This is a genomic window from Stenotrophomonas sp. (assembly GCF_036662295.1).
GTDB lineage: Bacteria > Pseudomonadota > Gammaproteobacteria > Xanthomonadales > Xanthomonadaceae > Stenotrophomonas.
Genome location: NZ_JAVWXA010000029.1, coordinates 1 through 44,481, shown reverse-complemented (window position 1 = coordinate 44,481; position 44,481 = coordinate 1). Strand labels below are relative to the sequence as shown.

38 protein-coding genes are annotated in these 44,481 nt (G+C 69.2%); 20 read left to right on the top strand and 18 right to left on the bottom strand.

Features of this window, described 5'->3' with window-relative positions; translation table 11 throughout:
• Positions 1 to 363: 363 nt before the first annotated feature.
• Positions 364 to 2,460, top strand: a complete 2,097-nt coding sequence (locus tag RSA25_RS08105; RefSeq protein WP_332808380.1) for a M13-type metalloendopeptidase — start codon at positions 364 to 366, stop codon at positions 2,458 to 2,460.
• 69 nt (positions 2,461 to 2,529) lie between these two features.
• Here RSA25_RS08105 and RSA25_RS08100 read toward each other — a convergent pair whose 3' ends face one another.
• The 6 genes from RSA25_RS08100 to rlmJ form a co-directional block, all read right to left on the bottom strand.
• Entirely contained in the window at positions 2,530 to 3,108 is a 579-nt protein-coding gene (locus RSA25_RS08100; protein ID WP_332808379.1) for a hypothetical protein, read from the bottom strand.
• A gap of 123 nt (positions 3,109 to 3,231) precedes the next feature.
• Entirely contained in the window at positions 3,232 to 3,837 is a 606-nt protein-coding gene (locus RSA25_RS08095) for an HD domain-containing phosphohydrolase (RefSeq protein ID WP_332808378.1), read from the bottom strand.
• Positions 3,838 to 3,889: 52 nt separating this feature from the next.
• Entirely contained in the window at positions 3,890 to 4,411 is a 522-nt protein-coding gene (locus RSA25_RS08090) for a hypothetical protein (RefSeq protein WP_332808377.1), read from the bottom strand.
• Between the two features lie 80 nt (positions 4,412 to 4,491).
• The gene (mfd, locus tag RSA25_RS08085) at positions 4,492 to 7,959 is read right to left on the bottom strand and encodes a transcription-repair coupling factor (protein WP_332808376.1); all 3,468 of its coding nucleotides are present in this window, start codon (positions 7,957 to 7,959) and stop codon (positions 4,492 to 4,494) included.
• Positions 7,960 to 8,075: 116 nt separating this feature from the next.
• Complete coding sequence (locus RSA25_RS08080; protein ID WP_332808375.1) at positions 8,076 to 8,621, bottom strand: GNAT family N-acetyltransferase; 546 nt, start codon at positions 8,619 to 8,621, stop codon at positions 8,076 to 8,078.
• 95 nt (positions 8,622 to 8,716) lie between these two features.
• Complete coding sequence (gene rlmJ / locus RSA25_RS08075) at positions 8,717 to 9,574, bottom strand: 23S rRNA (adenine(2030)-N(6))-methyltransferase RlmJ (RefSeq protein WP_332808374.1); 858 nt, start codon at positions 9,572 to 9,574, stop codon at positions 8,717 to 8,719.
• Positions 9,575 to 9,619: 45 nt separating this feature from the next.
• Between rlmJ and creB the strand changes: the two genes are divergently transcribed.
• The 5 genes from creB to RSA25_RS08050 all read left to right on the top strand — a co-directional run bounded on the left by creB (position 9,620) and on the right by RSA25_RS08050 (position 15,337).
• Entirely contained in the window at positions 9,620 to 10,309 is a 690-nt protein-coding gene (gene creB / locus RSA25_RS08070; RefSeq protein ID WP_332808373.1) for a two-component system response regulator CreB, read from the top strand.
• Between the two features lie 3 nt (positions 10,310 to 10,312).
• Complete coding sequence (creC, locus tag RSA25_RS08065) at positions 10,313 to 11,773, top strand: two-component system sensor histidine kinase CreC (RefSeq protein ID WP_332808372.1); 1,461 nt, start codon at positions 10,313 to 10,315, stop codon at positions 11,771 to 11,773.
• A 122-nt stretch (positions 11,774 to 11,895) separates the two neighbouring features.
• Entirely contained in the window at positions 11,896 to 13,215 is a 1,320-nt protein-coding gene (gene creD, locus RSA25_RS08060; RefSeq protein WP_332808371.1) for a cell envelope integrity protein CreD, read from the top strand.
• A gap of 10 nt (positions 13,216 to 13,225) precedes the next feature.
• Positions 13,226 to 13,636: a hypothetical protein gene (locus RSA25_RS08055; RefSeq protein WP_332808370.1), complete on the top strand. Its 411-nt coding sequence runs from the start codon at positions 13,226 to 13,228 to the stop codon at positions 13,634 to 13,636.
• Positions 13,637 to 13,735: 99 nt separating this feature from the next.
• A complete protein-coding gene (locus RSA25_RS08050) occupies positions 13,736 to 15,337 on the top strand; it encodes a M20/M25/M40 family metallo-hydrolase (protein ID WP_332808382.1) in 1,602 nt (533 codons plus the stop codon).
• Between the two features lie 6 nt (positions 15,338 to 15,343).
• On the opposite strand, the gene RSA25_RS08045 is transcribed toward RSA25_RS08050, so the two are convergent.
• Both RSA25_RS08045 and RSA25_RS08040 read right to left on the bottom strand, forming a co-directional pair.
• Positions 15,344 to 15,994 (bottom strand): hypothetical protein, encoded by a 651-nt coding sequence (locus RSA25_RS08045; protein WP_332808369.1) that lies wholly within the window; start codon positions 15,992 to 15,994, stop codon positions 15,344 to 15,346.
• Between the two features lie 522 nt (positions 15,995 to 16,516).
• The gene (locus RSA25_RS08040) at positions 16,517 to 17,182 is read right to left on the bottom strand and encodes a hypothetical protein (protein WP_332808368.1); all 666 of its coding nucleotides are present in this window, start codon (positions 17,180 to 17,182) and stop codon (positions 16,517 to 16,519) included.
• A 219-nt stretch (positions 17,183 to 17,401) separates the two neighbouring features.
• Here RSA25_RS08040 and gltX point away from each other — a divergent pair, with 219 nt between their 5' ends.
• Both gltX and RSA25_RS08030 read left to right on the top strand, forming a co-directional pair.
• Positions 17,402 to 18,805, top strand: coding sequence for a glutamate--tRNA ligase (gltX, locus tag RSA25_RS08035; protein ID WP_332808367.1), 1,404 nt, complete (start codon positions 17,402 to 17,404; stop codon positions 18,803 to 18,805).
• A 16-nt stretch (positions 18,806 to 18,821) separates the two neighbouring features.
• Positions 18,822 to 19,307 carry a Fur family transcriptional regulator gene (locus RSA25_RS08030; RefSeq protein WP_332808366.1) on the top strand — a complete coding sequence of 162 codons (486 nt, stop codon included), beginning with the start codon at positions 18,822 to 18,824 and terminating at the stop codon, positions 19,305 to 19,307.
• A 48-nt stretch (positions 19,308 to 19,355) separates the two neighbouring features.
• Here RSA25_RS08030 and RSA25_RS08025 read toward each other — a convergent pair whose 3' ends face one another.
• The 4 genes from RSA25_RS08025 to RSA25_RS08010 form a co-directional block, all read right to left on the bottom strand.
• A complete protein-coding gene (locus tag RSA25_RS08025; protein WP_332808365.1) occupies positions 19,356 to 20,531 on the bottom strand; it encodes an HlyD family secretion protein in 1,176 nt (391 codons plus the stop codon).
• 8 nt (positions 20,532 to 20,539) lie between these two features.
• Complete coding sequence (locus tag RSA25_RS08020) at positions 20,540 to 22,219, bottom strand: MFS transporter (RefSeq protein ID WP_332808381.1); 1,680 nt, start codon at positions 22,217 to 22,219, stop codon at positions 20,540 to 20,542.
• A complete protein-coding gene (locus RSA25_RS08015; protein WP_332808364.1) occupies positions 22,216 to 22,782 on the bottom strand; it encodes a TetR/AcrR family transcriptional regulator in 567 nt (188 codons plus the stop codon). The genes RSA25_RS08020 and RSA25_RS08015 overlap by 4 nt, the downstream gene beginning before the upstream one ends.
• A gap of 449 nt (positions 22,783 to 23,231) precedes the next feature.
• Positions 23,232 to 23,621, bottom strand: coding sequence for a DUF2628 domain-containing protein (locus tag RSA25_RS08010; protein ID WP_332808363.1), 390 nt, complete (start codon positions 23,619 to 23,621; stop codon positions 23,232 to 23,234).
• A 195-nt stretch (positions 23,622 to 23,816) separates the two neighbouring features.
• Here RSA25_RS08010 and RSA25_RS08005 point away from each other — a divergent pair, with 195 nt between their 5' ends.
• Positions 23,817 to 23,996 (top strand): hypothetical protein, encoded by a 180-nt coding sequence (locus tag RSA25_RS08005; RefSeq protein WP_332808362.1) that lies wholly within the window; start codon positions 23,817 to 23,819, stop codon positions 23,994 to 23,996.
• A 43-nt stretch (positions 23,997 to 24,039) separates the two neighbouring features.
• Here RSA25_RS08005 and RSA25_RS08000 read toward each other — a convergent pair whose 3' ends face one another.
• The gene (locus tag RSA25_RS08000; RefSeq protein ID WP_332808361.1) at positions 24,040 to 26,082 is read right to left on the bottom strand and encodes a TonB-dependent receptor; all 2,043 of its coding nucleotides are present in this window, start codon (positions 26,080 to 26,082) and stop codon (positions 24,040 to 24,042) included.
• Positions 26,083 to 26,547: 465 nt separating this feature from the next.
• Between RSA25_RS08000 and mdoH the strand changes: the two genes are divergently transcribed.
• Genes mdoH through hemC form a run of 5 tightly spaced genes read left to right on the top strand, consistent with a single transcriptional unit; the run spans position 26,548 to position 31,916 of the window.
• On the top strand, positions 26,548 to 28,455 hold the full coding sequence (gene mdoH, locus RSA25_RS07995; RefSeq protein WP_332808360.1) for a glucans biosynthesis glucosyltransferase MdoH: 1,908 nt from the start codon (positions 26,548 to 26,550) through the stop codon (positions 28,453 to 28,455).
• Positions 28,456 to 28,508: 53 nt separating this feature from the next.
• Complete coding sequence (locus tag RSA25_RS07990; protein WP_332808359.1) at positions 28,509 to 29,174, top strand: alpha/beta hydrolase; 666 nt, start codon at positions 28,509 to 28,511, stop codon at positions 29,172 to 29,174.
• A 3-nt stretch (positions 29,175 to 29,177) separates the two neighbouring features.
• Positions 29,178 to 30,224, top strand: a complete 1,047-nt coding sequence (locus RSA25_RS07985) for a sensor histidine kinase (protein WP_332808358.1) — start codon at positions 29,178 to 29,180, stop codon at positions 30,222 to 30,224.
• Positions 30,225 to 30,234: 10 nt separating this feature from the next.
• Positions 30,235 to 30,957, top strand: coding sequence for a LytTR family DNA-binding domain-containing protein (locus RSA25_RS07980; RefSeq protein ID WP_332808357.1), 723 nt, complete (start codon positions 30,235 to 30,237; stop codon positions 30,955 to 30,957).
• Between the two features lie 47 nt (positions 30,958 to 31,004).
• Positions 31,005 to 31,916 (top strand): hydroxymethylbilane synthase, encoded by a 912-nt coding sequence (gene hemC / locus RSA25_RS07975; RefSeq protein ID WP_332808356.1) that lies wholly within the window; start codon positions 31,005 to 31,007, stop codon positions 31,914 to 31,916.
• 103 nt (positions 31,917 to 32,019) lie between these two features.
• Here hemC and RSA25_RS07970 read toward each other — a convergent pair whose 3' ends face one another.
• Entirely contained in the window at positions 32,020 to 32,796 is a 777-nt protein-coding gene (locus tag RSA25_RS07970) for a DUF481 domain-containing protein (protein ID WP_332808355.1), read from the bottom strand.
• A gap of 118 nt (positions 32,797 to 32,914) precedes the next feature.
• Positions 32,915 to 33,529 carry a hypothetical protein gene (locus RSA25_RS07965; RefSeq protein ID WP_332808354.1) on the bottom strand — a complete coding sequence of 205 codons (615 nt, stop codon included), beginning with the start codon at positions 33,527 to 33,529 and terminating at the stop codon, positions 32,915 to 32,917.
• A 92-nt stretch (positions 33,530 to 33,621) separates the two neighbouring features.
• Here RSA25_RS07965 and RSA25_RS07960 point away from each other — a divergent pair, with 92 nt between their 5' ends.
• Together RSA25_RS07960 and RSA25_RS07955 are read left to right on the top strand one after the other, a co-directional pair.
• Positions 33,622 to 34,587: a YafY family protein gene (locus RSA25_RS07960; RefSeq protein WP_332808353.1), complete on the top strand. Its 966-nt coding sequence runs from the start codon at positions 33,622 to 33,624 to the stop codon at positions 34,585 to 34,587.
• A 97-nt stretch (positions 34,588 to 34,684) separates the two neighbouring features.
• A complete protein-coding gene (locus RSA25_RS07955; RefSeq protein ID WP_332808352.1) occupies positions 34,685 to 35,479 on the top strand; it encodes a MetQ/NlpA family ABC transporter substrate-binding protein in 795 nt (264 codons plus the stop codon).
• A gap of 177 nt (positions 35,480 to 35,656) precedes the next feature.
• On the opposite strand, the gene glpK is transcribed toward RSA25_RS07955, so the two are convergent.
• The 3 genes from glpK to RSA25_RS07940 form a co-directional block, all read right to left on the bottom strand.
• Entirely contained in the window at positions 35,657 to 37,156 is a 1,500-nt protein-coding gene (gene glpK / locus RSA25_RS07950; RefSeq protein ID WP_332808351.1) for a glycerol kinase GlpK, read from the bottom strand.
• A gap of 34 nt (positions 37,157 to 37,190) precedes the next feature.
• Positions 37,191 to 38,678 carry a glycerol-3-phosphate dehydrogenase gene (gene glpD / locus RSA25_RS07945; protein WP_332808350.1) on the bottom strand — a complete coding sequence of 496 codons (1,488 nt, stop codon included), beginning with the start codon at positions 38,676 to 38,678 and terminating at the stop codon, positions 37,191 to 37,193.
• Positions 38,679 to 38,842: 164 nt separating this feature from the next.
• Positions 38,843 to 39,481, bottom strand: coding sequence for an OmpW family outer membrane protein (locus RSA25_RS07940; RefSeq protein WP_332808349.1), 639 nt, complete (start codon positions 39,479 to 39,481; stop codon positions 38,843 to 38,845).
• A 194-nt stretch (positions 39,482 to 39,675) separates the two neighbouring features.
• On the opposite strand from RSA25_RS07940, the gene RSA25_RS07935 reads away from it, so the two are divergent.
• The 4 genes from RSA25_RS07935 (at position 39,676) to lpdA (ending at position 44,293) form a co-directional block, all read left to right on the top strand.
• Positions 39,676 to 40,197, top strand: coding sequence for a DNA-deoxyinosine glycosylase (locus tag RSA25_RS07935; protein ID WP_332808348.1), 522 nt, complete (start codon positions 39,676 to 39,678; stop codon positions 40,195 to 40,197).
• A gap of 213 nt (positions 40,198 to 40,410) precedes the next feature.
• Positions 40,411 to 41,814 (top strand): dihydrolipoyllysine-residue acetyltransferase, encoded by a 1,404-nt coding sequence (aceF, locus tag RSA25_RS07930; protein ID WP_332808347.1) that lies wholly within the window; start codon positions 40,411 to 40,413, stop codon positions 41,812 to 41,814.
• 23 nt (positions 41,815 to 41,837) lie between these two features.
• Entirely contained in the window at positions 41,838 to 42,458 is a 621-nt protein-coding gene (locus RSA25_RS07925) for a hypothetical protein (protein WP_332808346.1), read from the top strand.
• A gap of 17 nt (positions 42,459 to 42,475) precedes the next feature.
• The gene (gene lpdA, locus RSA25_RS07920; protein ID WP_332808345.1) at positions 42,476 to 44,293 is read left to right on the top strand and encodes a dihydrolipoyl dehydrogenase; all 1,818 of its coding nucleotides are present in this window, start codon (positions 42,476 to 42,478) and stop codon (positions 44,291 to 44,293) included.
• Positions 44,294 to 44,481 lie beyond the last annotated feature (188 nt).

The following is a 44,481-nucleotide window of genomic DNA, read 5'->3' as shown; positions in this document are numbered from 1 at the left end:
GATACCGCGCAGCCATCCATGGGGTGGCTCTACCGTCGGTTTGCCCGGTTGTTTGCTGGTGGTGCCACATGCCGCGCGACGCGCCTCCGCCGACGCACCCATCACCGGGGTAGAGCCACCCCATGGGTGGCTGCCCGCGGTGCCGGATACCGCGCAGCCATCCATGGGGTGGCTCTACCGTCGGTTTGCCCGGTTGTTTGTTGGTAATGCCACATGCCGCGCAGCCACCCATGCGGCGGCGTTACCCGTGAGGTGCCGGGGCCATGGGGTGACCTTTGGCCGGTCCTTGATCGCGGCCGCCGCGCTACGCTGGCCGATTGCCCGTCCTGCGGGCGATGCATCCATCCGTAGCCGGAGAGTCGAATGAAGTTTTCCAAGCTGGTCCCGCTGGGCCTGACCGTCGCCATCGCCGCCTCGCTGGCGTCCTGCGGCAAGACCGATACCGCGCCCGCCGCCACGGCCGAGGCCGCCAAGCCCGCGTTTGACATGTCGCAGATCAAGACGCCGCTGATCTCGCTCAACAGCGCCGACCTGGACCCGTCGATCGCCGCCTGTACCGACCTCAACGGCTTCGTCAACAGCAAGTGGCTCACCGCCAACCCGGTGCCCAACGACCAGACCACCTGGGGCAGCTTCGAGATCCTGCGCGAGCGCTCGCTGGAAGTGCAGCACGCGCTGGTCCAGCAGGCGGCCGCCAGCCAGGCCAAGGCCGGCTCGGTGGAAGCCAAGATCGGTGACATCTGGAAGACCGGCTCGGACGAAGCGAAGATCGAAGCCGCCGGCATCACCCCGCTGCAGCCGCAGCTGGACAAGATCGCCGCCCTGAACGACACCGCCGCCATCACCCAGTACCTGCGCGACAGCCAGGCGCAGGGCCAGGGCGTGCTGTTCTCGCTGTCTGCCAACGCCGACTACAAGGATTCGGCCAACGTCATCGCCTATGTGGGCCAGGGCGGCCTGGGCCTGCCGGAGAAGGGCTATTACGTCGACGAGGCGCAGGCCAGGATCCGCGACGCCTACGTGGCCTACATCGCCCAGGTGCTGACCCTCTCCGGCGTGGACGCCGAGCAGGCCAAGGCCCAGGCCAAGGACGTGATGGCGTTTGAAACCCGCCTGGCCAAGGCGTCGATGTCGCGCATCGACATGCGCGATCCGGCCAAGCGCTACAACCCGGTCAGCGCCGCCGATGCGGACAAGCTCACCCCCAACTTCAGCTGGACCGCGCTGTTTGACACCCTCAAGGTGCCGGCCGCGCAGAAGTTCTCGCTGGCCCAGCCGGCCTTCTTCGGCGAAGTGAACGCCATGCTGGCCGACGTGCCGGCGACGACCTGGCAGGCCTACCTGCGCTTCCACACCCTCGATGACGCCTCGCCGTACCTGAGCAGCGCCTTCGAGAAGGCCAACTTCGATTTCTACAGCACCACCCTGCGCGGCCAGAAGGAAATGCAGCCGCGCTGGAAGCGGGTGCTGGAGTCGGTCAACGGCGCCATCGGCGAAGGCCTGGGCCAGATGTACGTCGAGGCGGTGTTCCCGGCCGAATCGAAGGTGCAGATGCAGCACCTGGTGGAGAACCTCTCGGTGGCGCTGAAGGCGCGCCTGGAGAAGCTGGAGTGGATGAGCGAGGACACCCGCAGGAAGGCGCTGGAGAAGTGGGCCAGCTTCACCCCGAAGATCGGCTACCCGGACAAGTGGCGCGACTGGTCGGGCTTTGAGACCAACGGCGACAGCTACCTGGGCAACATGCAGGCTGCGCGCGCCTTCAACTACCGCTACATGTTGAACAAGATCGGCAAGCCGGTGGACAAGACCGAGTGGGGCATGACCCCGCAGACGGTCAACGCCTATTACAACGCCACCAAGAACGAGATCGTGTTCCCGGCCGCCATCCTGCAGGCGCCGTTCTTCGACGCCAAGGCCGATCCGGCGTTGAACTACGGCGGCATCGGCGCGGTGATCGGCCACGAAATGATGCACGGCTACGATGACTCGGGCAGCCAGTTCGCGGCCAACGGCAACTTCGACAACTGGTGGACCGACGCCGACCGCAAGGCGTTCACCGGCCGCACCGACCAGCTGGTGGCGCAGTTCGACGGCTATGAATCGCTGCCGGGCGTGAACGTCAAGGGCAAGCTGACCCTGGGCGAGAACATCGGTGACCTCGGCGGCCTGACCGTGGCCTACGACGCGTTGCAGATGGCGTTGAAGGAAGACCCCAAGGCCAACGTGGCCGTGGATGGCCACAGCCAGGACCAGCGCTTCTTCATGAACTGGGCCACCGTGTGGCGCCGCAACTTCAACGAGGGCGAGCTGCGCGTGCGCCTGAACACCGATCCGCATGCCCCGGCCAACTTCCGGGCCAACGGTGCGCCGTCGAACATGCCGGCCTATGCCGCGGCATTCGAGTGCAAGGCCGGCGATGCGATGGTGCGCGCCGACGACAAGCGCGTCGTGATCTGGTGATCATCGCCATGGCGTGAGTGGCACGAAAAACCCGGCGAAAGCCGGGTTTTTTGTTTGCCGGGGCGCGCCTCAACCGGCGCACTTGAGATAGGTCAGCCGCGTGTTTTTCCACGCCGCCGCCGCATCGAAGCCGGGCACCAGGCCACCGCCCTTGCCGGTGAAGGCGGCCATGCCGTGACTCAGCATGTAGGTGGGGGCGTAGCTCGGCGGCGGCATCGTCCGGGTCAGCGCGCACAGCTCGGACTGATAGCCCTTCGGGTCGGCCATGCGCTGGGCCAGCGCCGCGTTGAAACGCGTCAGCTGCGCCTCGTCCACGCTGTCGGCCACGCCGGCCTTGAGCGCGTTGTAGGCGTCGTGCGCGGTGGTATCGGCGACGCGCTGCTTGTCAAAGTGCGCGAACACCCCGGCCAGGGTGAACAGATCGGCCGCGTCACGGTCGCGCCCAGCCGCCAGGCAACGGGGCAGCGCGGCCATCTGGTCGGCAGGCGAATCGTCGGGCGTGATCGCCTTGATGGCCAGGCAGGGCAGTTCACGGGTGGGTTTCAGGTTGCCCGCCGTTTCGTGGTGGGTCACCTGGGCCTGGGCCAGCACGGGCAGCGCCAGCAGCAGAAGGCCCAGCGGCGTGGTCAGGCGGGAAAGATTGCGCATGCGGTTCGTCCTTGGGTGGAAGCGGGGCGACAGCGTCGCGCGTCGCCAGGGCATTTTGCAAGCCATTTGCTTTCCCTTTCCCGTAGCGCCGAGCGTTGCCCGGCGGCGCGACCCACCGCCCGCTCAGGCCAGCGCGGGCACGCGCTTCAACAGCGCCTGGAAGGCACCCAGCAGATAAGGATCGACCAACCCGTCGGATGCGTCGTCCAGGATGCGCATCACCTGCCCGTGATCCATCGCGTCGCGGTAAGGCCGGTCGCTGGTCATCGCATCCCACGCGTCGACGAGGGTGAGGATGCGCGCGCCCAGCGGGATGTGCTCGCCGCGCAGGCCATCGGGATAGCCGCTGCCGTCGAAGGCTTCGTGATGGGCGCGGATCAGGCCGGCGACGTCGGCCGCGTCGGGGCGCCCGGTGGCCAGGAAGATGCGTTCGCCGTGTTCGGGATGCTGGCGCATGATCGCCTGCTCGGCGTCATCGTGGCGGCCGGGGTTGAGCAGCACGCCGTCGGGAATGCCGATCTTGCCGACGTCGTGGAAGCAGGCGGCCAGCGCGATCTGGTCGCACTGGGCAGCGCCGAGGCTGCACTGGCGTGCCAGCGAACGGGCCAGCAGGCCGACGCGGTCGCAGTGGTGGCCGGTGTAGGCATCGCGCAGCTGCAGCGACACCGACAGCGCGTCGATGGAGCAGGCCAATGCAGGAGAAGCGGGGGACAGGTAAGGATCGGTCACGGGAGAACAGGGGCCCGGCGCCCGGTCGCCGAAGCGACCGGACACCGTGCAATCAATGCCGCTGCAGCTGGATGCCGTGCTTCTTGGCGTAGGCGTCCTGCGCCGCGTCCAGCGCCTGCATCTCGGTGTCGATCCGGTTGCCGACGGTCTGCAGCTTCTCTGCCAGCGGCATCACCTGTTCCTTGGTCTTGTCGGCCGGCAGCGAGGCCATCTCCACCAGGATGCCGAACATTTCCTCGGCGCTCTGCACGTAGGCGCGCAGCTTCTGGTGCACGTCCTTGGCGTCCTCGTCCGGCGGCATCTGGTCGATACGGGTCAGGTACTGCTGCATCTCGGTGCGGGCGCGCTCCAGGCCGGGCTTGAGCGTGTCCAGGCCCTCGCCGGTGGCCAATGCCTTCTGCAGCTGCTCGCTCTGGTTGCCCAGGGTCCACTGCTGCACGGTGCTGGCCGCGCCGTTCCAGAAGGCGACGTTCTCGGTGAGGTATTCGCTGGCGCTCATGCCACTGCCACCGCCACCGCAGGCGCTCAACAGGCCGAGGCTGGCAGCCAGCAGCAGGGTACGGAATCGTTTCAAAGCAACTCTCCTTGTCGCGGGCAGAGAACAGACAAAACCCTCCGGCCCGCAGAAGCGGAGGGTCGTGGGGTAAGCGAAGGTCAGCGCGGGGCCAGGGTCAGCAGCAATGCCCTGGCCGCGCTGAAGCGGTCTTCGGGCAACGGCAGCGGGTGCTTGATGCGCAGCTTGTCCGGCCCGTCCATGCTGTACAGCTTGGGTTGTTTCTGGATCATCTGGATCACCGCCATCGGGTCGATGGCCGGCTTGGCCTCGAACACGATGCGGCCGCCATTCTCGCCCAGTTCCAGCTTGCGCACACCCAGCGTGTTGGCCTGCAGCTTCAGCTCGGCGATCGCGAACAGATGCTTGGCCGGGTCGGGCAGCAGCCCGAAGCGATCGATCATCTCCACCTGCAGCTCGCGCAGTTCGTCGGTGTCGCGCGCGCTGCTGATGCGCTTGTAGAGGGTCAGGCGGGTGTGCACGTCGGGCAGGTAATCGTCGGGGATCAACGCCGGCACGTGCAGCTCCACTTCGGCGCCGCGCACTTCCTCGCCGCTGTCCAGGTCGGGCAGCTTGCCCAGCCGGATGCTGCGCACCGCGCGTTCGAGCAGCTCGGTGTACAGGCTGAAGCCCACCTCGGCCATCTGCCCGCTCTGGTCTTCGCCGAGCAGTTCGCCGGCGCCGCGGATCTCCAGGTCATGGGTGGCCAGGGTGAAGCCGGCGCCCAGTTCGTCCATCGAGGCGATCGCATCCAGCCGTTTCTCCGCGTCGGGCGTCATCGCGCGCTTGTCCGGCACCACCAGGTAGGCATAGGCGCGGTGGTGCGAACGGCCCACGCGGCCGCGCAGCTGGTGCAGCTGGGCCAGGCCGAAGCGGTCGGCGCGGTTGATGATGATGGTGTTGGCGTTGGGGATGTCGATGCCCGATTCGATGATCGTGGTGGACAGCAGCACGTTGTAGCGCTGCTTCTGGAAGTCCAGCATCACCCGCTCCAGCTCGCGCTCGGGCATCTGCCCGTGGGCGATGCCGATGCGCGCCTCGGGCACCAGCTCGGCCAGGTCGCGCTGCATCCGGCCGATGCTTTCCACGTCGTTGTGCAGGAAATACAGCTGGCCGCCACGCGACAGCTCGCGCTGGAAAGCCTCGCGCAGCAGCGCGTTGTCCCAGGCGGTGATGAAGGTCTGCACCGCCAGCCGGTTCGGCGGCGGGGTGGCGATGATCGACAGGTCGCGCAGGCCGGCCATGGCCATGTTCAACGTGCGCGGGATCGGCGTGGCGGTGAGGGTCAGCAGGTGCACGTTGGCGCGCATCGCCTTCAACGCTTCCTTCTGGCGCACGCCGAAGCGCTGCTCCTCGTCCACCACCACCAGGCCCAGGTCCTTGAACTTCACGTCCGGCTGCAGCAGGCGATGGGTGCCAATGATCACATCGATGGTGCCGGCGGCCACCTTCTCCAGCTCGGCCTTGATTTCCTTGGTGGTCTTGAAGCGCGACAGCACTTCCACGCGCAGCGGCCAGTCGGCGAAGCGGTCGCGGAAATTGCGGTAGTGCTGCTCGGCCAGCAGCGTGGTCGGCACCAGCACCGCCACCTGCTTGCCGGCGCTGGCCGCGGCGAAGGCCGCACGCACGGCCACTTCGGTCTTGCCGAAGCCGACGTCGCCGCAGACCACGCGGTCCATCGGCTGGCTGCTGGCCAGGTCGCGCAGGGTGGCATCGATCGCGGCGAGCTGGTCGGGGGTTTCCTCGAACGGGAAGCCGGCCGCGAACGGCTCGTACATCGCACGGTCCACGTGCAGCGCCAGCCCCGCACGCGCGCGCCGGCGGGCCTGGATTTCCAGCAGTTCGGCGGCCACGTCACGGACCTTCTCGGCCGCCTTGCGCTTGGCCTTGGTCCACTGTTCGCCCCCGAGCGAATGCAGCGGCGCGGTCTCGGCCGATGCGCCGGAGTACCGGCTGATCAGGTGCAGCTGGGCCACCGGCACATACAGCCGGTCGCCCTTGGCGTATTCGATCTCCAGGAACTCGCCGGGCATGCCGCCGGCGTCGAGCACGATCAAGCCGCGGTAGCGGCCCACGCCGTGGTCTTCATGGACGATCGGCGCGCCTTCGGTGAGCTCGCCCAGGTCGCGGATGATGGCTTCCGGCTCGCGGCCGACGCGGCGGCTGCGGCGGGTGGTGCCGGCCCGTTCGGGGAACAGCTGGCGCTCGGTGAGCACCGCGATCTGCGGGTTTTCCAGCGCAAAGCCGTCTTCCAGCGGCGCCACGGTGATCGCAAAGCGGGTGCCCGCATCGGCCAGGAACGCGGGCAGGTCGGCCACCACCGGCGGCTTCAGCTCGGCGGCCTGCAGCACTTCCAGCAGCGCCTCGCGGCGGCCGGGCGAATCGGCGGCGATCAGCACCCGGCCCGGGTAGTGCCCGACGAAGGACTTCAAGGCTTCGCCGGCCGGCGCATCGCGCGCGGCCACCGGCAGCGGCGGCAACGGCTGGTCGCCCAGCGGCTGGGCCTCGTCGATGCGCGCGTGGTCGGCGTTCCAGATGTCCACGCGCGGCAACGTGTTGAGCCGCGCATTGAGCCCTTCCGGGCTCAGGTACAGCTCCTGCGGGGCCAGCAGCGGGCGCTCCACGTCATGGCGGCGCTGCTCGTAGCGGTTGGCGGTCTGTGCCCAGAACGCGGCCGCGGCCTCGCCCACGCCGGCGCCGATGACCGGCAGCACATTGGGCTGCAGGTAATCGAACAGGGTGGCGGTCTGGTCGAAGAACAGCGGCAGGTAGTACTCCACGCCGGCCGGCGCCAACCCGGACTTGAGGTCCTGGTACAGCGCGCTGCGCCGGGTATCCACGTCGAACCGTTCGCGCAGGGTGGCCAGCACCCGCGACACGGCCAGCTCGTCCAGCGGCACCTCGCGGCCGGGCAGCATGCGCACCGCGTCCACCTTGTCCAGCGAGCGCTGGCTCTCGGGGTCGAAGGCGCGGATCGAGTCGATGTCCTCGTCCAGCAGCTCGATCCGCAACGGCGCCTGGGCGCCCATCGGGAACACGTCGAGCAGGCCGCCGCGCACGGCGAAATCGCCCGGGTCCATCACCTGCGGCACGTTGCGGTAGGCGGCCGCTTCCAGACGGCGCTTTTCCGCGTCCAGGTCCAGGCGCTGGCCCACTTTCAGGTCGAAGCTGCCGCCGATGATGTACTTGAGCGGGGCCAGCTGCTGCAGCAGGGTCTGCACCGGCACCACCACGATGCCGCGGCTGAGCGTGGGCAGCTGGTGCAGCGCGGCCAGACGCTGGGAAATGATGTCCGGGTGCGGGCTGAAGGCATCGTAGGGCAGGGTTTCCCAGTCGGGGAACGCCACCACGGGCAGGTCCGAGGCACTGCCCAGCAGGGTGCGCAGGTCCGCCTCGATCTGGTTGGCGCCGTGGTTGTCGCGCGCGACGACCAGCAGCGGCCCGTCATGCACCTCGGCGGCACGCGCGACATACCACGCCAGCGCAGTGGCCGAAGCGGGAGCGCGCCACCAGGCGCGGAGCTGGCCGGAACGCGGCAGCGGCGGAACGGGAGAGGAGGTGCGAGACATGAACCGGCGATTTTAGCAGACGGGGCGGTCACGACCGCGTCGTGCCCGCTGCGTCGCCCGCCACCACGTACCCGCCCATCAATCGACGGTGGTGCCGGCCGCTGGCCGGCAACCCCTCAGCTGTCGAGCTCAAGCACCATGCGCACCAGCCCCGGCGTCCCTTGCGGGTGCGGCACCGGCTGGAAGCCCAGCGAGGCGGCCAGCTGCTTCATCGGCTCGTTTTCTTCAGCCACATCGCCATACAGGCGGTCCAGGTACTTGCCGCGCGCCCACTTGACCAGCTTGCGCATCAACTGCCGGCCCAGGCCCTGGCCCACCAGGAAACGGCTGACCAGGATCGCGTACTCGGCCTCGCGGGTGCCCTGGATGATCGAGGCCCGCGCCACCGCGCCCACCACGGCTTCACCGGCCGGCAGCGACTCGGCCGCGACCAGGGTGATCTCGCTCTTGGGGTTGGGGTGGGTCAGGCGCTGGGTGGTTTCCGGCGACAGCTCGGTGACCGACTGCAGGAAACGATCGCGGATCTCCTCCGGCCCGAACAGGCTGAAGGCGGCGTGCAGCGGTGCCCCGTCTTCGGGGCGGATCGGGCGGATCAGCAGCTCGTGGCCACTGGGTGCCTTGAAAATCTCGTGCCAGGGCGGCATGCGGTTACGGGTAGCCATACCGGTGATTCCTAGGTGGTCTTCGGATTCTCGCATCCCCGGGGGGCGGTTCCGTGAACGGAACGCTCACACCGTTCAGGCACGCGACCGCGCATTCATTCGGCCTGTTTGAGCCACTGCAGGCGGGTACTGGCGCCGGCTTCGCCCAGGAACTGCTTGAGGGCGGGCATGGCCGGGGCCAGCACCTGGTCGAACTGCCACGGCGGGTTGAGCAGCAGCATGCCGCTGCCGTTGAGCCGCAGCGGTGAATCGTCCGGGCGCACCAGCAGCTCGGCGGTCAGCACCGACTTGACCGGCAGGGCGCAGGCCTTGCGCAGGAAGTGCAGGATGGTGCGGCGCTGCTTGATCGGGAACCAGATCGCGAAGGTGGCCTGCGGCCAGCGCCCGAGGATCTCGGTGACCGAGGCCAGGATGGCCTGGTACTCCGCATCCTGGCCCTCGTAGGGGGGATCGATCAGGACCAGCCCGCGGCCGATCTTGGCGCCGTTGGCCTTGGGCGGCAGCAGCGCCTTGTTCTGCGCGTAGCCGTCGGCGTGGTAGACCGCCACCCGGTTGTCATGGGCGAACAGGGCCTTCAACGCGGCCGCCTCGGCGTCCTGCACCTCGCACACGGCCATGCGGTCCTGCTCGCGCAGGGTCTGGGCGGTCAGCAGCGGCGAGCCGGGGTAGCTGATCATCGCCCCGACCGGATTGTCGGCCTGGACCGCCTTCAGATAGCGCTCGACCACCGCCGGCAGCGACGGCTGGGCCATCAGCCGCATCACCCCGTCCTCGGCCTCCAGGGTCTTGCGGCTTTCCTCGCTGGCCAGCAGGTAGCGGCCGGCGCCACCGTGGGTGTCCAGCACGAAGAACGGGCTGTCCTTGCGCTTGAAGGTGTCGAGCAGGGCAAGCTGCACGATGTGCTTGAGCACATCGGCATGGTTGCCGGCATGGAAGGCGTGGCGGTAATTCATCGGCGCAGTGTACGGGGCGGCGGGCCCAGCGGCTATGCTGCGCGCATGAACCGCCCCCTGCACACCGTCCTGGTCGTCGAAGACGAAACCGCCATCGCCGATACCGTCCTGTATGCCCTGCGCAGCGAAGGCTATGGCGCCCAGCATTGCCTGCTCGGCGGTGACGCCCTGGCCACCCTGCGCCAGCAGCCGGTCGACCTGGTGGTGCTGGACGTCGGCCTGCCGGACATGAGCGGCTTCGAGGTCTGTCGCCGCCTGCGCACCTTCAGCGAGGTGCCGGTGATCTTCCTGACCGCACGCAACGACGAGTTCGACCGCGTGCTGGGCCTGGAGCTGGGCGCGGACGACTACATGGCCAAGCCGTTCTCGCCGCGCGAGCTGGTCGCCCGGGTGCGCGCACGCCTGCGCCGCAGCCAGGCCCCGGCCGAGCAGGGTGGGTGGCAGCAGCACGGGCGGTTTGCGATCGACCGCGACGGGCGCCGCATCCGCTTCGCCGAGCAGCCGCTGGAGCTGACCCGCTACGAGTACGCGTTGATGGCCGCCTTGCTGCAGCGCCCCGGCGCGATCCTGAGCCGGGCCCAGCTGATGGACCGTGGCTGGGACACCGATGCCGACAGCGCCGACCGCACCGTGGACACCCACGTCAAGACGCTGCGCGCCAAACTGCGCGCAGCCGGTGCCGATCCCGACCCGATCCGCACCCATCGCGGGCTCGGGTACGCACTGGAGGCCTGACCGATGCGGCTTGGCCTGAAGCTGTTCCTGGGCTTCTTCCTGATCGTGGGCATCGCCGCGTTCTTCGTGATGCGCATCTTCGTCAACGAGGTCAAGCCCGGCGTGCGCCAGGCGATGGAATCCACGCTGGTGGACGCGGCCAACGTGCTGGCCGAGATGGCCGCCGCCGACCTCAAGGCCGGCCGGATCGGCAACGGCACCTTCGTGGCCAACCTGGCGCGGGCGCAGCGCCGCGACCCCAAGGCGATGGTGTGGCGTTTTCCCAAGCGCACGCTGGACTACCGGGTCACCATCACCGATGCCAGGGGCATCGTGGTCTATGACTCCACCGGCCAGGACATCGGCCGCGACAACTCACGCTGGAACGATGTCTACCGCACCCTGCGCGGCGAGTACGGCGCCCGCTCCAGCCCGGAATTCCCCGGCGATGACATCCACTCGGTGATGCACGTGGCCGCCCCGATCCACGACCCGGCCGATGCCAGGCGCCTGATCGGGGTGCTCAGCCTGGCCCAGCCCAACCGCAGCATCGATCCGTTCATCGCCGCCAGCCAGCGGGCCATCATCAAGCGTGGCGCCTGGTTGATCGGGCTGTCGGCGCTGATCGGCCTGTTGATGACGGCCTGGCTGATGCACGGGGTCAACCGCCTCAACCGCTACGCCAAGGCGGTCAGCGCCGGCGAACCGGTGCCGCCGCCGCGACCGCGCCGCGACGAGATCGGCGACCTCGGCCAGGCGTTGGAGACGATGCGGCGCAAGCTGGAAGGCAAGGCGTACGTGGAGCAGTACGTGCAGTCGCTGACCCACGAAATGAAAAGCCCGCTGGCGGCCATCCGCGGCGCGGCCGAGCTGCTGCAGGAACCGCTGCCCGATGCCGACCGCGTGCACTTCGCGCGCAGCATCCAGGGCCAGGAACAGCGGCTCACCGAGACCATCGACAAGCTGCTTGCGCTGGCCGAAGTGGAACAGCACGGCTGGCTGCAGACGCGCGCGCCGATCGACCTGGGCGAGCTGCTGCGCCAGGCCGCCGACGCGGTGGCCGTGCGCGCGCAGGCCGCCGCGGTGCAGGTCGATGTCGCGGTGCCCGACGGGTTGGTCATCCAGGGCGATGCCTACCTGCTGCGCCAGGCCGTGAACAACCTGCTGGAGAATGCGCTGGCCTTCTCCGCCGCCGACACCGCCGTGCAGCTCGGCGCGGCGCGCGACGGCGAAGGTGTGGTGCTGCGCGTGGCCGACCGCGGCAGCGGCGTGCCCGACTACGCGGTGGAGCGGGTATTCGAGCGCTTCTACTCGCTGGCGCGCCCGTCCACCGGTCTGCGCAGCTCGGGGCTGGGCCTGTCGTTCGTGCAGGAAGTGGCGCGCCTGCATGGCGGGCGCGCCCAACTGCGCAACCGCGAGGGCGGCGGTGCCATCGCCTCGCTGTGGCTGCCCTGGCGCGACCCGGCCGCGCCGATCCGGCGCTGATCGGGCGCTGATCGGCGCGGCGCTGCGCGCTGGCGCACGCACTTCACACCCACTTCAACTTCAGCACAAACCCCGCACACCGCCGCCCCCCATGCTGGCCCCCTCCCAACCGAGGACGGGCCATGAAATCCCTGAAGATGCTGTTGCGGTTCGCCATTGTGGGCGGGCTGATCCTGTTGCTGCTGATCCCGTTGATGATGATCAAGGGGGTGATCAGCGAGCGCCAGGCGTACCGCGACGAGGCCTACCTGCGCGTGTCGCAGAGCCGCGCCGGCGCGCAGACCCTGACCGGCCCGGTGCGCGTGGTGCCGTGGACGGAAACGCGCGACGTGGAAGTGGTCGACGCCGCCGGCAACAAGACCAAGGGCGTGCAGACCGAGCAGGGCTACTGGCTGCAGATGCCCGCGCGGCTGCAGGTGGACGGCCGCATGCTGCCCGACGAGCGCCGCATCGGCCTGTTCCGCGTGCCGGTGTACAGCTGGACCGCCCGCATCCGCGCCGACTTCGGCGATGACGACTACCCGGTCAAGGCCGGTCGCGTGTATGGCACGCCCTACCTGGCCGTGGGCATCGCCGACGTGCGCGGTCTGGTCGGCTCGCCCAAGCTGGACGTGGATGGCCAGGCGCTGACCCTGCAGCCGGGCATCGGCGAGGTGACCGGCATGGGCAAGGGCCTGCACGTGCCGCTGCGCGGCTTCGACGACAGCGCCGGCGGCGTGCTCAAGGGCAGCGCGGTGGACCTGTCGCTGGTGCTCGATGGCACCCGCTCGCTGGCGGTGGTGCCGGTGGGCGATGACAGCCGCATCGCGATCCAGTCGCCGTGGCCGCATCCGTCCTTCGGCGGCAGCTTCCTGCCCAACGAACGCAAGGTGGGCGAGCAGGGCTTCGAGGCGCAGTGGGCGGTGTCGTCGCTGGCCTCCCAGGCACAGCGCCAGCTGCGTGAGAGCAAGGACGTCGAGCCGGAAACGGTCAGCGTGGAGCTGGTCAACCCGGTGGACATCTACACCCAGGCCGACCGCGCCAGCAAGTACGGCATCCTCTTCATCCTGCTCACCTTCGTCGGCTTCATCCTGTTCGAGCTGATCAAGCGCCTGCGCATCCATCCGCTGCAGTACCTGATGGTGGGCCTGGCGCTGGCGATCTTCTTCCTGCTGCTGCTCAGCCTGTCCGAGCACATCCCGTTCTGGCTGGCCTACGTGGCCTCGGCGGTGGCGTGCATCGGGGTGCAGGCGGTGTACCTGTCGGGGGTGCTGAAGAGCTGGGCGCGCGGGTTGGGCTTTGCCGGCATGCTCACCGTGCTCTATGGCGCGCTGTACGGCCTGCTGATCTCGGAGAACAACGCGTTGCTGATGGGCTCGTTGCTGCTGTTCGGCGTGCTGGCCACCGCGATGTGGATCACCCGCCGGATCGACTGGTACGAAGTCGGCGCCAACCTCAAGTAAGGAGCGGCACATGGGCTGGCGCCAAGGGTTGCGGCAACGGGCAGGGCAGGGGATTCCGGCGCTGCTGGAAGTGGACGCGCTGCTGCAGGCCAGCAGCGTGCTGGCGGCCCTGCCGGGGGCGCGCATCGCCCCCGGCCTGGTCCGCTTCCGGCTGGCCGAGCGCACCTGCGAAGGCGTGCGGCAGCAGGGGCTGGCGTGGTTGTCCGGGGCGCGGCAGGGACGCGGCGCGCTGGGCGGCCGGGTGCCGCGCTACCGGGCATGGAAGGCCGGCAGCGCGGCCTTGAGCGAGATCGGCATCACCGGCCTGCCGGCGGATTGGCCGGCGCACGCGGCGGTGTTCGGCTGCACCAGCGTGGACCGCCGGCACTGGTTGCTGTTGCTGCCGGCGCAGGCGCAGTTGTGGCTGGGCTGGAACGGGTGAGCGGCGGCCTGCCCGCATGACCGATGGGACGGGGGCAGCGCGCCGCGGCTGGCTAGACTGGCAGGCTTGATCAACCAAGCCGAAGGGCCGGGGTGGAACGTGCTGAAGTGGGGCGTGCTGGCGATAGCGCTGGCGATGGGTGGCAATGCAGCGGCGCAGCAGCGCGAGACGGTGGACCTGGACATGGTCGGTCGCATCCGCCAGGAGGCCTTCCACCGCTCGCAGGTGATGGCCACCTTCAGCCACCTCACCGAACGGATCGGGCCGCGCCTGACCAACTCGCCCGCGATGGCCGAAGCCAACCGCTGGAGCCGCGGCAAGTTCACCGAGTGGGGCCTGGTCAACGTCCACGACGACGCCTTCGATGCCTTCGGGCGCGGCTGGGTGTTCAGCAACGCCAACGTGGAGATGATCGCCCCGCGCGTGGCGCCGCTGTATGCGCTGCCCAAGGCCTGGACGCCGGGCACCCCCGGCACGGTCGAGGGCGAGGTGATGAAGGTCGATATCAAGAAGCTTGCCGACCTGGAACAGTACAAGGGCAAGCTGGCCGGCAGGATCCTGCTGCTCAACGATGCCCGTGACTACGCGCGCGCCACCCAGTCCGATTCGCACCGCCACGACGAGGCCGGTCTGGCCGAACTGCAGGTGTTCGCCGTGCCAGGCGAGGTGGCCGATGCGCAGGCCGAGCGCCGCAGGAAGGCAACCGAGTACCTGGAGAAGCAGGCGCTGACCCGCGCCACCAATGCCTTCTTTGCCGAGCAGGGCGTGCTGGCCACGATCAGCATCAGCGGCTGGGACAACGGCATCATCCGTGTCGGCGGCGGTGGTTCGCGCAAGGCCGGCGAACCGGTCGGCGTGCCCGAACTGGCGATGATGGCCGAGCACTACAACCCGCTGGTACGCGCGGTCGAGCAGAAGCAGGCGGTGAAGCTGCGCGTCAACGTGGACGCACGGTTCACCGATACGCAGGACCAGCCCGGCTACAACACGCTGGCGGAGATCCGCGGCAGCAGCAAGGCCGATGAGATCGTGATGCTGGGCGCGCACCTGGATTCCTGGCATACCGGCACCGGCGCTGCCGACAACGCGGCCGGCGTGGCGGTGATGATGGAGGCCATGCGCATCCTCAAGGCGGTCGGTGCCAAGCCCCGGCGGACCATCCGCGTGGCGCTCTGGAGCGGTGAGGAGCAGGGCCTGGTCGGCTCGCAGGCTTACGTGGGCAGGCACTTCGCGCGCTATCCCGAACCGGCCGACCCGGCGCAGCAGGCGTTGCCGGCCTCGATGCGCGAGCCCACCGGCGCCCTGCAGCGCCGGCGCGATTACGACAAGCTCTCGGTGTACTTCAACATGGACAACGGCTCAGGCCGCTTCCGTGGCATCTACGCGCAGGAAAACCTGGCCGCCGTGCCGATCTTCGAGGCCTGGCTGGCCCCGTTCCATGACGTGGGCGCCCGCACCGTGGCCACCCGCAACACCGGCAGTACCGACCACATCGCGTTCGATCGGGTCGGCCTGCCGGGTTTCCAGTTCATCCAGGACCGGCTGGACTACTTCACCAACGTGCACCACAGCAACCTGGACACCTGGGACCACGCCGAGCCGGAAGACCTCAAGCAGGCCGCGGCCATCGTCGCCGCCTTCGCCTACAACGCGGCGATGCGCGAGGAGAAGATGCCGCGCAAGCCGCTGCTGGCGCCCTGACGGCGGTCAGCGGACCTGCCCGGACACGGCGCGCACGGCAGGATCCACGCCGATCACCGCCCGGTACAGCGCCGCACCCTCGGCGCTGGCGCTGCCAACCTTGCGCAGCGCCGTCGAGGTGTAGATCGGCGGCTGCCCGGTGCCGGGCGTGGCCAGCACCGCCTCCAGCGCGGCCACTTCGCCGGGCAGCACGGTCACGGCGACCAGGCACAGCTGCGGCGAGCAATCCAGGCCCTGCAGCTGCGCGCTGGGGCTGCCCTGCTGCAGGCGCTGCTTCAGCGCGTCCAGGTGTTCCTGGCGGCGGTGCTGGGTGGTGGCGTCGGTGGCGAACCGCGACTGCCAACTGGCCACCTGGGCATCCCATTGCGCCGGATCGTCCAGCAGGGCGCTGATCGAGGCCGTGTTGACGCTTCCCGCCGCCACCAGGGCGCTGTCGGGCAGGGCGGTGCGGGAGGCCGCCCCCGGCACGGGAGCGGCCGGTGTGGATGCCGCGGCCGGGGCGGGTGGGCCGCCGGCATCGTCGGTGCGCCATTCGCCGGGCGGGGCGACCGCGGTATCGGGCACGGCGGTCGCGTCCGCATCGGGTGCCAGGTCGCGGCAGCCAGCCAGCAGCACCAGGGCAGTGAGCGCGGCAAGACGGGTACGGGTGTGCAACAAGGGGAACTCCTTGGGCATTGACGTTGGCTCGTGACAGGTGGCCGTGATCGGCCGTCGGTGGGAGAAGGGGCGGCGGCTCAGGGCGCCGGCGCGGAGGCGCGCGGCAGCGTGGACGCCAGTGCAGACCACAGCCGATGCGCTCGTGTCGCATCCGACGCACCATTTGCCGCCGGTGCGCCGGGTGGCGGCCCGGAACGAGCCCGCGCCAGGCCCGGACGGGTCCGCGGCCTGGCCGGGCGCGCGACCACCGGATCGGCCGGCGCGGCAGCGGTAGGCGGCGCGCTGGCGGCATGACCATGCACTGTCACCGCCAGGCGAGGCGGGAGCGGGCGGGGGGGCGGCAGGGACGGGCACAACGAGCGCGGTGGGCGCATGGTCGAGATCGTGTGAAGAACGGTGCCGCATGAAACCATCTGCGCGCTCGCCCGAACAGTAGGGATTTTCTGATTTGGTGGGGGCGGTCGGTGAGCGGCCCCCGGCCGGCGGGCCGCAGAAGCCGCGTTGCCGCGTGGGTGCGCGGGCCTACTCCGCCTGTACGATCAGCTCGGCGATCGTCGGCGTCGTCGACAGGACGGCGCGCCGGACCGGGTTTCCCCAGCGATCTTGCCCGGGAACGGAGATGCTGGCGGCATGGAAGTAGGTGGCGTCGGCGTCTTCCATCAGTGCGGCTGCCTCCAGCGGCGCGGCTGCGCGATCAGGGATCACTGCCAGGCACAGTGTCGGCGCGCATTGCAGCTGCAGCGCGTCCAGACCGGCCATGGACGCGCCAAGCGCGCGCTCAAGATGGGACACGTACCGTTGGCGTGTTTGAGACAGGCCCAGACGGGTCGCGCTTTCGAAGGCAAGCCGCGAAAGCGCGCGGTCGAACAGCGCTGGATTGGCAAGCAGGTCGTCTACCGCTTGCGCGTCAAGCGCGTTGTCCAGCACCAGCCTCGATTCGAGGGCGGCCGCCGACCCTGCCTGGAGGGAAGCGGGAGCCGTCGCGGTTGCGCCTGCAACGATGCCCGCTGGCGCTGGGGGCGCGGCAGCAAAGGCATGTCGTTCGGCCAGCGGCTTCGTTGCACTGCGAGCGGATGGCTCGGCGTCGTGAAACAGCGCCAGCAATGCTGCACTCATGCCCAGCGTGATCCAGACGTAGTGTCTTTTCACGAGGCCTGCATGATCGGAGGGCGCATCCGGATGCTCCATCGGGTGGACCTCCAGCGTCGAGAATTCGCTGTCCCGGGTCCATCAGACTGCGTTCAAATACGGGCCGCCATCACGGCGGCTCGCCAGGAAGGCCCTTGGGGGGTGAGCGCTGACCGTCATCCGTGCCGGTCGCCGCCAAGGGATGCGGCCGTTCTCGGCAGGTCAGGCCCGGGCCGGGGTAAAATCGTCGGAAATCCAGCTTCCTGTCCCGAGCCCTCCATGACCTGCCGCACCCGCTTCGCCCCCAGTCCCACCGGTTACCTGCACATCGGCGGTGCCCGCACTGCGCTGTATTGCTGGCTGGAAGCCCGTCACCGTGGCGGCGAGTTCGTGCTGCGCATCGAGGACACCGACCGCGAGCGCAGCACCCAGGGCGCGATCGACGCCATCCTGGAGGCGATGGACTGGCTGGGCCTGGGCTATGACGAAGGCCCGATCTACCAGACCCAGCGCGTGGCCCGCTACCAGGAAGTGGCCGAGCAGCTGGTGGCCGACGGCAAGGCCTATTACGCCTACGAGACCAAGGACGAGCTGGACGCCATGCGCGAAGCGGCCATGGCCCGCCAGGAAAAACCGCGCTACAACGGCGCCGCGCGCGAGCTGGGCCTGCCGTACAAGGACGATCCGAACCGGGTGATCCGCTTCAAGAACCCGCTGGAGGGCACGGTGGTGTTCGAGGACCTGATCAAGGGCCGCATCGAGATCGCCAACAGCGAGCTGGACGACATGGTGATCTTCCGCCCGGACGGCTTCCCCACCTACAACTTCGCGGTGGTGGTGGACGACTGGGACATGCGCATCAGCGAAGTGATCCGTGGCGATGACCACATCAACAACACCCCGCGCCAGATCAACCTGTACGAAGGCATCGGCGCGCCCGTGCCGAGGTTCGGCCACATGCCGATGATCCTGGACGAGCACGGCGCCAAGCTGTCCAAGCGCACCGGCGCGGCCGATGTGATGCAGTACAAGGACGCCGGCTACCTGCCCGATGCCCTGCTGAGCTACCTGGCGCGGTTGGGCTGGTCGCATGGCGACCAGGAGCTGTTCAGCCGCCAGGAGCTGATCGACCTGTTCGACGTGACCCACTGCAACTCCAAGGCGGCGCGGCTGGACATGGCCAAGCTGGGCTGGGTCAACCAGCACTTCCTGAAGACCGAAACGCCGGCCAGCATCGCCCCGCACCTGGTCTACCAGCTGGACAAGCTGGGCCTGGACCTGGCCGCCGGCCCGGCCCCGGCCGACGTGGTGGTGGCCCTGCGCGACCGCGTGCAGACGCTGAAGGAAATAGCCGAGAAGGCGGTGGTCTGGTACCAGCCGCTGACCGACTACGACGAGGCGGCCGTGGCCAAGCACTTCAAGCCGGGCGCCGAGCTGGCGCTGGGCAAGGCCCGCGAGCAGCTGGCCGGGCTGGCGGAGTGGACGGCCGAGACCGTTTCGACCGCCCTGCACGACACCGCCACCGCGCTGGAGATCGGCATGGGCAAGGTCGCCCAGCCGCTGCGCGTGGCCATCACCGGCACCCAGGTCAGCCCCGACATTTCGCAGACCGTGTTCCTGGCCGGGCGTGAAGAGGCCTTGAAACGCATCGACGTCGCACTTACTAAAGTACCGACGGCCTGACCCCAGGAGACCGCGCATGCCCGCCAAGACCGCTTGTACCGCCCCGCACCATCATGTTCACGACGCATCGGACTTCGTGAAGGTGGTGGAGCGTGTCTGCGCCGAACGCGGGCTGCGCCTGACCCCGATCCGTGCCAACGTGCTGCGCCTGATCGCCGAGGCCGGCAAGCCGGTCAAGGCCTACGAGCTGTTGGAATGGGTCCGCAATGGCAAGGGCGTGGGCGCCGACGCCCCGCCCACGGTGTACCGCGCGCTGGATTTCCTGATGGCCAACGGGTTTGTGCACAAGCTCGAATCGGTCAATGCCTTCGTGGCCTGCCACCATCCCAGCAGCGCGCAGCACTCGGTGCCTTTCCTGATCTGCAACAGCTGCCACAGCGCGGTGGAGCTGGAAGACCGCGAGATCGTCAGCCAGCTGGAAAAGCGCGCCAAGGAGCTGGGGTTCCAGCCGCAGGCGCAGACCCTGGAAGTGCACGGGCTGTGCGCCCGCTGCGCGGGCTGACCGCCGCCCCGCCGCCGCATCGATTCAACACAGGGCCAAGGCCACCGGTCAGGGGGGATCGGTGGCGGGCGCGTGGGCGGTATCCACCTTCACCACCACCGACATGCCCGGGCGCAGGCGCCTGGCCAGCGGCTGGTCGGGATCGATGCGGATGCGGATCGGCAGGCGCTGCACCACCTTGGTGAAGTTGCCGCTGGCATTGTCCGGGCGCAGCACGCTGAACTCCGAGCCGGTGGCGGGGGCGATCTGTTCGATATGGCCGTGCAGGGTTTCGCCGTCGAAGGCGTCCACCTTGAACGTGGCCGGCTGCCCGATGCGCATCTTCCAGGTCTGGCCTTCCTTGAAGTTGGCCACCACCCACAGCGTGTCCGGCACCAGGAACAGCAGTTGCGAGCCGGCGGTGACGTACTGGCCGAGGCGGACCGAGGCCTCGCTGACCTGGCCATCGCGCGGGGCATGGATGACCGTGTTGGCCAGGTCGATGCGGGCCAGCGCCAGCTGGGCCTGCGCGGTGTCCACCTTGGCCTCCAGGCTGCGTCGCGCCACCTGGGTGGAGGTGAGGGTTTCCTCGGCGATGCGGATCTGCGCCTGTGCCTGCAGCACCGCCGACTGCGCCGCCTGCGCGCCGGTGCGCAGCTTGTCGCGGTCGTTGAGGGCCACCAGCTGCTGGGCGGCCAGTTCCTCGTAGCGCTTGAGCTCCACCCGCGAGCGCGACTGCTCGGACTGGCCGGCGACCAGATTGGCCTGGGCGGCGGCGATCTGGGCGCGGTTCTGCGCCTGGGCCTGGTCGGAGTTGGCCAGCGCGGCCTGCGCGGCCTCGAGGTCGGCCTGCGCCTGGGCGACCTTTTCCTGGTAGATGCGGTCATCGATGCGCACCAGCGGATCGCCCTGCTTGACGTGCTGGAAGTCCTTGACCAGCACCTCGGTGACATAGCCGTTGACCTGCGGCGCCAGCACGGTGATCTGGCCGCGCACATAGGCGTTGTCGGTGCTGACCCGGGTGCTGTCGAACGGCCACAGCGACCAGGCGCGCAGGATCAGCGCGATGCCCAGCAGCGCCACCGCGATCATGAGCACCACGCTGCGCGTGCTCGGGGTGAGGTACTTGGGCACGCTGGAGGGCGTGACCGCGGTGGCGGCGGCACTGGCCGGGGCGGCATCGGTGGGCGGGGCCGGGTTGACGTTTTCCGGCGGGCTGTCGTCGCGGGGCGGAGGGGTGGGCATGGGCGGACTCATCGGGGCAGCGCGGAAGACGGCGCCGGATCGGAAGGGGAGGCAGGCGGGCGCTTGCGCCACTGCTTGAGCACGGCGGTACGCACCGACAGCAGCAGCAACCAGCCCAGGAAGGCCAGGGCCACGGTGCCGCTCAGGCGGAACACATCATTGAAGGCGCGCACGTTGGCTTCGCGGCGCGTGGTCTGCGCCAGTTGCGCGGTGCCCTGCGCACTGCGCTGGACCGGGTCGGTGATCAGGCCGGCGTAAAGCTGCTGCTGTTGCTTCAGGCGCTGGGCGACCACGCCATCGGCCGGGTCGAGCTGGCTCACCAGCGCGGTGGAGTACAGCTGCTCGCGATGCAGCTGGTAGGTGCCCAGCACCGCCGAGCCGGCCAGGCCGCCTAGGGTCTGGGTGATCGACAGGGTAACCAGGAAGGTGATCATGTGGTCCACGCCCTGCTTCAGGGCCTGGGTGATGCCCAGCATGATCAACGGGCCCATGAACATGCCCGCGCCCACCGACGCCAGGAACTGGCTGGCGTAGAAATCGTGCGGACGATCCAGGCTGGTGCGGTGCTGGTCCAGCAGCGCGGCACTGCCCAGCAGCAGGATGGCCATCAGCAGTTGCGGGATGATCCGCTTGGGGCCGAAGGTCAGGGCGCTGGCGGCGATGCCGCTGACCACGCCGGCCAGGATCACCGCGAACAAGGGCCGCATCTGGTCCGGGCCCATGCCCAGCTGGCGCATCAGGCCGACCACACCGTAGGACTGCTCGGTGGTGAGGAAGCGGATCAGGAAGGCACCCACGATGAAGTGCAGCACCGGCAGGCTGGCCAGCCAGCGCGTCTGCAGCAGCGGGTTGCGCCGGTAGTGCTCGATCACGAAGGCGGTGGTGGACAGCGCGATGGAGGCGACCAGCGCCCAGCCCAGCCACGGGGTGTCCAGCCACCAGCGCACGTAGCCCTGCGCCAGCACGATCACCAGCAGCGCCACCGCCGGGGCGAGCAGGGCGAAGGTGAGGAAGTCCAACGGTTCGAAGGCCTTGATCTGCACGCCCGGCGGCAGCTTCAGCAACACCACCGCCGCGAACGCGCACAGCGCCAGCCCGGCTTCGAAAAGGTACAGGGTGTGCCATTGGCCGGTATCCACCAGCGCCGGCGAGACCAGCCAGGCCAGCGGCACGGCCAGCTGGGAGATGCCCACGCCCACCACCAGCAGGTTGCCGGTGTACCGGCGCGGCAGCGACTGCAGCATGTACAGGGTGCCCAGCGTGCTGCAGGCCGCGCCGGCAAAACCGCTGGCGGCGCGGGTAAGCAGCGTGGTCTCGTAGCTGCCGACGAACAGGTGCAGCACCGCCAGCGCCGCGTACAGGCCCAGCCCGATCTCGGCGAACAGGCGGATGCCGCACTGCTGGCGGAACTTGAAGGCCAGCAGGTTGGCGGTGACGTTGACCATGGCGTAGGCAGCGACCAGCCAGCTGCCCTGGGCCGGGGTGAGGCCGAGCTGGCCCTGCATGAAAGGCAGGTTGGCGGTGACCAGCGCGTTGCCCAGGCCGCCGGTGATGCCCACCAGCAGCGCGACCAGCGCATAGGCCACGCGCCGGTGTGGCGGATGCCAGGGCATCGAGGCCGAACCCGGCAGGGTCGGCTTCTCGTGTTCTTCCCAGTCCGGGATCGGTTTGAGGTACTGCGACATCAGCCCTCCGGGTGGATGGGGCCCTGCAATCCGCCACGCAGCAACTGCAGGGCGCGGGCGACCAGCCGGGCCCGTTCTTCGCGGGACTTGCCACGTAGCGCGGCTCCCAGCATGCCCGAGATCAGTGAAACATCCGTTGCCTGCAGATCGGGGCGGCACAGGCCGGCGGCGATCGCGCGCTGGATCGGGGCTTCCAGCAGGGTCCAGATGGTCTGCCGCGCGGCCTTGATGGCCGGGTCGTCCGGGTCCACCGCGCGCCAGTAATCGGACAGCGCGGGCGACTGCACGATGCGCGCGGCCATGCCCTCCAGTACCTCGAACAAGGCGTCGTCGCGCTCGCCCAGGCTGCTGACCTGGCGCTGGATGCGGGCCACGGTCCGTTGCAGCAGCGCCTCCACCAGCGCGGTGCGGTCGGGGAAGTTGCGGTACAGCGTGGCGCGGCCCACCTGCGCGCGCTCGACCACCAGGTCGAGCGGGGCGGTGACGCCGTGCTGGCCGAACACCGCATCGGCGGCATCGAGGATGAGAGCGCGGCGGGCGGCCGCATCGGCACGTTGGGAAGTCATGGGACATGATCGGACAATCCTGTCCGCAGCGATAGCCCTCGGCCGTGGCGCCCGCCGGGTGCGGTAGGCGGGCGCTGGGCAAGATCAAGGCACGGTGAAATCCGCCGCGCGCAGGCGCCCTGTCAGGGCCAGGCGCGGCCCGTGGTCGCAACGAGAGAACCCCGCAGATGGTCGAAGAGACAAAAAAAAGGTTGTTCGCCCATCTGCGGGGTAAAGGCTTTGCTGAAGCACGCGCGTGCATGCCTTGTCGCTCGGGGCGGGTACGGGCCGCGGAGCGGGACTTGCAGCGTGTCCCGCGAACCCGCACACCCCCCACCCCGCGCGACGGAGCCGGCACTCGCATGGCTTCATACGCCGCGACGACGGAACCCCTCAGATGGGCGAAGAACCAAAAAAAAGGGCCAGGTCAACGACCCGGCCCTCCGTGCTTCCCTCGCGGCAACCGCGTCTTACCAGCGCAGGCCGGAGAAGGGGTTGAAGCTCGTGTCGCCCTGGGTTTTCTCGCGGTAGTAGCTGTAGTTGGCGGTGATCGCCAGCAACACCTGCCAGGCCGCCCACAGGCCGCGGCCCACCGCGTTGGGCAGGAACTGGATCACGATGCCCAGTGCGATGCTGATGGCCAGCACCACCAGCGCCTTGCGCCACATGCCCAGGATGAAGAAGTAGATCCAGCTGAAGAACAGCGCGAAGAAGTTGAAGTTGATCTTCAGCTTCTGGCCGAACGGCAGCTCCTTGTAGGCCGCCTTGAACTCGGGCGTGTTCGGCGCGCCATAGGTGTTGAAGAAATTGAAGCGGAACTGCCACTTGGGGCTGAGCGGGGCGGTGTTGGTCGAATCCATGTCCGTTTTCTAGGTGTGTAAACGATTACATGATAGCGGCTGGCGCTGGTTTGCCGCCAGTTTTCCGTCGCTTCGCCGTCGGTTCCTGGCGTAGCGAAAGACGCGTCACACAATCGCCTTCGATTTGATATAGGGTGCGCATTCCGCGCGGCAGGGAGCCCCGCGGCGAATTGGAATGCCAAGAGAAACCAGACCATGTCCAGTGTTGTGACCCCTCCGGAGCGACCGCAGGCAGGCCCGCGGATCGCACCGTGTCCGCAGGCCACCCAGGCCCAGCATCTGCTGGCGCATCTGCAGTTCCTGCAGGTTGGCTCGCGTGCGTTGACCCGGCCCGCGCTGGACGCGGATATCGCCGTGGTCGCCACCCCGGCCTGAGCCACCCACGCGCGGGTCTCCCCGCGCGCGGTGGCACCGCGCCTCAGAAGCGCGCGGTCATGCCCAGGAAGTAGCTGCGGCCGGCCACGAAGTAGTCGGTGGCCCCTTCGGCGTACAGCTTCTTGTCGGCCAGGTTGCTGACGCCTGCCCGCACCGTCAGCGCGTCATTGACGTGCCATGCGCCGGTCAGGTCGTACAGCGTGTAGGCGCGGATGAAGCTGCTGGCCACGCCGGCCTGCTTGCCGGTGTACTGCGCCGACAGCGTGGCCGAGAACGCATCCACCGGCGTCCAGTCCACCGAGGAGTAGCCGGAGAACTCCGGCGTGTCGATCAGGTTCTCGCCGGTGGTGAGGTTCTTGGCTTCCTTGATCCACGTTGCCGCCGTGCGCCAGCGCCAGTGCTCGCCCAGGTTGAGGTTGAAGTTGCCTTCCATGCCGCTGGTGCGGGCGCGCTCCACGTTCTGCATGCGCGTCCACCAGTAGCCGTTGAAGAAGCCCAGCGGTTCGTACTCGATCTTGTTCTTGAAGTCGGTGTGGAAGTAGGTCAGCCCGGTGTCCACGGTGCCGTTGTCGAAGTTGAGGCCGAGCTCGCGGTTGGTGCTGGTTTCCGGGTCCAGGTTCGGGTTGCCGGCCATGTAGCAGCCGCCGGTCACATAGCCCAGCGGGCGCAGCGAACCGCAACCGCGGCCGCCGGACTGGGTGGCCGCCGACGCCGCGTTCTCGGTCAGGCTGGGCGCGCGGAAGCCCTTGGAGATGCCCCCGCGCAGGGTCCAGCTTTCTGCCGGGTGGTAGACCAGGTACGCGCGCGGGCTGACATGGCTGCCGAACTGCTCATGGTGGTCCAGGCGGGCGCCCAGGGTCAGTGCCAGCTTTTCGTGCAGCTTCAGTTCGTCCTCCACGAAGATCGCCCAGGTGTCCACCTCCAGCGACGAGCCGACCACCGGGTTGCCGGCATAGTCCACCGGGGCCTGGCCGATGGTGTCGGTGTTGGTCAGCTCCTGGCGCTTCCATTGCCCGCCCACGCTCAGCTGGTGGTCCACCCACAGGGTGAACGGCGTGCTCAGGCTGCCTTCCACGATCATGTCCCTGGCCTGCGAACGACCGGTCGGGCCGATGTCGTTCTTGAACTCGGTCCAGTAGCCGGTGACCTTGGACGTGCCGAAGGACCAGTTGCCGTTGTGGCTCAACGACAGGCTGGTGCGCTTGAGTTCGCTGGCACCCCAGGCGTAGTCGCCCTCATCTTCCAGCGCGGTGCTGGCGAAGGCCTGCTGCACGCCGTATCCGGCTTCCAGCTGCAGGCTCTGCGCCTCGCTGAGCGTCCAGTCCAGCAGGGCGTCCACGTTGCGGTCCTTCTCGCCGGCATACGCATTGCCGTACACGCCGCCGTTGCTGCGGTCCGATTCGCGGTTGGTGTAGTTGGCGCCCACGCGCAGGCCCACGTTCTCGCTCAGCGGGCCGGAGAACTGGGTGCCGATCTGCTGGGTATCGCCGCGCTTGCCGTCCTGCGGGGAGGTATAGCTGTGCGTGGCGCTGCCGCCCCAGGTGTCGCCGATGCGGCGGGTGATGATGTTGATCACCCCGCCCATCGCATCGGAGCCGTACAGCGAGGACATCGGCCCGCGCACCACTTCGATGCGCTCGATCTGGTCCGGCGCGATCCAGTTGAGGTCCTGCCGGCCCAGGTCGGGGCGGTAGTTGGTGGAGGCCGAGCGGCCCACGCGCTTGCCGTCCACCAGGATCAGCGTGTAGTTGGAGGGCATGCCGCGCAGCTTGATCTTGGATTGCTCGCCGGCCGCGCTGAGGCCGCCGGTGACGCCGGGGATGCGGCTGAGCAGGGTGCCCAGGTCATGCACGGGCTGGCGCTCGATGTCCTCGCGCGTGATCACGCTGATGCTGGCCGGGGCGTCCTTGATCCATTGCTGGTTGCCCGAGGCGGTGACCACCACGGTGTCCATGTCCTTGGCGGCCGGGTCGGCGGCGGTCTCGGCCAGGGCGAGGGACGGGGCGGCCAGCAGCAGGCAGACGGCCAGGGCCAGCGGCGCGCGGCGCGGCCGCACGGGGGAGGGGGAGGTAAACAAAGCAGACATGAGGGTCTTCCATGGAGGGGTGGGAACCCCGGCCGGGAAGCGACTGGCGATGTCAGCACGACGAAAGCAGGCAACCCGACCGGTGGGACGGCGCGCGGCGGACCGCCGGCGCGTCTGGGTGGGTAGTGCGGTATCGCATGCCTGCCTGGTTAACGGAATGATAACCGTTTACATGCTGAATGGCCAAAGGCCCGTGCCACAAGGCCTGCGGCGGGCGGTCGCACCCCAGCGCCCCCGGATTTTGCTGAATGGGGAGAAATCCCCGGGCCAGCCTTCGCACCCGGCTTACATTTGGCCCCCTATGCTGGGCCGCATTTTTCGCCTCAGATCCGTTGGAGAGTTCGTGGGTTCCGGTAGTGACAGACATCAGCTGCGTGCCGGCCACGGCCCCTCGCAGGCAGTACGCAGGGCGGCCGCTGGGCGCGCCGGGATCGCCATGACCTTGTTCGTGCCGGGCCGCGCCCGATGAGCGGGCAGACCCTTCCGGCCATCGCCGACGCCGGCCAGGCGATCCTGCCGCCGGAAGTGCCCATGGCCATGCCCGAGCAATCCTTCCGCGAGGGGCGCCTGCAGGTGCCGCGCCAGCGCACCGCGCCGCGGCTGATGGCACTGCGCCGCTTCTACATCCTCGGTGGCACCGCGGCGATGACCATCGCCGCCACCGTGATGATGTGGAAGGTGCTGGCCGTCAACGGCATCACCGTGCTGGAGGCCTGCCTGCTGGTGCTGTTCGTGGCGTTGTTCGCCTGGATCGCGCTGTCCTTCGCCGGGGCGGTGGCCGGCTTCCTCACCGCGGTGTTCGATCGCGGCTACAAGCTGGGCATCGACCCGGACCAGCCGCTGCCGGTGGTGCACACGCGCACCGCGCTGCTCATGCCCACCTACAACGAAGACCCGCGCCGGCTGCTGGCCGGCCTGCAGGCCATCTACGAGTCGGTGGCCGAGACCGGGCAGCTGGACAAGTTCGATTTCTTCGTGCTCAGCGACACGCGCCGCGAGGACATCGGCGCGGCCGAGGAGCAGGCCTTCGCCGAACTGTGCGATGCCGTGGATGGGCATGCACGCCTGTTCTACCGCCGCCGGGGCGACAACAGCGGGCGCAAGGCCGGCAACATCGCCGACTGGGTGCGGCGCTGGGGCGGCGGCTACCCGCAGATGCTGATCCTGGACGCGGACAGCCTGATGACCGGCGACACCATCGTGCGCCTGGTCGCCGGCATGGAGCACAACCCCGACGTCGGCCTGATCCAGACCCTGCCGGCGGTGATCGGCGGGCGCACGCTGTTCGCCCGCATGCAGCAGTTCGGCGGGCGCGTGTACGGGCCGGTGATCGGCCGTGGCGTGGCCTGGTGGCACGGCGCGGAAAGCAACTACTGGGGCCACAACGCCATCATCCGCACCGAGGCCTTCGCCGACAACGCCGGCCTGCCCGCGCTGCCGGGCCGCCAGCCCTTCGGCGGCCACGTGCTCAGCCATGATTTCGTGGAGGCCGCGCTGATGCGCCGCGGTGGCTGGGCCACGCACATGGTGCCCTACCTCAAGGGCAGCTACGAGGAAGGCCCGCCGACGCTGACGGACATGCTGGTGCGCGATCGCCGCTGGTGCCAGGGCAACCTGCAGCACGCCAAGGTGGTGGCCTCCAAGGGCCTGCACTGGGTCAGCCGCATGCACATGATGATCGGCATCGGCCATTACTTCACCGCGCCGATGTGGGGGATGCTGATGCTGATCGGCATCGCCATCCCGCTGTTCCAGGGCGGCATCGACTTCAACGAAGTGCTGCACCTGTCGCCCAGCCTGTACTGGCGGCACCAGGACGAAGAGAAGGTCATCCGCATGTTCGCCATCACCATGGTGGTGCTGCTGACCCCCAAGGTGCTGGGCTACATCGCCATGCTGCTCGATCCGGTGGAGCGGCGCGGCTGTGGCGGTGGCATCCGCGCGCTGCTGTCGATGCTGCTGGAAACCCTGCTGGCCGCGCTGATGGCGCCGGTGGTGATGTACGTGCAGTCGCGCGGCGTGGCCGAGGTGCTGGCCGGCAAGGACTCCGGCTGGGATGCGCAGCAGCGCGACGACGGCGGCATCTCCTGGCCGGCGCTGATCCGCGGCTATGGCGGGCTGAGCGTGTTCGGGCTGTTCATGGGCGTGCTGGCCTATGCGGTGTCGCCGTCGCTGGCGGCCTGGATGGCGCCGGTGGTGATCGGCATGGTGCTGGCCATCCCGGTGGTGGCGCTGACCTCCGCGCGCGGGCCGGGCACGCTGATGCATCGCCTGCGCCTGATGGAGATCCCCGAAGAGACCGCCCCGCCCAAGGTGCTGGTGCGGGCCGCGCAGCTGCGCCAGGCCGCCGCCGCGCGCGCGGCCGCCGGCTGACCCGAGCCGGGGGCCAGGCGGCATAATGCGGTTTCACTGTCGTGGAGCCGTACATGCTGGATACCCTCATCACCGAAACCGGCACCGACCCGCAATGGGCGGTGCTGTGGCTGCACGGCCTGGGCGCCGATGGCCATGATTTCGCCCCGATCGTGCCCGAGCTGCTGCGCCCGCACTGGCCGGCGATCCGCTTCGTGTTCCCGCATGCGCCGGTGCAGCCGATCACGGTCAACAACGGCGTGCCGATGCGCGCCTGGTATGACATCGTCAGCATGGACTTCCGCTCGCGCGCCGACGCTGCCGGCGTGGATGCCTCGGTCCAGGCGCTGGACGGATTGATCGACCAGCAGGTGGCGGCCGGCATCCCGGCCGAGCGCATCCTGCTGGCCGGCTTCTCGCAGGGCGGTGCGGTCATCCTCAGCGCGGTCCTGCGCCGCAATCGCCCGCTGGCCGGGTTGATCGCGCTGTCCACCTACCTGCCCGATCCGGAAAACGCCGCCCGCCAGCGCGTGCCCGACGGCATCCTGCCGCCGGTGTTCATGGCCCACGGGACGCAGGACACGGTGATCCCGCAGGCGATCGGCGCCCATACCGCGCAGACCCTGAAGGACCTCGGCTTCCCGGTGGAATGGCACAGCTACCCGATGGCCCACCAGGTCTGCACCGAGGAACTGGACGCGCTGCGCGACTGGCTGGACCGGCGTTTCCAGGGCGCCTGAGCCATGAACGATCCCCGCCAGCAGCCCTGGTTGCCTGAGCTGTGCCGCCTGCCGCGGCTGGCGGCGATGCTCGGCCTGGCCGAGCTGGTGGTGGTGGTCGTCGCGCTGGCCCCCGATGGCAGCCGCCACTGGAGCCTGTCCGATTTCCTCTCGGCCAGTGGCTTTGCGCTCTGGCTGGCGCTGGCGGTCACGGTGTGCCTGTGCGTGGCCCGCACCGCACTGTCGCGCCTGCCCGAGCTGGCCGGCACGCTGCTGGCGGTCACGATGACCGCCCTGATCGCCGCGCTCTGTGCCGGGGTGGTGCACGGCCTGTACGGCGTGGTGCAGAGCGAGGGGTTCGCGCGCGAGGTGGGCTTCTGGCGCTTCACGCTGGGCAGCGCCACCATGACCGCGCTGATCGTGGCGCTGGCGCTGCGCTATTTCTATGTCAGCGATCGCTGGAGTGCGCAGACGGTGGCCAACGCACGCGCGCAGGCCGATGCGCTGCAGGCGCGGATCCGTCCGCATTTCCTGTTCAACAGCATGAACCTGATCGCCAGCCTGGTCCGGCGCGATCCGGTGGTGGCCGAGCGCGCGGTGCTGGACCTGTCGGACCTGTTCCGCGCCGCGCTGGGGGCGGGCGAGGGCGATTCGACGCTGCAGGCCGAGTGCGAGCTGGCCGAGCGCTATCTGTCCATCGAGTCGCTGCGCCTGGGCGAGCGCCTGCAGGTGCAGTGGCAGCGCGAGGAGCCGCTGCCGTGGTCGCTGCCGATGCCGCCGCTGGTGCTGCAGCCATTGGTGGAAAACGCAGTGCTGCATGGCATTTCGCGCCTGCCTCGGGGCGGCACCATCCTCATCACGCTGGCCTGCCAGGGCAACCAGCTGCACATCCGCGTGCACAACCCCGCCCCGGACCCGCAGGCCCGCGCGCTGCCGCTGGCACAGGGGGCCGGCCACGCCCAGCGCAGCATCGCCCATCGCCTGGCCTGGCGTTTCGGCCCGGCGGCCCGGATGACGGGGGCATGGAGCGACGGCTACTATGCCTGCGACATCACCGTCCCGGTGCCCTGAGGAAACAGCCTTGAAGGTGGTCATTGCCGATGACGAGCCGCTGGCCCGCGAGCGCCTGCGCAGCCTGCTGGCCGAGCTGGACGGGGTCGAGGTGGTGGCCGAGGCCGAGAACGGCGAGCAGGCGCTGCATGCCTGCGCCGAGCTGCAACCGGACCTGGTGCTGCTGGACATCGCCATGCCCGGCCTGGACGGGCTGGAGGCCGCCCGCCACCTGGCCACCTTCGAGCCGCGCCCGGCGGTGGTGTTCTGCACCGCCTACGATGCCCACGCGCTGTCGGCCTTCGAAGCGGCGGCCATCGACTACCTGATGAAGCCGGTGCGCCCCGAGCGCCTGGCCGCCGCGCTGGACCGCGCGCGCACCTTCCTGGCCGGGCGCAGCGGCCATCCCAGCGCGCCCAGCCAGCAGGCGCGCACGCTGCTGTGCGCACGCCTGCGCGGCAGCCTGCGGCTGATCCCCATCGAAGACATCCACTACCTGCAGGCCGAGGAAAAGTACGTGGTGGTCCACCATGCGCGTGGCGAAGACCTCATCGAGGAATCGCTGAAATCGCTGGAAGAGGAGTTCGCCAACCGCTTCGTGCGCATCCACCGCAACTGCCTGGTCGCCCGCCACGAGCTGCTCGAGCTGCGACGAAATGGCGCAGGCCAGGTCCAGGCCGTGCTGCGCCACGGCAAGGCCCCGCTGGAAGTGAGCCGGCGCTGCGTGGCCAGCATCAAGCAGGACCTCCTGTAGGTATCGACCGTTGGTCGATACGCCCCGCTGCGCGGATAATGGCCGGCATGACAATCCTGCGCATCGCCACCCGAAAGAGCCCGCTTGCCCTGTGGCAGAGCGAACACGTCGCCGATCGCCTGCGCCAGGCCCATCCGGGGCTGGACGTGGTGCTGGTGCCGATGAGCACCAAGGGCGATGAGGTGCTGGACCGGTCGCTGGCCGCGATCGGTGGAAAGGGCCTGTTCCTGAAGGAGCTGGAGCTGGCGATGCTGCGCGGCGACGCCGACTGCGCGGTGCACTCGCTCAAGGACGTGCCGATGGAGCTGGACGCCCCCTTCGCGCTGCCGGCCATGCTCACCCGCCACGATCCGGCCGATGGCTTCATCTCCAACCTGTACGCCTCGCTGGAGGCACTGCCGATCGGCGCCCGCGTGGGCACTTCCTCGCTGCGCCGGCAGGCGCAGTTGCGCGCGCTGCGCCCGGACCTGGAGCTGCTGGACCTGCGCGGCAACGTCAACACGCGCCTGGCCAAGCTGGACAACGGCGGCTACGACGCGATCGTGCTGGCCGTGGCCGGGCTGGAACGGCTGGGCCTGGGCGCGCGCATCGTGTCGCGGCTGACGGCCCCGGCCTGGCTGCCGGCACCGGCCCAGGGCGCGGTGACGGTGGAATGCAATGGGGGCGATGCACGGGTGATGGCGCTGTTCGCCGCGCTGGACGATCCGCGCACCCGCGCCTGCGTGGAGGCCGAGCGGGCGATGAACCGCGCGCTGCACGGCAGCTGCCACGTGCCGGTGGCCGGCTATGCGCAGTGGGAAGGCGAGGATCTGTTCCTGCAGGGCCTGGTGGGCGGCGTGGCCGATGGCCGCACCGTGCGCGCCGAGGCCCGTGGCCCGGGTAGCGATCCGGACGCGCTGGGCAAGGCGGTGGCGCAGGGGTTGCTGGCGGGCGGGGCAGGCGAGTTGCTGGCGGTGTGAGCCGCGCCTGGCGCGGGGGCCGGCCGTTGGCCGGCGACCGCGTGAAGGTCGGCAGGTTCGCGGTGGTGCGGGAGGGCGGTGGGCGCGCAGGCGCCCACGGCGATCACTTGAACTTGTAGACCACGTTCATGGTGGTCAGCGTGTCGGTCTTGCGCTTGTCTTCGGCCACGTCACTGTTGTAACGCGCCTGCCAGCCGGCCTTCAGCGCGAGGTGCTCGTTCATGCTCACCGATACGCCGAAGTCGTTCTGGCCGAAGGTGTTGTACGAGCCCGATTCCACCAGCAGGGTGTTGACCAGGTCGGTGTTGGGGGTCAGCGAGTACTTCACGTCGAACAGCCCGCGGCCGATCAGGCCGGTGCGGGTGGAGTCGTCTTCGGTGTTGTGCGTGCGGCGCACACCGGGGCCGATCTGCGCGTCCATGTAGAAGCGGTCGCCTTCCACCAGCCGGGTGCCGTAACCCAGACCGAACGAGCTCTGGCGGTCGTAGGTGGCGAAATCGTCGCGCTCGTAACGCACCGTGGCCGTCAGCTGGCGGTGCTCGCCCAGCTGCAGCGCGCTGCCGGCACTGCCGGTGTAGCGGTTGGCGGTGGTGTTGCTGCGCTTGGTGGTCGTGCCGTCGTCGTTGGTCTCGATGTAGTCCGAGCGCGAGCGCAGGCCGAACAGGTCCATGCTGTGCACCCAGTCGTCGTCGGTGTAGCGCAGGCGCAGGCGGCCGTTGGCGCTTTCGGTGCTGCTGTTGCCGCGGGCCGAGGCGAAGCCGAGTTCACCGCCGCTGCCACTCCAGGGCGAGGTCATCGCAGCCGGGTCGGTGGTGTCCTGAGCAAAGGCCACCGGGGCACACAGCAGCAGGGGAACAAGCAACGAGACGCGCAGGGACATCAACGGTTCTCCGGAACGAACGGGTGGGGAAATGCAACGGGGGATGATACTGGATGCGCCTTGCCGCGATTTCCGCCATCGATCGGCGCTTTAGCAGGGGTTCGGGCAACGCCCCTGTTCAGGGTAGCGCGATCTGCAGCGTGGGATCGTCCTGCCGCGAGTAGCGCAGCGTGATCCGGTAGCGCCCGCCCTGGGCCTGGCCATCGCGCTCGATCTGCACCGGCAGGCCGCGCGCGTCGATCCAGTACAGCATCCCGTCCGGCCCGGCACTGGCGTGGCGCACGCGATACTTGCGCGTGGCCACGCCCGCCAGCACGTCCGCGCCCAGGTCCTGGACCTGCAGCTGCGCCGGCGCCAGGTCGGCCGGCAACGGGCTGCGCCATTGCGCCACCAGGCCCGGTGGCACGGGCACCTGGCGCACTTCACCGGCGCGTTGCAGGAAGAAGGTATCGCCGATGATCAGCTGCGGGCCGTCCTCGGTCTGCAGCCGATAGCGGTCCGGGGCCACGAAGTCCAGCGTGGTCTCCACCGTGCGCGGCCCCTGCATGCGCAGGCTGGCGTGGAAGCTGCGCAGGCGGCTGAAGCGCTGGCTGGCATCGAGCACCGCCTGGGCGGGGTCGGCCGCCGCTGGCACGCTGGCGGCGGCCGATGTCGCCGGGTCGGCCGGGCCAGGGGCAGCGCCGCAGCCGGACAGCAGCGCGGACAGGACAAGGACGGCGGGCAACAGGCGCATGACAGGCGGCAACGGCGGCAATCGGGCCCTCACGATAGCCGAAGATGGGCGTGAGGCCGCCACAACGGCGGCGACTCGGACATAATCGGCGCATGGACCGATATGAACGCATCAACGCCCTGCATCGTCTGCTGAAGTCCGCGCGTTACCCGGTGACGGTGGCGACCCTGCAGGAAAAACTGGAGTGTTCCCGCGCCACCGTCTACCGCGACCTGGCCTTCCTGCGCGATGCGCTGATGGCACCGGTGGAGGGCGACGGCGAGGCCGGCTTCCGCTACCAGGACGAAGAAAGCGACCGCTTCGAGCTGCCCGGGCTGTGGCTCAGCTCGGAGGAACTGCACGCCCTGCTGGCCTCCCAGCACCTGTTGGCGCGGACCGGCGGCGGGGTGTTGTCCTCGGTGCTGGCCCCGCTGCAGCAGCGCATCGAAGGCCTGCTGGCCGCCCAGGCCGGCGTCTCGACCTGGCCGGTGGACCGGGTGCGGGTCATCCCGCACCGCGGGCGCAAGTTCGATGAAGCCAGCTTCCGCGCCGTGGCCTCGGCCGTGCTGGAGCGCAAGCAGCTGGCCTTCGAATACCGCGCCCGTTCCACCGACGAGGCCACCAAGCGCACCGTGTCCCCGCAGCGCATGACCCATTACCGCGACAACTGGTACCTGGATGCCTGGGACCATGGCCGCGAGGGGCTGCGCAGTTTCGCGGTGGACCGCATCTACAAGGCGCGGGTGGTGGACACCGTGGCCCGCGACGTGGACGACACCGAGCTGGACGAGCAGCTTGGCGCCAGCTACGGCATCTTCTCCGGGCCGCCCAAGGGCTGGGCGACGATCGTGTTCAGCGCCAAGGCCGCGCGCTGGGTGGCCGATGAGCATTGGCATTCCAAACAGCAGGGCCGCTTCCTGGCCGATGGGCGCTACGAGCTCAAGGTGCCCTACAGCGTCTCGCGCGAGCTGCTGATGGACGTGCTGCACTACGGCTCGGACGCGGAGATCATCGAGCCGGTGATGCTGCGCGAGCAGGCCAAGGCGCTGCTGGCGCTGGCGTTGAGCAACTACGAGTAAGCGCAGGCCTCATGCCTGCCGGTCATATGCCACCGATACCGCCAGGCCGGGGCGTGCGGTATGGTGGGCTGCTGACGCTGCCGCCGGATCCTGCCCCATGAAGAAGTACCTGTTGCTCCCCCTGCTTGCCGCCTCGCTGGCCCTGGCCGCCTGTGGCAAGCCCGATGCCGGCTCGCAGAAGCTGGTCGTGGCCGCCACCGCCGTGCCGCACGCCGAGATCCTGGCCGTGGTCAAGCCGATCCTGCAGAAGGAAGGGCTGGAGCTGGACGTGCGCGTGTTCAACGACTACGTGCAGCCCAACGACCAGCTCGTGCAGAAGCAGGTGGACGTCAACTACTTCCAGACCGAGCCCTACCTGGACAGCTACAACCGCGACCGCAAGGCCGACCTGGTCAAGGTCATCGGCGTGCACATCGAGCCGTTCGGCGCCTATTCGCGCCGCTTCAAGTCGCTCGACGAACTGCCCGTCGGCGCCGACGTGGTGATCCCCAACGATCCCAGCAACAACAGCCGCGCGCTGATCCTGCTGCACAAGGCCGGGGTCATCACGCTGAAGGATCCGACCAACGCCCTGGCCACCCAGCGCGACATCACCGCCAACCCCAAGCAGCTCAAGTTCCGCGAGCTGGACTCGGCCATGCTGCCGCGCGTGCTCGACCAGGTCGACCTGGCCCTGATCAACACCAACTACGCGCTGGATGCCGGGCTCAACCCGACCGAGGACGCGCTGGCGATCGAGAGCAAGGACTCGCCGTACGTGAACTTCCTGGTCGCCCGTCCGGACAACAAGGACGACGCCCGCGTGCAGAAGCTGGCCAAGGCCCTGACCAGCCCGGAAGTGAAGGCCTTCATCGCCGAGAAGTACAAGGGCGCGGTGCTGCCGGCGTTCTGATCCGGAGGCGGGCCGACCCACGGTCGGCCCCTACCGGTTCCCCGCGACCCGCCTGGCAATGATCGACACCTGGCGACGCGACGCCACGTTCGGAGAATGATCGACGCCCGGGTAGAGCCACGCCATGCGTGGCTGGCCGCGCAACGCGCGGCAACGATCGACACCCGGCGACGGGCATCACCCCACCCGGAACCCCATCGTAGCCTCCACCGCCTGCTGCCAGCCGGCATACAGCGCCTCGCGCCGGTCCGCCGCCATCTGCGGCGCGAAGCGCCGGTCCACCGCCCACTGCGCGGCGATCTCCGCACGGCTGGACCAGAACCCGACGGCCAGCCCGGCCAGGTAGGCCGCCCCCAGCGCGGTGGTCTCGGCCACCTGCGGGCGCAGCACCGGCACGCCCAGGATGTCGCTCTGGAACTGGGCCATGAAGTCGTTGGCGATCGCCCCGCCATCGGCGCGCAGCTCGGTCAGCTCGATGCCCGCGTCGGCCTGCATCGCCGCCAGCACGTCGCGGGTCTGGTAGGCCATCGATTCCACCGCGGCGCGGATGAAGTGCTCCTTGCGGGTGCCGCGGGTGAGGCCGAACATCGCCCCGCGCACGTCGCTGCGCCAGTACGGCGCCCCCAACCCCACGAACGCCGGCACCAGGTACACCCCGCCGGTGTCGGGCACCCGCTCGGCATAGGCCTGGCAATCGCTGGACTTGCCGAACAGGCGCAGCCCATCGCGCAGCCACTGCACCACCGAGCCGGCCATGAAGATCGAGCCCTCCAACGCGTACTCCACCTTGCCCTCGATGCCCCAGGCCAGCGTGGTCAGCAGCCCGTTGCGCGAGACCACCGCCTTGTCGCCGGTGTTCATCAGCATGAAACAGCCGGTGCCATAGGTGTTCTTGGCCATGCCCGGGGCGAAACAGGCCTGGCCGAACAGCGCGGCCTGCTGGTCGCCTGCGATCCCGGCGATGGGGATGTGCTGGTCGAAGAAGAACTGCGCGCGCGTGTGCGCATACACCTCGCTGGAGCTGCGCACCTGCGGCAGCATCGCGCGCGGGATGTCCAGCAGCTGCAGCAGCGCGTCGTCCCACGCCAGCGTGTGGATGTTGAACAGCAGCGTGCGCGCGGCATTGCTGTAGTCGGTCACGTGCGTGGTGCCACCGCTCAGGTTCCACACCAGCCAGCTGTCGATGGTGCCGAACAGCAGCTCGCCGCGCTCGGCCCGCGCCTGTGCGCCGTCCACGTGGTCCAGGATCCAGCGGATCTTGGTGGCCGAAAAATACGCGTCGATCAGCAGCCCGGTGCGCTCGCGGACCAGCGCCTCGTGGCCCTCGGCCGTGAGCCGTTCGCAGATCGCCTGGCTTTGCCGCGATTGCCACACGATGGCGTTGTGGATCGGCTGGCCGGTGGCCTTGTCCCACACCACCGTGGTCTCGCGCTGGTTGGTGATGCCGATCGCCGCGATCTGGCGCGGGTCGACCTGCTCGCGGTTGAGCAGCTCGGTCAGCGTGGTGTAGACGCTGGTGAGGATTTCGCGCGGGTCATGTTCGACCCAGCCCGGTTGCGGGAAGACCTGGGTGAACTCGCGCTGCGCGCTGCCCACGATGCGCCCGGCGCGGTCGAACAGGATCGCGCGGGAACTGGTGGTGCCCTGGTCGATGGCGAGCACGTACTGCTTGTCCATGCCTTGCTCCATGCAGCAGACGGAAAGCGGCAGCCTACGCCATCGCCGCCACGCGGTCGCGCAGGTAGCGGGCCAGCGCGTCCTGCTGGGCCGCGTCCAGGCGCAGGCCCAGGCGGGTGCGGCGCCACAGCAGGTCCTCGGGCGTGCGCACCCATTCGTGGGCGATCAGGTAGTCCACCTCGCGCTGGTACAGCCCCGCACCGAAGTGCGTGCCCAGCTGCACCGGCGTGGCCGCCGCGCCCAGCAGCGCACCCGCGCGGGTGCCGTAGCGGCGCGCCAGGATTGCCAGCAGCGCCGGCGGCTGCTGCGGATAGCGCACCTGCAGGCGCGCCTGCACCTGCGATGCGTCGCCTCCGTCGCCGCCGGGCAGGGCCGCGCCGGTGGCGGTCCAGCCCGGTTCACCACGGCCCAGTACCGGGCCGAGCTGGTCCACCGCTTCCTCGGCCAGCGTGCGGTAGGTGGTGAGCTTGCCGCCCAGCACGCTCAGCAGCGGGGCCTGGCTGGCATCGAGCTGCAGCCGGTAGTCGCGCGTGACCTTGGCCGCGTCGTGGTGATGGTCGGCCAGCAGCGGGCGCACGCCGCTGTAGCGCCAGCGCACGTCGCCGGCCTGCACCGGCGTGCGCAGCCAGCGGTTCACCGCCGCGCACAGATACGCCACGTCTGCATCGCTGGCCTCCACCTGCGCCGGGTCGCCCTCGAAGTCCACGTCGGTGGTGCCGATCAGGGTGAAGTCCTGTTCGAAGGGCAGCACGAACACGATGCGCTGGTCCGGTTGCTGCAGCAGGTAGGCGCTGTCGTGCGCGTACAGGCGCGGCACCACGATGTGGCTGCCCTGGACCAGGCGCAGTCCGATCGGGGCGTCCATCCCGGCGCGCTCCAGCAGGTTGCCGGCCCACGGGCCGGTGGCATTGACGATCGCGCGGGCACGCAGGCGCACGATGCCGCCGTCGGGCGCGCGCAGCACCGCCCGCCAGTGGTCGCGATGGCGGATCAGCTGTTCGCAGCGGGTGCGCACCCGGATCTGCGCGCCGCGTTCGTGCGCGTCCAGCGCATTGAGCAGCACCAGGCGCGCGTCGTCCACGCGCGCGTCGGCATAGCTGAAGCCCCGCCGGAAGCCCGGCTGCAGCACCGCGCCGCGCGGATCGCGACGCAGGTCCAGCCGCTGCGAGCGCGGGAAGTGGGCGTCGGCATCGCCGAGATGGTCATACAGCCACAAGCCGGCATGCAGCATCCAGCTCGGGCGCAGGTGCGCGGCATGCGGCAGCACGAAGGGGGTGGGCACGATCAGGTGCGGGGCCAGCCGCTGCAGCACGCTGCGTTCGCGCAGCGCCTTGCGGACCAGGCGGAACTCGCCGTACTGCAGGTAACGCAGGCCGCCATGGATGAGCTTGGTGCTGGCGCTGGAGGTGTGCGCGGCGAGGTCGTCCTGTTCGCACAGGCACACCGACCAGCCACGCCCGGCCGCGTCACGGGCGATGCCCGCGCCATTGATGCCGCCGCCGATCACCAGAACATCCAGCATCGGGTCCGTCGCGGAACCTTCCATCCCCATCCCCGTCCGTGCGATGGCGTCAGTATCGGCATGGGCAGGGCAACGCCGAATGAAATGCGCCGCGGCGACCGCGCCGGAAAACGCCAACGGGCCCGCGAGGGGCCCGTTGGGTCGTGCAGTGAGGCTGAAGACGCTTAGAAGCGGGCGCCGATACCGAAGCCCACGGTCCACGGGTCCAGCTTGGCCTTGTCGCCGGTCTTGTCACCGTTGACGGTCAGCTCCGGCCGCGAATGCATGTAGCGGGCATCGGCGCGGGCGAACCAGGTGCTGTTGATGTTCATGTCCACGCCGACGGTGCCGATGGCGCCCTTGGCGGTCTTCAGGCCGACGTGGCCCACATCGCTGGCCAGGTCCTCATTGCTGAAGTTGGACTCGTAGTAGCCGGCGCCCACGAACGGACGGAACACGTTGTCGGCCTGGCCGAAGTGGTACTGGCCGCTCAGCGCGATCGGCTGCTGCTCCACGGTGCCCAGGCGCGCGCCATCGGTGCCGCGCACGCGGTGGTCGAACTTGTCGGCCGCGCCCCACAGCTCAACGGCCCAGTTGTCGTTGATGTAGTAGCTGAAGCTGACCGTCGGCGCCGGGCCACCGTCTACCTTGCGCACGCCGTCGATGGGATCGTTCTTGGGCTGCAGCAGCGACACGCCGCCGACCACGGCAAAATGCTTGCCCGAGGCGGTGTCGTCGGTGGTGGTGGTGTCCTGCGCGAAGGCGGCCGGTGCAAAGGCCAGCGCGGTGAGGGTGGCCAGGGTCAGGGTACGGATGGAGCGCATGGGGGAATCTCCTCAGGGTTTTTTTTGTTCTGGGCCCCGTTGCTGCCGGGGCGAGGCAAACGTAGTCCCCGCAACATGAATCGAATCCGACGCGCGTTAAAATTTGGTTTGTTTCATTCAGGCTGCAGCGCGCAACGCCCGTCATCGCGGGCCTGCACGCACGCGGCGATGTTCATGCACCTGTTGGAGATGTGATGGAACAAACGCACTGCATCGGTTTGCCTGCGCAGGTGGCGGCCGACGGCCGCGTGCTGGTGCTCGGGTCGATGCCGGGCGTGGCATCGCTGCAGGCCGCGCGCTATTACGCGCACCCGCGCAATCGCTTCTGGCCGCTGATGCAGGCGCTGTGCGGCGTGGACGCGGGCCTGCCGTACGCCGCGCGCCTGGCCGCGCTCAACGCGGCCGGCGTGGGGGTGTGGGATGTGATCGGGCAGTGCCAGCGGCGCGGCAGCCTGGATGCGGCGATCGTGCGCGGCAGTGAAGTGGCCAATCCGATCGCGGCGCTGATGGCGCGATTGCCGCACCTGCAGGCGGTCGCCTGCAACGGCGCTGCCGCCCACCAGGCCTTCGTGCGCTTCATCGCCCCGGCGCTGGCCCCGGCGCACGCGGCGCTGGCGGTGTGGTCGCTGCCCTCCACCAGCCCGGCCAACGCGGCCTGGCCACTGGCCCGGCTGCAGGCGGCCTGGCAGCCCGTGGCCGACGCGCTGCGGGGCTGACCGGGCAGGGGATCGGCGCTGGCGCGGCGGACAATACGGTACCCACTGGAAAATCCTGCTTTGCGCTGTCCCAAGCGCAAGCCGCGCAAAGCCGGCCGTTGCAACAGCCTGTCCCGGGCCAGCGGCCGGTGAATTTCCCTGAACCGGTTGGCGCTGACGCCCCGTGCCCCCACAATAGGCGATTCCCTACACCAGATTGCCGGAGTTATCCCCATGGCCGAAATCAAGGAAGCACTTGTCCCCGATATCGGTGACTACAGCGATATCCCGGTAATCGAGGTGCTGGTCGCCGTTGGTGACACCGTCAAGAAGGACCAGGGCCTGGTCACGCTGGAATCGGACAAGGCCACGATGGAAGTGCCGTCCTCGGTGGCCGGCGTGGTCAAGGAAATCAAGGTCAAGATCGGCGACAACCTGTCCGAGGGCAAGGTGGTGGCGCTGATCGAAGTGACCGAAGGCGAGGCCAAGCCGGCCGCCGCCGCGGCCCCGGCCCCGGCCGCCAAGACCGAAGCGGCCGAGACCGCGACCAAGGTCGAGCCGGTCGCCGCCCCGGCGCAGCCGGACAAGCTGGCCGCCCGCGAGATCGAGCAGGCCGCCGCCAAGCCGACCCAGCCGGCCCCGGCCGCTGCGGCCCCCTCGGCCGGTGCGCCGACCAGCCCGCCGGTGCAGTTCAACGCCGACAGCGTGCTGCCGCAGAAGGTGCCCTACGCCTCCCCGGCGGTGCGCGTGTTCGCGCGCGAGCTGGGCGTGGACCTCAACCAGCTCAGCGGCACCGAGAAGGGCGGTCGCATCACCAAGGGCGACGTGCAGAAGTTCGTGAAGTCGGCCCTGACCGGCGGTGGCGTGGCCACGGGCGGCACCGTGGCGGCCGGCGGCGGCCTGAACCTGCTGCCGTGGCCGAAGGTGGACTTCAGCAAGTTCGGTGAGGTCGAGGTCCAGCCGCTGTCGCGGATCAAGAAGATCTCCGGCGCCAACCTGGCCCGCAACTGGGCCATGATCCCGCACGTCACCCAGTTCGAGCAGGCCGACATCACCGAACTGGAAGCCCTGCGCGTGGCGCTGAACAAGGAGAACGAGAAGGCCGGCATCAAGCTGACCATGCTCGCCTTCCTGGTCAAGGCCAGCGCCGCGGCGCTGAAGAAATTCCCGGAGTTCAACGCCTCCCTGGATGCCAGCGGCGAGAACCTCACCCTGAAGAAGTACTTCAACATCGGCTTCGCCGCCGACACCCCCAGTGGCCTGGTGGTGCCGGTGATCCGCGACGTGGACAAGAAGGGCGTGGTGCAGATCGCGCAGGAATCGGGCGAGCTGGCCAAGAAGGCGCGCGACGGCAAGCTGGGCCCGGCCGACATGAGCGGCGGCTGCTTCTCCATCAGCTCGCTGGGCGGCATCGGCGGCACCGCGTTCACGCCCATCGTCAATGCGCCGGAAGTGGCCATCCTGGGCGTGTCCAAGTCCTCGATCCAGCCGGTCTGGAATGGCAAGGAGTTCGCGCCGAAGCTGATGCTGCCGCTGTCGCTGAGCTACGACCACCGCGTCATCGACGGCGCGCTGGCGGCCCGCTTCACCACCTACCTGTCCCAGGTGCTGGCCGACATGCGGCGCGTGCTGCTGTGAGGCAACGCCTGGCATGGGCGCTGATGCTGGCCGTGCTGCCGGCATCGCAGGCGGTCGCGGCGGACTGCGCGTCCGGCCTCGGCCGCGGCTGGCCGCCGGCGGTGGGCAACTACGGCCAGGCGGTGGAAACCCTGTTCGAAGGCAAGGCACAGCCGGCGCTGTCGCTGGTGACCCTGCCCAAGAGCGGGGTGGAGACCGGCGTGGCGCTGCTGCCGGGCACCCAGGAACAGGAATGGACGCTGCGTTACAGCCGCGCCGACAAGCGGGTCTACAACTGGAACAACAGCGCCCGCCAGGGCGGCCTTGAACTGCGCGTGGACCAGGCGCCGGACCAGTACCAGGTCAGCATCCCCGCCGCGCTGGCCCAGCGCCTGCTGCGCAGCTGGCAGGCCGCGCTGGCAGCGGCGGTGCCGGCCGACCGCAAGGCCGCGGCGCTGGACGGGGAGGTGCTGTCCTTCCAGGTGGACGGGCAGCGCTTCAGCGGCCCGCGCCCGGAATGCGGTGCCGGCAAGCTGATGATGAAACAGGTGGCGCTGCTGATCGAAGCCAGCGACACCAAGGAAAAGAAGCTCGACCGTCGCTGGCAGGATCTGGACGAGTCGCTCGACGAACTGCAGCAACTGCTCGCCGGCTCGGCCGGCTGAGCACCAGGAGAACAACAATGGCCGCAATTGAAATCAAGGTTCCCGACATCGGCGATTACAGCGGTGTGCCGGTGATCGAAGTGCTGGTTGCCGTGGGCGACACGGTGAAGAAGGACCAGGGGCTGGTGACGCTGGAATCGGACAAGGCGACGCTGGAAGTGCCGTCCTCGGCGGCCGGCGTGGTCAAGGAAATCAAGGTCAAGCTCGGCGACAGCCTCTCCGAAGGCGACGTGGTGCTGGTGCTGGACGCCGAAGGCGAGGGCGCTGCCCCGACCCCGGCCGCCCCGGCCAAGGCCGAGGCACCCAAGGCCGAGGCACCGGGCAGCAAGCCGCCGGTCACCCCCTCGCACCGCGCCCCGGCCGAACCGGCCGCGCCGCAGCCGGCGCTGTCCTCGGGCAAGCCGGCCGATATCGAGTGCAGGATGGTGGTGCTGGGTGCGGGTCCGGGCGGGTACACCGCCGCGTTCCGCTCGGCCGACCTGGGCGTGGACACCGTGCTGGTGGAGCGTTACGCCAGCCTCGGCGGCGTCTGCCTCAACGTGGGCTGCATCCCGTCCAAGGCGCTGCTGCATGCGGCCGCGGTGATCGACGAAGTGGCCCATGCCGGCGACTTCGGCGTGGAGTTCGGTGCGCCGACCATCACCCTGGACAAGCTGCGCGGCTACAAGGAAAAGGTGGTCACCCAGCTGACCAAGGGCCTGGCCGGCATGGCCAAGCAGCGCAAGGTACGCACGGTGCAGGGCCTGGCCACGTTCGTGTCGGCCAATGAGCTGGAGATCGTCGGCGACGACGGCAAGACCCAGCTGCTGCGCTTCGAGCAGTGCATCATCGCCGCTGGTTCGCAGGCGGTGAAGCTGCCGAACTTCCCGTGGGACGACAAGCGCGTGATGGACTCCACCGACGCGCTGGAACTGGCCGAGGTGCCGGGTTCGCTGCTGGTCGTCGGCGGCGGCATCATCGGCCTGGAAATGGCCACGGTGTACGCGGCGCTGGGCAGCAAGGTGACGGTGGTCGAGTTCATGGACCAGCTGATGCCGGGCGCCGACAAGGACCTGGTCAAGCCGCTGGCCGACCGCCTGAAGAAGCAGGGCGTGGAGGTTCACCTCAAGACCAAGGCAGCCGGCGTGAGCGCCGACGCCAAGGGCGTGACGGTCACCTTCGAAGCGGCCGCCGAGGGCGAGACCCCGGCGCTGGCGCAGGGCACCTTCGACCGCGTGCTGGTGGCGGTGGGCCGCTCGCCGAACGGCAGCAAGATCGGTGCCGAGAAGGCGGGCGTGCAGGTGACCGAGCGTGGCTTCATTCCGGTGGACCGGCAGATGCGTACCAACGTGCCGCACATCTTTGCCATCGGCGACATCGTGGGCAACCCGATGCTGGCCCACAAGGCCACGCACGAAGGCAAGCTGGCCGCGGAAGTGGCCTCGGGCGAGAAGAAGGAATGGGTGGCGCGGGTGATTCCGTCGGTGGCCTACACCAACCCGGAAATCGCCTGGGTGGGCGTGACCGAAACCGAGGCCAAGGCCAAGGGGTTGAAGGTGGGCGTGGCCAAGTTCCCGTGGGCGGCCAGTGGCCGTGCGATCGGGATCGGGCGCACCGAGGGCTTCACCAAGCTGATCTTCGACGAAGACACGCACCGCATCATCGGTGGCGCGATCGTCGGCGTGCATGCCGGTGACCTGCTGGCCGAAATCGGCCTGGCGATCGAGATGGGCGCGGAGGCCGAGGACATCGGCCACACCATCCACGCGCACCCGACGTTGAGCGAGTCGGTGGCGATGGCCGCGGAAATCTACGACGGCACCATCACCGACCTGTACATGCCCAAGAAGCGCTAGGTCGCCAGCGTTCCTGGTGATGCGCAGCTCCCCTGAAAAGCCCGGCGAAAGCCGGGCTTTTTGTTTTTCACGCCGTATGGGGATCGCGCGTTGGCGCGTTCAAAGGCGCGCGAGTGCGTGGCATCGGCGCGCAGGGCGGGTACGGGCGGGGGTGCGGGACACGCCGTGAACCCATCCATGGGGGCTCT

Coding starts and splice junctions, on each gene's coding strand:
- RSA25_RS07940 (WP_332808349.1), bottom strand. CDS start 39,481: ATGCGCTCCATCCGTACCCTGACCCTGGCCACCCTCACCGCGCTGGCC.
- RSA25_RS08005 (WP_332808362.1), top strand. CDS start 23,817: ATGTCCAGTGTTGTGACCCCTCCGGAGCGACCGCAGGCAGGCCCGCGG.
- RSA25_RS08000 (WP_332808361.1), bottom strand. CDS start 26,082: ATGTCTGCTTTGTTTACCTCCCCCTCCCCCGTGCGGCCGCGCCGCGCG.
- RSA25_RS08105 (WP_332808380.1), top strand. CDS start 364: ATGAAGTTTTCCAAGCTGGTCCCGCTGGGCCTGACCGTCGCCATCGCC.
- mdoH (WP_332808360.1), top strand. CDS start 26,548: ATGAGCGGGCAGACCCTTCCGGCCATCGCCGACGCCGGCCAGGCGATC.
- RSA25_RS08010 (WP_332808363.1), bottom strand. CDS start 23,621: ATGGATTCGACCAACACCGCCCCGCTCAGCCCCAAGTGGCAGTTCCGC.
- glpK (WP_332808351.1), bottom strand. CDS start 37,156: ATGGACAAGCAGTACGTGCTCGCCATCGACCAGGGCACCACCAGTTCC.
- RSA25_RS07955 (WP_332808352.1), top strand. CDS start 34,685: ATGAAGAAGTACCTGTTGCTCCCCCTGCTTGCCGCCTCGCTGGCCCTG.
- RSA25_RS08015 (WP_332808364.1), bottom strand. CDS start 22,782: ATGACTTCCCAACGTGCCGATGCGGCCGCCCGCCGCGCTCTCATCCTC.
- RSA25_RS08100 (WP_332808379.1), bottom strand. CDS start 3,108: ATGCGCAATCTTTCCCGCCTGACCACGCCGCTGGGCCTTCTGCTGCTG.
- RSA25_RS07935 (WP_332808348.1), top strand. CDS start 39,676: ATGGAACAAACGCACTGCATCGGTTTGCCTGCGCAGGTGGCGGCCGAC.
- creD (WP_332808371.1), top strand. CDS start 11,896: ATGAAATCCCTGAAGATGCTGTTGCGGTTCGCCATTGTGGGCGGGCTG.
- creB (WP_332808373.1), top strand. CDS start 9,620: ATGAACCGCCCCCTGCACACCGTCCTGGTCGTCGAAGACGAAACCGCC.
- lpdA (WP_332808345.1), top strand. CDS start 42,476: ATGGCCGCAATTGAAATCAAGGTTCCCGACATCGGCGATTACAGCGGT.
- RSA25_RS08025 (WP_332808365.1), bottom strand. CDS start 20,531: ATGCCCACCCCTCCGCCCCGCGACGACAGCCCGCCGGAAAACGTCAAC.
- rlmJ (WP_332808374.1), bottom strand. CDS start 9,574: ATGAATTACCGCCACGCCTTCCATGCCGGCAACCATGCCGATGTGCTC.
- RSA25_RS07985 (WP_332808358.1), top strand. CDS start 29,178: ATGAACGATCCCCGCCAGCAGCCCTGGTTGCCTGAGCTGTGCCGCCTG.
- creC (WP_332808372.1), top strand. CDS start 10,313: ATGCGGCTTGGCCTGAAGCTGTTCCTGGGCTTCTTCCTGATCGTGGGC.
- RSA25_RS08055 (WP_332808370.1), top strand. CDS start 13,226: ATGGGCTGGCGCCAAGGGTTGCGGCAACGGGCAGGGCAGGGGATTCCG.
- RSA25_RS07960 (WP_332808353.1), top strand. CDS start 33,622: ATGGACCGATATGAACGCATCAACGCCCTGCATCGTCTGCTGAAGTCC.
- aceF (WP_332808347.1), top strand. CDS start 40,411: ATGGCCGAAATCAAGGAAGCACTTGTCCCCGATATCGGTGACTACAGC.
- RSA25_RS07970 (WP_332808355.1), bottom strand. CDS start 32,796: ATGTCCCTGCGCGTCTCGTTGCTTGTTCCCCTGCTGCTGTGTGCCCCG.
- RSA25_RS08040 (WP_332808368.1), bottom strand. CDS start 17,182: ATGGAGCATCCGGATGCGCCCTCCGATCATGCAGGCCTCGTGAAAAGA.
- RSA25_RS07990 (WP_332808359.1), top strand. CDS start 28,509: ATGCTGGATACCCTCATCACCGAAACCGGCACCGACCCGCAATGGGCG.
- mfd (WP_332808376.1), bottom strand. CDS start 7,959: ATGTCTCGCACCTCCTCTCCCGTTCCGCCGCTGCCGCGTTCCGGCCAG.
- glpD (WP_332808350.1), bottom strand. CDS start 38,678: ATGCTGGATGTTCTGGTGATCGGCGGCGGCATCAATGGCGCGGGCATC.
- hemC (WP_332808356.1), top strand. CDS start 31,005: ATGACAATCCTGCGCATCGCCACCCGAAAGAGCCCGCTTGCCCTGTGG.
- RSA25_RS08080 (WP_332808375.1), bottom strand. CDS start 8,621: ATGGCTACCCGTAACCGCATGCCGCCCTGGCACGAGATTTTCAAGGCA.
- RSA25_RS08030 (WP_332808366.1), top strand. CDS start 18,822: ATGCCCGCCAAGACCGCTTGTACCGCCCCGCACCATCATGTTCACGAC.
- gltX (WP_332808367.1), top strand. CDS start 17,402: ATGACCTGCCGCACCCGCTTCGCCCCCAGTCCCACCGGTTACCTGCAC.
- RSA25_RS07925 (WP_332808346.1), top strand. CDS start 41,838: ATGCTGGCCGTGCTGCCGGCATCGCAGGCGGTCGCGGCGGACTGCGCG.
- RSA25_RS07965 (WP_332808354.1), bottom strand. CDS start 33,529: ATGCGCCTGTTGCCCGCCGTCCTTGTCCTGTCCGCGCTGCTGTCCGGC.